The following is a 56,698-nucleotide window of genomic DNA, read 5'->3' on the forward strand; positions in this document are numbered from 1 at the left end:
AATCAACGAAGAGCAGCGTTTAGTTATCGGGGCTACTTGCGCGTGGAGCCCACTGCTCAGAAACACTGCCGCCAGCATGCCTCACGCCGAAAAGTCAGGTCTTGAACTCGTCACCGTTCTCATCAATAAGGCCATTGTCGTATTTCTTGCGCAATTCTGGATCGGACAAAATCCTGAACGCATTTGAAATCACTTTGAAACGTTCAGTCGCCTCAGCCTCGTTACCGACGTTCTTATCAGGATGATTCTTCAGCGAGGCCTTCTTGTAAGCCTTTTTGACTGCGGAGAGGTCCGCCGTCATGTCCGAGAGGCCCAAGTGCTCGTACAACGGCTTGACGGGTGGCTTGGCGGGGGCGGAATCGTCCACCTTCGCGGACGCGCCAGCAGCGGGTGTGTTGTGGGGCCGCTCTGTTGACGGCCGCTGAGCGCCTGAATTGGGCTGGGCTTTCGGCGGTGGTGGCGGCGCGCTGTTGGCCTGAGGGCGAGCGCTTGGAGGCGTTTGCGGGCGCGCTTGCTGTTGAGTGCTTTCAGGTCTCCAGGAGGGTCCCGGTGTGGGTCGTCGCACGCGATCGGTGTTCTGCTGACGAATCTCGTTGATCACCTGGTCAGCGATGTCGTTCATCAGTTTGTTCAGCTTCAAGTTGCTGGAGAAGAATGCGTAGTTCGCCTCACTGCTGTGCTTGCCATGCTCAGATTCGGGCCTGGCCATCGCGTCGGCCAGCGTCTTGCCCAGAGAGAACAACATCTTGCCCTGGCTGTCGCTGACGCCCAAAAAGCTCATCACGTTGCGCATCGACTTATCGCGCTCCCAGACAACGCTGGCCACGTCGAAGGCAGCTCGCGCCAGATTGAATCGGCCTCCCCCTTCGTGCGTTTCGACATGGGTCACCGGTTCCTTGCCGAGCAATGCGTCCAGAATCACCTCGAGGCCTTTCTGCTGGCGCTCGTTGAGCCGGCCTTTCTGCTCCAGCAATGAACTGTTGACCTGCAACGCCACTTTGCCAGCGATATGGCTGACGACGTTCATCGCGCGGTCTATCGTTGGCTTTGTCGAATCGCTGAGCGCCACTCGCGCCAACGAAGATGCAAGGTTAGTGAGGTTGATCATCTGCTTCTCCGGAAACTCATACCGCCTTGGTGGCAAGCAACGAGATCCGGTTCCACGGGATATGCAACTCTGCACAGGTGCAAAGCGCTGACGCGAGCATCAGTCAGGTGTGTGCATTACGGTCAGCCCGCCTTGGCCGCCATCGCCGTCACTTCCACCCGCATCCCCTCAACCGCCAACGCCGCCACGCCCACCGCTGCGCGCACGGGCCATGGTTTTTTGAAGAAGCGTTTGTACACTTCGTTGAAGGCAGCGCGATCGGCCATGTCGGTCAGGTAGATGGTCAGGTGCATGACCCGGTCCATCGAGCTGCCGGCGCGTTCGAGGGCGTCTTTCAGGGCTCGCAGGGTGCATTCACTCTGCTCGGTGATGCCGCCCAGTTCCAGGCTGCCGTCGGGATGGGTGGGGATTTGGGTGCTGACCAGCACGCCGTTGAAGTCGGCGACGTCAGAGGAGATGGACTCCGGGTCTGGATCGGGGGTGAAGGTGATGTCTGCGTTTGCCATGGGATCTCTGCTTTGCAAAGGATGGAAAACGCCAAGCCTACGCGAGCGACAGGTGGGGGTCGAGCCGTGGTCTTTGTCGCGGAAAGTTGAAATGCGCCGCGTTGCTCTACAGAATCGCGCCCGGACCCGGCCACGCTGTCGGGCGTTTGGGGTGAAAGGGGTTGCCGTTGAACGAACAGAGATTGTCCATGCGCCTTGAGCGTGTGGCGACGCACGTACCTGCCGGTGCACGGCTGGCTGATATTGGCTCGGATCACGGCTATCTGCCGGTGGCGCTGCTGAACCGGGGTGTCATCGCGGCAGCGGTGGCTGGCGAGGTGGCGTTGACGCCGTTCTGCGCAGCCGAGCGTACCGTGCGCGAGAACGATCTGGAGGATCAGGTCAGCGTGCGCCTGGCCGATGGTCTGGCGGCGATCGAAGCGGAAGACGCGATCACCGCGATCAGCCTCTGCGGCATGGGCGGCGAGACGATTCGCGACATCCTTGAAGCGGGCCAGGCGCGCCTGAGCGGTCAGGAGCGCTTGATCCTGCAACCCAACGGCGGCGAGCAACCATTGCGCGTCTGGCTGATGAAGCATGACTACCGCATCGTCAGCGAAGAGGTGCTGCGGGAAAACCGTTTCGACTATGAAATCATCGTCGCCGAGCGCACAGGCCCCGTTAATTATACGGCTGAGGAGTTGTATTTCGGCCCGCTGCAGATGCAGGCGCGCAGCCCGGCGTTTCTGCTCAAGTGGCAGCGTCTGCTGGGCAAGAAGCACAAGACGCTGCACAACTTCGAACGCGCGCAACAAGCCGTGAACGAAGAGAAGCGGCAGGACGTTGCGCGGCAGATCGGCTGGATTACCGCGTTGCTGGCCTGAAAATCGAACTCATGCCCGAATCGGCTCTCAAACCCGCATGATCCGCAGGTCAGGCTGTAATGCTGCCTGCATCTGGTACAGCCTGAATCAGGCGTCAACGCTGCAATGTGTGACGCGGAGCGTCACGAACTGCATTCCCACGCGGAGCGTGAGGAACGAGAGGTGTCCGGGAGATACTTTTCGTGGCGCGCGGCGCAGCGTAAATCAGCCCGGCGCGCCTTGTTTATCGTGCCAGTGCTCTGCGTGAGGAGCGAGAGGTGTCCGGGAGATACTTTTCGTGCCTATGCCCGGCGCGCCTTCTGTACAACCATCGACGGGAGTAAAACGACCATGCATTCAGACGCACTTTCCTGGGGCCACGGGCCTCGTCTGTTCGAAGTCTTCCTTGAGCCGACCTGCCCCTTTTCGGTGAAGGCTTTCTTCAAGCTCGATGAGCTGCTGGCTCAGGCCGGAGAAGACAGGGTCACGGTCAAAATCCGCCTGCAATCGCAGCCCTGGCACATGTTTTCGGGTGTCATCGTGCGCTGCATTCTGGCGGCTGCGACCCTTGAAGGCGGCAAGCAAAGCGCCAAGGCGGTCATGACGGCAGTTGCGTCGCACCGTGAGGAATTCGAGTTCGAACACCACGCCACCGGCCCGAACATGGACGCGACGCCCAACGACATCATCGCGCGCATCGAGCGTTACAGCGGCCTGGCGCTGGCGGAGGCTTTCGCCAATCCCGAGCTTGAGCAGGCCGTGAAATGGCATGCCAAATACGCTCGCCAGAACGGCATACACGTCTCGCCGACCTTCATGATCGACGGCCTTGTGCAGTCAGGCTTGAGCAGTGGCGACCCGGTATCGAAGTGGGTCGCGGAAATAGGTTGAGCGGTGAGCTCAACCCAGCGCATCGATCCGCTCATTGATCCACTCCCGGCTGCGCGCCAGCGCCTTGCGCGCCAACGTGGTCGGGAAGTGGATGAAGCCGTGCGGCGACTCGGGCATGAGGTGCATTTCGACCTCTGCCGAGTTGGCCCAGCGCTCGGCCATTTGCAGTGTGTCATCCAGCAACGGGTCGATCTCTCCGACGAACATCAGTGCGGGCGGAAGGCCGGTCAGATCGCCATACAGCGGTGACAGTGGCGGCTCGCGGCGTTTATCGTCGCTTCGGTCGGGGGTAAGCGCGCGCATGGCACCGACCATGCCCGGACCGTCCAGCACCAGCGTCTCAGGCCCTGCGGTGCGCACGCTCTTGGTCCCCGTCAGGTCGTAGACGCCGTAGTACAAGACCGTACCCACTATGCGCTCGAGCAGATCAGGTCGGCTTTTCAATTTCAGAAGCGTGGCTGCGGCAAGATGCCCGCCAGCGGATTCGCCGACCACGATAACCGGCAGGCCGGCAAACTCCTCGCAGTCTTTGCCCAGCAGCCAGCAGGCGGCGGAAAAACAATCCTCCATCAGGCCCTCGATGGGGGTTGTCACAGCAAGTCGATAATCAACCGAAACAATGGCCACGTCGCAGGCGTTAACCATGCCGACGTTGAGATCATCGTTCATCTGGGCGTTGCCGATTACCCACCCGCCGCCGTGGATATCGAACACCACGCCCCGGGGTTTGCCTTTGGGGCGGATGATGCGCACGGGCACAGGTACGTTATCCGAGCTGACCGTTCTTTTCTCGATGCGCAGGTCATGGCCTCCCGGTTTCAGGGCACTGCCGATCTGCGCTGCACGCAACAGCGCCTGAATCAGCCGGGGCGTGACGCGATTGCGAATCTGGAAACGCGGCATCCGCGCGAGGGTTTTATTAAACCGTCGTACTTCTACCAACTCTTGCTCACTGGAAGGCCAAGGCTGTTTTGTGTCCAATTTCTGCTCTCTTGTCAGGCTGACGTATGCAGGGGCGCGCAACGCGGTTTACCCCCACCTGTACCTGAGAGGCTCTCAGTCGTAGAACGGTTCAACGGATGCCCGACTGCCCACGAAAAAACTGTCCGCGACCAGCCGCAACGGTTGCAGGTCCAGGTCACTGGCTGTATCGCCGATCAACTGCTGGAAGTGGCGATACACCGCGGCGTACTCGCCCTCCTCCGAAACAGCCTGACGCACGCCATCGATACTCAACACTGCACCGCCGTTGTCCAGGCGCAACGTGCCTTCGGCGCAGCGAATCTCGATGCTCCAGAGCTCGTCGTGACCATGATCGAAATCGAACTCGGCGCGGATATCGAGATGGCGCGTGTCGGACATTTTGATGGACGCAGCGATAGGCGACTGGCAATTGCTCGGCACGCGCAGTTCGGCAGACTCGACGAACAATGGCAGTGGCAGCAGGTGCGTCACGATCGACAGGGCATTGATGCCCGGATCGAACACGCCCAGGCCACCGGGCTGCCAGATCCACGCCTGACCGGGGTGCCATTTGCGCACGTCTTCTTTCCAGTCGATCTGCACGCTCTGCAGGGTGCGGGTGGACAACCACTCACGCGCCGCTTCGATACCCTGCGCGTAACGCGAATGCCAGGCGAGCAGACCGCTGACGCCCTGCTCTTGCACCTGGGTCACCAACGCCATCGCCTCACCCAGGGTCGCGCACGGCGGCTTCTCGACCAGCACGTGTTTGCCGGCCGCCAACGCCTCTTGCACCAGGGCAAAGCGACCTTGCGGGGGCGTACAGAACGCAATGGCGTCAACCTGCGGCGCGCTCGCAAGCAGTTCACCCAGGGACCTGAAATTCTCTACCCCGGCGCACGGCTGGCCTTGCGTAGCCACGGCCACCAGCTCAAACGCGGGGTTGGCGTGGATCGCAGGGACGTGTTGATCCTGCGCAATCTTGCCGTAGCCCACCAGACCGAGACGAATCGGTTGCATACATGACTCCTGAGTTTTTGTAATTATCGTGCGGCACAGTAAACCAGATGTTAATCGTGGTCGGTAAGGGGCATCGGCGCGGGAGCTGTTTTCGTCCAGTGGCCAGCCGATCTCACATTCGATAATCTTCAGCGCCCGCTCAGGGCCCTGCGATTCTGCAGTTCAGAATGCTCCGCATCCCATTTGGTTTAACTTCACGAGCGCAGAACCACGCCATCACTCAATAGTCCTAGCCTTGCAGTCATTGCCTTGTATAGTTGCCCTCTTCATCTCAGGAGCTTTCCATGCGCATTCCTTCTCGCTTGATCGGTGGCGTTCTGGTCGCCACGTTGCTGACTCAGATTTCCGCCTGCGGCAGCATTTTCTATCCTGATCGTCGTGGTCAGATCGATGGCAAAGTTGACCCGGCCATTGCGGCGCTGGATGCTTTCGCGCTGCTGTTCTATATCGTCCCGGGCGTGATCGCGTTTGCAGTGGACTTCGCCACTGGTGCGATCTATTACGGACCCGGCGAGCATGCGCAGATCGATCCGCAAAAGCTGCAAAAAGCACTCAAGGCTGACGGCAGTGTCGACAACACCAAGCTGCAGGCCATCATTGAAACCGAGCTGGGCCGTTCTCTGCCGTTGAACGATCCACGCCTGATCCAGCACAAAGGCAGTGTGGAACAACTGGCAGCGCTGGGCCTGGTCCCGGCCGCCTGATATCGATCCCGTTCAAGGAAGCGTCATGAGCACCACTGCCGAACATTCCCGACTGCTGCGGCTCGCGACGCGGGCCTCGCTGGCGGTTGCCACGACGCTGATCCTGGCCAAGGGCGTTGCCTGGTGGCTGAGCGGTTCGGTGAGCCTGCTGGCCGGTCTCACCGACTCGCTGCTGGATGGCGCCGCTTCGTTCCTCAACCTGCTGGCGGTGCATTACGCATTGCGCCCTGCCGATGACGATCATCGCTATGGCCACGGCAAGGCGGAAGCGCTGTCGGGCATGGCGCAGGCGTTGTTCATCACCGTCAGTGGTGTGCTGATTGCCGTTCAGGCCGTCGAGCGCATCCAGAACCCGGAACCGCTGGGCGCGCCGCTGCTGGGCATGGTGGTGATGGTGGTTTCCATCGCACTGACGATCGCACTGCTCACTCTGCAATACCGGGTGATCAAGGCGACCGGCTCGGCAGCGATCCGCGCTGATTCGCTGCACTACCGCTCAGACCTGCTGCTTAACGGCAGTATTCTGGTGGCGCTGACGCTGGCGTATTTCGGCTGGCAGCAGTTGGATGCGTATTTTGGTCTGGGCATCGCGGTGTATATCTTGTGGAGCGCCTTTCAAATCGCCCGCGAAACGATATCGGTGCTGATGGACGCGGAATTGCCCGCCGATGTCAGTACTCAAATGCTGGCACTGGCGTGCGAAGTACCGGGCGTGCTCGGGGCGCATGATCTGCGTACACGAATCTCCGGCAATCACTGGTTTGTGCAGTTGCACCTGGAGCTACCGGGCAGCCTGACGCTGTCGGTCGCCCACGCCATTTGTGATCAGGTGGCTGACGCCATTCACAAGCAATTCCCGAAGGCCGAAGTGCTGGTGCACGCCGACCCTCAGGAAGTCGTCAAGCAGGCCAGTGCCTGACCGCAATCAGTTGACGCTGTAACCTCGCCCCGCCAGGCACGCGCCCATCGAGCGACGATACAGATCGACCATGTCAGGCGATGGCTGACCGGTGACATTGGCCGGGTCGAAACCGCTTTGCTCCGCAGCCCAGCGGTAGCACTGGTATTTATCCAGCTCGACCTGCTGCGGGCTCTGCCCGTTGGCAGGGTAGGCCACCGGATCATAGCCATTGCCCTGTTGTTCGGCCGGCGGAGCCTGATACACGGCTTCGTTCTGCGGCGGATTGACCACCACATAGTCCTGACTGTCCGGCTGGTAGGCGTAATAGGTCCCGGCAGCCAGAAACAGCAGGCTGCTGCCGATCCATACTTCCTGAGAGTAAGACGGTAGTCTGCTGACACGCAGGCCGTAGGGCGGTGTCACCACGACATAACGCGGGCCTTGCGGGCGATACCAGTAGCCACCCGAGTAGTAATAGTCCTGACCACGATAGGGAATACGCGAGTAGCCACCCGGTACGCGATCTATCGCATGGCCAGGCCGATATTGCGGACCTGGCCCCCAGCCATTGCCGTGCCCGTCGGGACGCCCTTCCCAACGGTCATTGGGGCGACCGTTGCCGGCCTGCCAGTTGCGGTTGTTGCCGCGTGGAATGTCCTGGTAATAGCCCTGACGCGGCGGCTGGGTTTGCCACGCCTCTTTCGGGCCGCTCTGGATCGGCAGGTTGTCCTGGGCTTGGCGCAACTGCTGACGCTGCTGGTTTTGCTGCTGCTGAATCTGGCGCTGCTGATCACGCTGCTGCTGCTCGATCTGCTGTTGCTGCTGGCGCTCGACGTTGCGCTGCTGAAGCTGCTGTTGCTGGATCTGCTGCTGTTGCTGACGTTCGACCTGACGCTGCTGATTCTGCTGCTCCTGAATCTGGCGTTGCTGATTGGTCTGCTGCTGGTTGATCTGCTGTTGCTGCTGACGCTCGACCTGGCGCTGCTGGTTTTGCTGTTGTTGGATCTGCCGCTGCTGATTGTTCTGCTCTTGAGCACGCTGCTGTTGCTGCTGACGCTGCTGCGCGTTTTCACCGGGGCTGCCGTAAAGCGGATTGCGCGGCGGTTCATCACGTTCGTCGGCCAGCGCCTGAGCACCGATGCTCAGACACAACAGACTTACACCCGCAAACTGCCAGATGCCAGATTTCATGCTTTCCTCACTAGAGCGCGGGTTGACGTCATTAAGACTGTTTAAGCGTAGCGCCGTTCTGCGCACTTTATCAGCAGACAAAGAAAAGGGGACCAAATGGCCCCCTTGAGATACTTCGTCCTGGCGCAGCGCTTTTGACGCTGGCTCACCTCATGCCGTCTTCTGGACAGTATGTAGCCCGGGGGCCTGGCCCACCCTGTCGGGTGGGAGGCCGCGACTGGCCTGATTCGGCGGGTCGCGCTGGACGCTGTGTCCGGGCAGTGATTCTGTTTAAAAGAATAGGCCTGAGGCTAAGGCAGAAGATTGCTAATATTGCGGATTAAAACATTACTTGCGCAATTTTTGACTTCAGATGAATAATCCAGCGCAATTGAATTGATAATGGGGTGCATCGTGAGCAAGCTCGACAGATACGACCTGAGCATTTTGGCTGAATTGCAACGGGACGCGCGGATATCCAACCAGGAATTGGCCGAACGCATTGGTCTGTCACCGTCGCCCTGCTCGCGCCGGGTCAAGCAACTGGAAGACGACGGCTATATCGTGCGCCAGGTTGCCTTGCTGGACCGCAAGAAACTGGGTTTGAACCTGACCGCCTACGTGCTGATCGGTATGGACCGGCACACCCCCGAGCGCTTCGAGAACTTCGAGCAGCAGATCCGCAACCTGCCTCAGGTACTGGAATGCAGCCTGGTGACCGGCATGGACGCGGACTATCAACTGAAAGTGGTGGTGCCGGACATGGATCACTATCAGAAACTGCTGCTGGGCCATCTGACCCGCATCGAAGGCGTGACCAGCGTCAAATCGAGCTTTGTGCTCAATCAAGTGCTGGCCAGCACCGAAATGCCGCTGACTCACCTGCGTAACTGAGCGGGCACCTGCGTCACAGTTTTGCGGCGACTTCCCTGTACTGGCCCTGATCAAGGCCCTCAAGCGTCCAGTCGCCAATCCTGACCCGCACCAGGCGCAGGGTCGGCAAGCCGACTGCAGCAGTCATGCGCCGCACTTGCCGATTGCGTCCTTCCTTGATCACCAGCTCCAGCCAGCTTGTCGGCACGCTCTTGCGAAAGCGCACGGGCGGGTTACGCGGCCAGAGTTGCGGTTCCTCGAGCTGCCGCGCTTCGGCGGGCAAGGTCGGCCCGTCGTTGAGCTGGACACCGTCGCGCAACTGCTGCAACTGCTCATCGCTCGGCTCGCCTTCGACCTGTACCCAGTAGGTCTTGGCCAGCTTGTGCTTCGGATCGGCAATGCGCGCCTGCAACTGGCCGTCGTTGGTCAATAGCAGCAAACCTTCGCTGTCGCGATCCAGGCGCCCGGCCGGATAGATGCCGGGGATCTTGATGAAGTCCTTGAGCGTGACTCGTCCTTCTTCATCGCTGAACTGGGTCAGTACGTCGAAAGGCTTGTTGAACAGGATCAGCTTCGGCTCGGCCGGTGGCGCTTTGGCGACACGCCGGGCAGCACCTGCCGGTTTGGAGGCAGGACGGCGGGAATCGGGGCGTTGGGTGCGGGACATGAGAATTCGGCAATCGGAAAACAGAAAGGGCCACTTTAGTGGCCCTTGGTGCAAATACCAATCTATTAACGGCAAGCCATCAACGGAATGGCGGCTCGTCGAAGCTGCGCAGTTTGCGTGAGTGCAGAGAGTTCAGCTCGGTGCGCAGCAGGTCCAGCGCAGCGATACCGATCTTCAAGTGCTGGCTCACTGCACGCTCATAGAACGCATTCGCCGAACCCGGCAGCTTGATTTCGCTGTGCAACGGCTTGTCGGATACGCACAGCAAGGTGCCGTAAGGCACACGCAGGCGATAACCCTGAGCCGCGATGGTGCCACTTTCCATGTCGACCGCCACTGCGCGCGACAGGTTGATCAGCGGACGTTCCTGAGCCCAGCGCAGTTCCCAGTTACGGTCGTCATAGGTCAACACCGTGCCGGTGCGCAGGCGCTTCTTGAGCTCTTCACCGCGCTCGCCGGTAATCTGCGCTGCCGACTCCTGCAGGGCCAGTTGCACTTCGGCCAGAGCCGGAATCGGAATATGTGGCGGCAGTACACGGTCGAGAATCCCGTCGCGACGCATGTAGGCGTGAGCCAACACGTAATCGCCGATGGTCTGCGACTGACGCAGGCCGCCGCAGTGACCGATCATCAGCCAGCAATGCGGACGCAGCACCGCGAGGTGATCGGTGATGTTCTTGGCGTTGGACGGGCCGACGCCGATGTTGACCAGCGTCACGCCGTGACCGTCTTCGGCGATCAGGTGGTAGGCCGGCATCTGATAGCGGTGCCAGACCACGCTGGCGACGATGGCCTGCGCTTCGTCCTGGCCCATGCTCTTGTCGACTACCACGTTACCCGGCAGGACCATGCGCACGAAACGCGGGTCTTCGCGGAGCTTTTCCAGGCCGTGCAGAATGAACTGATCGACATAGCGATGGTAGTTGGTCAGCAGAATCCACGGCTGCACATGGCGCCAGTCACTGCCGGTGTAATGCACCAGACGGCGCAGCGAGAAATCCACCCGCGCAGCGTCGAACAGCGCCAGTGGCAGCGGGTCGACGTTGGCCCAGTCGTAAAGGCCATCGGCAATGCCATCGGTGGCAGCCGACAGGTCGGTGCTCGGGAACACCCGTGCCAGCGCCGCAGCGGTGACGCCGGTGCCGGCGAGCTCATCGCCCTGCTCAACCACGTAAGGATAAGGAATGCTCTGCTCGCTCATGCCGACTTCGACCGTTACGGTGAAATCGTTCATCAGCGGGACAAGTTGTTCGAGCAGGTACTTTTTGAAAGCCTTGGGCTGCGTGACGGTGACGCTGTAAGTACCCGGCAATTGCACCTTGGCATAGGCGCGCGTGGTCACCGGCACTTCGCCCTGGCATTTGTAGACCAGGCGCAGTTCCGGGTAGCTGAATTGCGCGCGCTCTTCGGCGGTGGGTTCGACGCGGTCTTTCAGGTAGCGCTTGAGCGCCTGACTCAGCGCACTGGTGGCGCGTTCATGCAGCTCGGCGAGCCGTTCTACAGCCTGCTCGGCGGTGTCGACAACAACAAAGGCTTGGGTCACGATTCATGTCCTGTCTGATCTTGCAGACGTGCATCGTAACGGGTTCGCGTGCTCATGCCACCTATGGCGAGGACCTTTGCAGCAATGTTTCTACGTCGACGCCCTTTGGTAGTGCGCCATACACTCGCCCGCTGGACACCAGTCGACCGGCAATGAAGCCGTCACTGACCGCCGCGTTACCCGCTTCCAGCAGCAACTTGCCCTGCAAGGCGATGGCGATGTCTTCGGTCAATTGGCGGGCGCGGTACTGAATATCGCCGGTGTCCTGAAACGCAGCCTTGAGCGTGCCGATGTGCGCCGCCAGATGCCGGTCACCATGCCCGTCGCCCAGTTCGTCGAACAGCGCGTCGAGTGCGCCGGGCTCTTTGGACAGGGTTCGCAGCACATCCAGGCATTGCACGTTGCCGGAGCCTTCCCATGTCGAGTTGACCGGCGCTTCGCGGTACAAGCGGGGCAGAATGCTGTCCTCGACATAACCGGCGGCGCCCAGGCACTCGGCGGCTTCGTTGATCATGGCCGGGGCGCGCTTGCAGATCCAGTATTTGCCCACTGCCGTGACCAGGCGCACGAAACGCTTTTCGTGGTCATCATTCTGGTGGTCAAGCGCGCGCCCCATACGCAGGGTCAGGGCCAGCGCGGCCTCGCTTTCAAGGGCCAGGTCAGCCAGCACGTTCTGCATCAACGGCTGCTCGGCGAGCAACCGACCACTGACCGCACGGTGCGCACAATGATGCGTTGCCTGGGTCAGCGCCTGACGCATCAGGGCGCTGGAGCCGATCATGCAGTCGAAACGGGTCATGGCGACCATTTCGATGATGGTCGGCACGCCGCGCCCTTCCTCACCGATCATCCACGCCAGCGCGCCGCGAAATTCGACTTCGCTGGAGGCGTTGGACCAGTTGCCGAGCTTGTTTTTCAGGCGCTGAATGTAGAACTCGTTACGCGTGTCGTCCGGCCGGTGGCGCGGCAGCAGAAAACAGCTGAGGCCCTTGTCGGTCTGCGCCAGGGTCAGGAAGGCATCGCACATGGGCGCCGAGCAGAACCATTTGTGCCCGACCAGTTCGTAGGCCTGGCCGGGACCGCCTGACCCCACCGGGAACGCACGCGTGGTATTGGCCCGCACGTCGGTGCCGCCCTGCTTCTCGGTCATGGCCATGCCAATGGTCGCGCCGTTCTTGTGCGCGATGCCCACGTTGCGTGGATCGTACTCAGTCGACAACACCTTGGGCAGCCAGATTTCAGCCAGGTCCGGTTGCAGCCTGAGCGCAGGCACGCTGGCGAAGGTCATGGTCAGCGGACAGCCGCTGCCGGGGTCTGCCTGGGTATGCAGATAACTCATGGCCGCACGCGCCACGTGAGCGCCGGGATGCGGATCGGTCCATGGCAACGACGGGATGCCATGCTCGATGGCCGTACTCATCAACTGGTGATACGCCGGGTGGAATTCGACCAGGTCAATGCGGTGCCCGTAGCGGTCATGGCTGACAAACTCGGGCTTGTGCTGATTGGCCAAAAAGCCCGCCGCCATCAGCGGGCCACCCGCCAGTGCACCGTAGGCATCGATACGCGGCTGCGCCCAGCCCGCCCCGAATCGGCTGCTCCATTCCTGAAGCGGCACGTCGATACGGTAAAGGTTTGCCCCGTCGAGCGGCGGCGGTTGATTGGTGACTTCGTGGGTTTCGGCGAATTGATTCAGGTTCATGAGTCATCTCCTGCCTGCGTACACGCAACATGCACTCAGTGAACCACGCGCTCGGCCCTCGCAAAAGTGCCGTAGCCGCCTAACCCTCGGCGCTTTCAGCTGATGACGCTATAAGGCCGCTTATATCCCCCATTGAGCCTTGAGTTCAGGCGCCCTGCGCACTGCGCCCGGCACGACCATCAGCATCGGGACGCTCAGCGTGAAACAGCTGCCCTTGCCGGGCTCGGAACGATGACTCAATTCGCCGCCCTGCAGCTCGACCAGTTTCCGGCAGATCGCCAGGCCGATGCCCAGCCCGCCGTACTCACGGGTCATGGAGCCGTCGACCTGAAAGAAATGCTGATACAGCCGGGCTTCGTCCAGGCGGCTGAAGCCGATACCGCTGTCCATCACTTCGACCCGCAGGTACAGACGCTCCAGGTCCTGCGGATGACCACTGAAACGCACCTGCACTGCGCCCTTTCGGGTGAACTTGATGGCGTTGTCCACCAGACACTCGATGCACTGGTAGAGCTTGCTCGCGTCGCCGCGAAGGCTCGGCGGCAGTTTATCGTCCAGATCGAGCGTCAATATCAGGCCCTTGGCATGAGCCGCGCCGCTGAAGCGCTCCTCCAGCCTGTCGGCCAGATCCTTGGGCGCAAACGACTCGCAGTCAGCGAACAGCACACCGGCCTGCAACTCGGTGAGGGTCAGGATGCCGTTGATCATGCTCATCATGTCGCGCGCCGAACTGGCGGCGGTTTGCTGATACATCTCGACTTCGTCGTCCATGTCCAGCGTCTGCATGACCTCCAGCGACCCGATCACCCCGTTCATCGGCGTGCGCAGTTCATGGGTGAGCGTGGCCAGGAACTCGTCCTTCAGCCGGTTGCTGTTGGCCAGTTGCTGGTTGAGACGTTCAAGGTCCTGACCGGCAGCCAGCAAGGTTTGCGCCTGTTGCCGGCGGGCGTGGTTTATACGGTCGGCCAGCGCCATCGACAGGAAGGCCATCTCCAGCACCGTGCCGATGTGCGAGGCGTACATGGTCAGGAAGGTATTGGGCAGATAGCCGAGCAGCATCAAGCCGAAGATCAGTCCGCTGACCATGAACACCGACCAGGCGAGCACAAAATAGCGCCCGACCCTTTCGCCTTTGACAACCGCAACGATACCCGCCAGGTAGATCGTCACGGCGCCTGCCATGACCAGTTGAGCCGCGCCGCGCAGGGCCGGTCCGTAGCTGAGGAACAAGGCCATGCCCATGACCAGTACGGCAGCGCCGATGACCGCCAGCAGCAGCCGGTCAAGCCAGCGGCTCAATTGTGCCGTGCCCAGAAAGCTGCGCGAAAACTGGCAGGCGAATAACGTCGCCAGCGATATCAGGAAGGGGGTCGACGCATTCGCCCACCAAGGGCTGTCAGGCCACAGGTATTCGATGGCAACGCCATTGATCGACATCTGGTAAAGCCCGAACGAGGCGACGTACAGCAGGTAATACAGGTAATCCACCTCACGAACGCTGAGGTAGATGAACAGGTTGTAGACCAGCATGCCCAGCAGCACGCCGTAGATCAGACCGAAGACGTAAACCTTGGAGGGCTGCGCATCCAGATAGGCGTGGGTGGACCAAAGGTAGAGCGGAGCCTGAACAGCGCCTTCGCTGCGAATACGCATGTACAGGGTTCGCGTCTGGCCCGGCGGCAGGTCCAGCTGGAAGAGGTAGTTGTTCTGGGCGAACTGACGGCTGGAGAACGGCAGCATATCGCCGGTATGCCAGGCGCGAGTCGGCTGCCCGTCGGCATCCGGGCCGTAGAAGTCAATGTGGTCCATTGGCGGATAGGCCAGTTCCAGCAGCCAGTCGTTATGAATGCTGGCATCTGTGGGGCGATAGGTGAGCTCGACTTTCAGCCAGAAGGCGGAACGCGAATACCCGGCGTTGAAGGTTCCGGCAGGCACGGGCTGAAAGGCACCGGCGTGAGAGGCGGCGCTGACGCTTTCGATGGTCGCCTCGCCGGTCGGGTCCTCGAATACCTGAATGGCACGACCCAACGGCAGAAAACGAGTGTTTTCATCAAACTCGACTGCATGACTCTGCAACGGCAGCCAAAGAGCCAGAATGATCAACAGATAGCGCATTGAAGCCCCAAGGTAGGTCGTCGCGTTCAATCCATCCATTGATTACGACGTCCCGCAAATTTCTATCCTTGAAACAGGCTAATGATTCAAACACACCATTGAACGTGCACATGTACCGGCAGACATCAGTAAGCACCCGAACCGTCACTCGTCAGCCTTGCCACTCAAGCATAGCCGCTAATAGCTGAAAGACAGTATCGCGATCAAAATCAAGGCAATAGCTCTATATCGGTGACTGCAGAGCAAACATGAGTACTTTTTAAGGTTTTGTCGAGCCCGCCGTCGTCGCCGATTGACCTCGATCCGCAAGAAAAAACCGGCACCCCGAGCGGCCCGCGAAAGGTTTAGTGATAAGCTCGCGCACCATGAATATCTATAGCTCCCGCCCCGTAGTCCTTTGCCTGTCCGGCCACGACCCTAGTGGCGGTGCCGGTATGCAGGCCGATATAGAAGCCCTGCTCGCCCAAGGCTGCCATGCCGCTCCGGTGATTACCGCGCTCACCGTGCAAGACACGGTGAACGTCAGTGATTTCCGCGTGCTGGATCGCGACTGGGTGATGGCGCAAGCCAATGCAGTCCTCAATGATTCGAGCGTAGCAGCCGTCAAGCTGGGCATGCTGGGCTCACTGGAAATGGTCGATACGGTAGTCGATCTGCTTCTGGCTCACCCGCACTTGCCCATGGTCTGTGATCCGGTGTTACGAGCTGGCGGCGGCGGCAGACTGGGCAAGGACGAGGTCGGCTACGCCATGCGCGAGCGCCTGTTGCCGCTATCGACCATCGCCACCCCGAACCTTCCGGAAGCCCGCATTCTTGCCGAGCTGCCCGAAGGCACTGCGGATGAATGCGCTGACAAACTACTGCCGTTTTGTGAATATCTGTTGATCACTGGCGGTCATGGTGATGAACAGCAAATCCATAACCGCCTGTACCTGCGCGGTGGCCAGACCCACACCTTCGTCTGCGAACGTCTTCCCGGCGGTTACCACGGCTCTGGCTGTACCCTGGCCAGCGCACTGGCCGGGCGCATCGCTCAGGGGCAGGAACTGGTCAGCGCGGTGAAGTCGGCACTCGACTACACCTGGCGGACCCTGAGGGATGCCGAACAGTTGGGCCGGGGGCAATTCGTGCCACGTCGGCTGCCGCTGGATTTTTGCTCGTAACACATCGCCATGAGGGTCGATTCATGAAACTGCGTGGCCTGTATGCCATTACCGACAGCCAGTTGCTGTCCGGAAAATTCCTGTCGTACGTCGAAGCTGCGCTGGACGGCGGCGTGACGCTGCTGCAATACCGCGACAAGAACAGTGACGAGTCCCGCCGTCTGCGCGAAGCGACCGAACTGCTCAAGCTCTGCGAACGCTACAAGACCCGGCTGATCATCAACGATGACGCTGAGCTGGCTGCGCGGCTGGGGGTGGGCGTGCACTTGGGGCAGTCCGACGGCTCGCTGCCCGATGCCCGCGCCCTGCTGGGGCACAAGGCGATTGTCGGGGCTACTTGTCATGGCCGCGTGGAATTGGCAGAGCAAGCCAAGGCTGACGGCGCGACGTACGTGGCATTTGGCAGGTTCTTCAATTCCCAGACCAAGCCCGGTGCCCCCGCCGTGCCGCTGGACCTGATCGCTCAGGTGCGTGCCCGGGTCCATCTGCCGATCGCGGTGATTGGCGGCATTACCCTGGAGAACGCGCCGCAACTGGTCGAGCACGGCGCCGACCTGCTCGCCGTGGTGCACGGTTTGTTCGGCGCTGAAAATACTCAGGAAGTGACCCGCCGGGCACGTGCATTCACGGCGCTGCTGTAGAGCGCAATCACTGTGGGCGCGAGCCGGGCGACGCTTCGCTTGCTCGCGAAGGCGATGGTTTAGACCCGCTATTTTCGGGGCCTGCATCGCCCCCTTCGCGAGCAAGCTCGCTCCCACAAGTACGTGGATCCTCATTCGCAGCCGCGCTTCATTTGATATAGTGCGCGTTCCTGCGCCTTCTCTGGCTCATGCCACCCAATAAAGCAGCCCACCCTGAAGCTGCCCGCCTCGGCTGACCCCAGCGTAGACACGAATTCCCCGTTTCAAAGCAGAGACCCGATCATGTCCCGTTCCGAAACACTGTTCGCCAACGCCCAAAAACACATCCCCGGTGGCGTCAATTCGCCGGTTCGCGCCTTCAAGAGCGTCGGTGGCACGCCGCTGTTCTTCAAGCACGCTGCGGGCGCCTACGTGACTGACGAAGACGACAAGCGTTATGTGGATTACGTCGGCTCCTGGGGCCCGATGATTCTTGGCCATAGCCACCCCGACGTGCTCGACGCCGTGCGCAGCCAGCTGGAACACGGCCTGTCCTACGGCGCACCGACGGCCATGGAAACCGAAATGGCCGACCTGGTCTGCGAACTGGTGCCGTCCATGGAAATGGTCCGCATGGTCAGCTCGGGCACTGAAGCGACCATGAGTGCGATCCGTCTGGCCCGTGGTTTCACCGGCCGCGACAGCATCCTCAAGTTCGAAGGCTGCTACCACGGTCACTCCGACAGCCTGCTGGTCAAGGCCGGCTCCGGCGCTCTGACCCTGGGCGTGCCCAGCTCGCCCGGCGTACCTGCTGCTTTCGCCAAACACACCCTGACCGTGCCGTTCAACAACCTCGACGCCGTGCGTGACCTGCTGGCCGAAGTGGGTCAGGAAGTGGCGTGCATCATCGTTGAACCCGTGGCCGGCAACATGAACTGTGTGCCGCCTGCGCCTGGCTACCTGCAAGGCCTACGCGACCTGTGCGACGAGCACGGCGTGGTGCTGATTTTCGATGAAGTGATGACCGGTTTTCGCGTAGCCCTCGGCGGCGCACAGGCTTATTACGGCGTGACGCCCGACCTGAGCACCTTCGGCAAGATCATCGGTGGCGGTATGCCGGTCGGCTGCTTTGGCGGCAAACGCGAAATCATGTCGCACATCGCACCGCTCGGCCCGGTCTATCAGGCCGGCACCCTGTCGGGCAACCCGCTGGCGATGGCGGCCGGCCTGACCACCCTGCGCCTGATCAGCCGTCCTGGCTTTCACGACGAACTGAGCGACTACACCCGTCGCCTGCTCGAAGGTCTGCAACAGCGCGCCGATGCAGCCGGTATCCCGTTCGTGACGACTCAGGCCGGCGGCATGTTCGGCCTGTACTTCAGCGAAGCCGAAGAAATCGTCACCTTCGAAGACGTGATGACCAGTGACTCCGAGCGCTTCAAGCGTTTCTTCCACCTGATGCTGGACGGCGGTGTGTACCTGGCGCCTAGCGCCTTCGAAGCAGGCTTCACTTCTATCGCCCATGGCGATGCCGAGCTGAAACTGACCCTGGATGCCGCAGAAAAGGCATTCGCTGCGTTGAAATAAGCTCGTCAGGCATCACTCGCGCAGGGTGTCAGTGAACCGACGCGAGTGATGACTGCGAATGAAACTGAACGTTAAGTATGCATTTTGCTTCTACAATGCAATGCGAACGCTGCACAGACACGCTGACGACCATCCTCTTTCAGGTAATCCGCCCGTAAAAAAGGCTGTTTTCAGGCCGTGTAGCAGAAAATCCGTAAAGACTTTGTAAGGTTGGCTCTGCTTATTTCATAATGCGCAGCCAGCACGTTTAGCTGGTCGGGCATGCCCGCACCTTTTTCAGAGGTAAGTCGACTCCCATGAACCGCACCGGCCGCACCCTTGTATTGGGCTGCCTGTTGCTTGTCTATCCCCTGCTGGCAAGTGCCGGCGGCAACTCGTTGTTAGTACCGGCGATGGGTCGTTGCACCCTCAATACCCAGCCAGAGAACCTGCCTGCAGCGCTTGAAGCCTGCCAGCAGGCCGCCAAGGGTGGGGACGCGCAGGCACAGTACGAGTTGGGTGAGTTCTATTACGAGGGCAAAAATGCACCTCGCGATTTGCCGCAGGCGCTGAATTATTTCGAGCAGGCTTCACTGCAGGGCCATGCCCAGGCGCAGTATCAACTGGGCTTGATGTTCAGCCGTGGCGAAGGTGTGCAGGCCAATAACATTCAGGCGTACATCGTGCTGAAGATGGCCGCGGTCAACGGCTCGGAAGAGGCGCTGGACGCTGCCGACGAAGTGTCGGCGAAGATGCCGCGTGACGAACTCGAAGTGGCGACTCAGGTACTCGGGCAGATTTTCCGCAAATACCTGCTTGAACTGCAGACCGCCGAAGGGCGCAGTCCCTTCTCTCCGTTGCCCTGATCAGGAATCTTTCAGGGCAATCGCGATTCACACCTGCAACGCTTACTTTTCCGGCATCGGCATGGGGAACGGCATCACATTGCTGGTGCCGCGCGCTTCGCTGATTTTCGGTGTGCCCATGCGCTCGACTTCATCGATGCGCACAATCGAATGCATCGGCACGAAACTGCGCACCACGCCTTCGAACTGGGCCTTGAGCTTCTCTTCGCTGGGGTCCACCACAACGGTCGTGCGCTCGCCGAAGACGAATTCTTCAACTTCCAGAAAGCCCCACAGATCACTTTGGTAGATCTGCTTGGCGTACATCTCGAACACCTGTCCCTGGTTGAGAAAAATCACCTTGTAGATTGGAGCTTCGCGTTTGGTCATAACGGGCGGGTAACGATCAGAGATGAAAAAGGGGCACGGACTATAGCATGTCCGTCCGCCTCGTCGGACAGCCGACGCTAGGAACCCGAGCCCTTCATCCTTATAATGCGCGGTTCACTGACACGGTTGATCATCACGCATGGCCAAAAAGCTTTATATCGAAACCCACGGTTGCCAGATGAACGAGTACGACAGCTCGCGCATGGTCGACCTGCTGGGCGAACATCAGGCCCTGGAAGTCACCGCTCGCGCGGAAGACGCCGACGTGATCCTGCTCAATACCTGCTCGATTCGTGAGCGCGCCCAGGACCGGGTGTACTCCCAGTTGGGCCGCTGGCGTGAGCTGAAGCTGGCCAATCCGGAAATGGTCATCGCTGTCGGTGGCTGCGTGGCCAGCCAGGAAGGCGCAGCCATTCGTGATCGCGCGCCCTACGTGGACGTGGTGTTCGGCCCGCAGACCCTGCACCGCCTGCCGGAAATGATCGACGCCGCACGCGTGACCCGCTTGCCGCAGGTCGATGTCTCGTTCCCGGAAATCGAAAAATTCGACCACTTGCCCGAGCCGCGCGTCGATGGCCCGAGCGCTTATGTGTCGGTGATGGAAGGCTGCAGCAAATACTGCACGTTCTGCGTGGTGCCCTACACCCGTGGCGAAGAAGTCAGTCGTCCGTTCGACGACGTGCTGAGCGAAGTGATCCACCTGGCCGAAAACGGCGTGCGTGAAGTCACCCTGCTGGGGCAGAACGTCAACGGTTATCGCGGCACCACCCACGACGGCCGCGTTGCAGACCTGGCGGACCTGATCCGCGTAGTCGCCGCCGTCGATGGCATCGATCGCATTCGCTATACCACCTCGCACCCGCTGGAGTTTTCCGACAGCCTGATCCAGGCCCACGCGGAAGTCCCGGAACTGGTCAAACACCTGCATTTGCCTGTGCAGTCGGGTTCCGACCGCATTCTGGCGGCCATGAAGCGCAACCACACCACGCTGGAATACAAGTCCCGCTTGCGCAAGCTCAGGGCAGCGGTGCCAGGCATCAGTATCAGTTCCGACTTCATCGTCGGCTTCCCCGGCGAAACCGAAAAGGATTTCGATAACACCATGAAGCTGATCGAGGACGTGGGTTTCGACTTCTCGTTCTCGTTCGTATACAGCCCGCGTCCGGGCACGCCCGCTGCGGACCTCAAGGACGATACGCCGGAAGCCCTGAAGAAAGAGCGACTGGCCGCGCTGCAACATCGCCTGAACCAGCAGGGTTTCGAGATCAGCCGGCAGATGGTGGGCAGCACCCAGCGCATTCTGGTGACCGACTACTCGAAGAAAGACCCAGGCGAACTGCAGGGGCGCACCGAGAATAACCGGATCGTCAATTTTCGCTGCGACAACCCCAAATTGATCGGGCAGTTTGCCGATGTACACATCGATGATGCGCAGCCTCACTCGTTGCGCGGCTCGCTGCTACAGTAAAGCTTGAGTGTCGCCGCAGAAACGAATCGCCGAATGAATTCGTTTCTGCGCGGTCCCTACCATTGAGCACGGTGAATCCCTGGCGCAGCCTTTAACAAGGCAAAGCTTTCGCACAACCAGCGCTAGGGGTATTCTTCAATACATCTCAATTGCCGCCGGACGGCCATTAAACGACCTTGAACGCACCCATAGAACCTCATCGTTTCACCCTCGAGCCTTTCGAGGCCCATCGTTTCGCCAACTTGTGCGGGCAACTCGACGAGCACTTGCGCCTGATCGAGCAACGCCTGGACATCGAGATCCGCAATCGCGGCAATCAATTCGAGCTCATTGGCGACCCCAAACAAAATCATTCCGCCGAGAACCTGCTGCGCCGTCTGTACCGGGAAACCAAAGGTACCGAACTGACGCCGGACATGGTCCACCTGTTCCTCCAGGAATCGGGTGTGGACGGCCTCGACAATCACCCTGCTGCCGAAGTCGGCGTCTCGCTGCGCACCAAAAAGGGCATGATTCGCCCGCGCGGCCTGAACCAGCAGCGTTACGTCAAGGAAGTCCTCAGCAACGACATCAACTTCGGCATCGGCCCTGCGGGTACCGGCAAGACCTACCTGGCGGTGGCCTGCGCGGTGGATGCACTGGAGCGCGAGCAGATCCGCCGCATCCTGCTGGTGCGCCCGGCGGTCGAGGCTGGCGAGAAGCTGGGCTTCCTGCCCGGCGATCTGGCGCAGAAGATCGACCCGTACCTGCGCCCGCTGTATGACGCGCTGTACGAGATGCTCGGTTTCGAATACGTCGCCAAGCTGATCGAGAAGCAGGTCATTGAAGTGGCACCGCTGGCTTACATGCGCGGACGCACCCTTAATAACAGCTTCATCATTCTCGACGAAAGTCAGAACACCACCGTCGAGCAGATGAAGATGTTCCTGACCCGTATCGGCTTCGGCTCCACGGCCGTGATCACCGGCGATATCACCCAGGTCGACCTGCCCAAGGGCACTCGCTCCGGGCTGACGCACGTCATCGATGTGCTCAAGGACGTGCCGGGCATCAGCTTCACGCATTTCAAACCCAAGGATGTGGTTCGCCACCCACTGGTGCAGCGCATCGTCGAAGCCTACGAGCGTTTCGACGACCGCCTCAGCGATGGTCCGTCGGGCAACAACAGTTACCCACGGGACAAACACCGCGATGCTTGAGCTGGACCTGCAGATTGCAAGCGAGACAAGCGCCCCTGACGAAGCCCGATTCCGCCTCTGGTGTGAAATGGGCTTGCGTCAGCGCAGTGCCGACTCCGAGCTGACCATCCGCCTGGTTGACGAAACCGAAGGCCGTGAGCTCAATAACACCTGGCGACACAAAAATTACGCAACAAACGTGCTTTCATTCCCGGCGGACGTTCCAGACGACATGCTGGACATCCCGTTGCTGGGCGATCTGGTCATCTGTGTTCCGGTTGTCAACCGTGAAGCCGTTGAACAGGGCAAGTCCGTCGACGCGCACTGGGCGCACATGGTCATTCATGGCTGCCTTCATCTGTTGGGTTACGACCACATCGACGATGAAGAAGCCGAAGAAATGGAAGCACTGGAACGAACGTTGCTTAAGGAGCTGGGCTATCCCGATCCTTACGCCGACGACGAAAGTGCCGACCTCCCCCATTCAGACACACCAAGCAAGGACCACGAGTAAGGGCTATGAGCGAAGACCGATCGAGCAACGGGCAAAAGTCATGGTTGGGTAAACTGACCCAGGCCTTTGTCCATGAGCCGAAAAACCGCCAGGAGCTGCTTGAGCTGCTGCGCGAAGCCCACCAGAACAAACTGCTGGACAGCGAAGCGCTGGCCATCGTCGAGGGCGCCATCCAAGTGGCTGACCTGCAAGTGCGCGACATCATGGTGCCGCGCTCGCAGATGATCAGCATCAAGGCGACCCAGACACCCCGTGAATTTCTGCCGGCGGTCATCGATGCTGCGCATTCGCGCTATCCGGTGATCGGCGAGAGCCACGATGACGTGCTCGGTGTGCTGCTGGCCAAGGATCTGCTGCCGCTGATCCTCAAGGCCGACGGCGACAGCGATGACGTCAAGAAGCTGCTGCGTCCGGCCACCTTCGTGCCCGAGTCCAAGCGTCTCAACGTGCTGCTGCGCGAATTTCGCGCCAACCACAACCACATGGCCATCGTCATTGACGAATACGGCGGCGTGGCAGGTCTGGTAACCATCGAAGACGTGCTGGAACAGATCGTCGGCGACATCGAAGACGAACACGACGTCGAGGAAGACAGCTACATCAAACCGCTGCCCAGCGGCGACTTCCTGGTCAAGGCCCTTACCCCGGTCGAGAATTTCAACGAGTTCTTCGACAGCACGTTCTCGGACGACGAGTTCGACACCGTGGGCGGTCTGGTGATGAATGCCTTCGGCCATCTGCCCAAGCGCAACGAAATCACTGAAATCGGTGCTTATCGTTTCCGCATCCTGAGCGCTGACAGCCGTCGCATTCATTTGCTGCGCGTGACGCCCATTTCACGTCCGTAAACACCTGATGCTGCTTTAAGGAATCTACATGCGCTGGATAACCCGCCCCGGCTGGCCCGGTAACCTGCTGGCCCTGGCGGCTGGCGGGCTCACGACCCTGGCCCTGGCGCCTTTTGACCTCTGGCCTCTGGTGCTGGTGGCAGTGGCGATGTTCTATCTGGGCTTGCGCGACCTGAACCCGCGCCAGGCACTGGCCCGTGGCTGGTGCTATGGCTTCGGTCTGTACGGCGCCGGCACCAGCTGGATCTACGTCAGCATCCACACCTACGGCGGCGCTTCCGTACTACTGGCCGGGCTGTTGATGCTGTTGTTCATCGCCGCCATTGCCCTGTTCTTCGCCCTGCCCGCCTGGGTCTGGGCGCGCTGGCTGCGTCGCAATGAGGCACCGCTGGCCGATGCGCTGGCCTTCGCAGCACTGTGGCTGTGGCAGGAAGCGTTTCGCGGCTGGTTTCTCACCGGCTTCCCGTGGCTCTATTCCGGCTACAGTCAGCTCGACGGCCCACTGGCCGGGCTCGCCCCCGTCGGCGGCGTATGGCTGATTTCGTTCTCGCTGGCGCTGACTGCTGCACTGTTGTGCAACCTGCACCGCCTGCGTGCACGCAAATCGTTTCTGGCCATGGGCGTGGTGCTGTTGCTGGCCCCGTGGGTCATCGGCCTGGCCCTCAAGGGGCACGCCTGGACATCGCCGTCCGGTGCGCCACTGAAAGTTGCGGCGATGCAGGGCAACGTCGAACAAAGCATGAAGTGGGACCCGCAAAAGCTCAACGATCAGCTGGCGTTGTACCGCGACATGACCTTCCGCTCGCAGCAGGCAGACCTGATCGTCTGGCCGGAAACCGCCGTGCCGGTGCTCAAGGAAAGCGCAGAAGGCTATCTGTCGATGATGGGCAAGTTCGCTTCGGACCGCGGCGCGGCGCTGATCACCGGCGTACCGGTGCGTGAACCGACCGGGCGCGGTGAGTATCGTTATTACAACGGCATCACGGTCACGGGTCAGGGTGACGGCACCTACTACAAGCAGAAGCTGGTGCCGTTCGGTGAGTACGTGCCGCTGCAGGACCTGCTGCGCGGGCTGATTTCCTTCTTCGACCTGCCGATGTCGGACTTCGCGCGCGGGCCGAACGATCAGGCGTTATTGCAGGCCAAGGGTTATCACATCGCGCCGTTCATCTGCTACGAAGTGGTCTATCCGGAGTTCGCCGCGGGCCTGTCGGCGCAAAGCGACCTGCTGCTGACGGTCAGCAACGACACCTGGTTCGGCACCTCGATCGGCCCTCTGCAACACTTGCAGATGGCCCAGATGCGCGCGCTTGAAGCGGGCCGCTGGATGATCCGGGCAACCAACAACGGCGTGACCGCGCTGATCGACCCGTTCGGCAAAATCACCGAGCAGATTCCGCAGTTCGAACGCGGCGTGCTGTACGGCGAAGTGGTGCCCATGCATGAACTCACGCCGTATCTGCACTGGCGCTCGTGGCCGCTGGCGATTGTCTGCCTGCTGCTGTTTGGCTGGGCGTTGATGGCGGCACGGATTTCAAAGACCGTGTGACTGCACGAAGCCGGTTTCATCTGCCTGCAGGTGAAATCGGCTTCAGATGATCATTGCCCCTTCCGATAGATCCACGGATAAACCAGCAAGCCTGCGGCTTCATTGAGCAGCACCCCGCTCTGCGTGAACACGCGACTTTCAGGCAGCCAGCCACCAAAAGGCCTGGCGTTGTCGACCCCCATAAAGCCGACCGGCGCCCCCACCACCGTGAAACCTGCCTGCTCGAAACTCCAGCGTGCCCGCGGCATATGCCAGGCCTGAGTCACCAACACCACGCGCTTGATGCCTTGCGGCTGCAGAATCGCGGCGCTCATGGTCGCGTTTTCCCACGTGGTGCGGCTCAACCCCTCCTGCCAGCGCACCGCCACAGCAAAATCATCCTGCAGCGACTGCGCCATGATCGCCGCCTCGCTGGGCGGCTGGTCAAAATGCAGGCCGCCAGAGGTCAGTATTGGCAGCCCGGACTCTTTCGCCAATCGAGCCGCCAAACGCAAGCGCTCGAGTCCAAGACCGGTGGGCGTGTCTGTGCCCCAGGTCGGCGAGTTGCGCTCGCGCCCGTTACCCAGCACCACAATGGCATCCGCCTGCTGCGCCAGCGTCGCCCACTGCTGTTGCGGCAAGGGAGGGACCTGCTCCAGCTCACGAGCGGCAAACTCTACGGCGACCGGCAGGCTCATCAGCCACAATCCGCCGAGGCCGACCGCGAAAAAAGTCGCAGCCAGACGCGGCCGCGTGCGACGCAACCACCGGCCAAGGATCAGCAGGACAAACAGAATGCCGGGCGGCAAAAGAAGGGCTTTGAGCAGGTAGCGCAGCGGCATCGGGACATCTCCATGAGTGCCCGCAGCCTAGAATGTTTGCAGACACGCGACAATGTCTGAAGCAGGAAGCCCGAGGTAGCCAGCCACTTTGCCAGCGATGCCTAGGCTCTGTACGAAAAGTCGGCGAGCGAAGGTCAGGCAAGGCAAAAACAGGCGAGGAAGCGGAGTCTACGTGTTGTAAATGAGCATTCCGAGCCTGTTTTTAACGAAGCATCATCGAGCGCAGCCACTTTTCGTACAGAGCCTAAGAGTTACGGCCCAGCCGCACTGACGCCTTGGCTCGTCGCCGGTCCTTCAGCCAGACGATGGTGGCTGACGCACGCGGCGCCCTGCCATGCTCCGCAGCCACCAGAGCGCTGCCCGAGGACATGTCCACGACAGCTGCGCCTGCGTCCCCGGAACCTTTTTCGAGATAGGCTTCAATCAACTGGAACTCGGCACGACTCAGCCCCTTGAGCTCAAGCTCGGCAGGCGACTCGTTCCGGAGCCGGACCGAGGTACTCGCCGTCTCGAGTGCAAGACCGAGACGGTCGATCAGACGCTCATACAGCCGGGTCAGGCTTACAACATGCTGCAACTCTGTCATCCGCTCACCTCATCGAAGATAATCATCACCCTCGCGTTTGAGCTTAGCGCTGCTGCAAGAACCGGTAGGGAACAACGACCAACGGCCAGATGAGGTTGTCAGCCGGGCGTTGAGCCCACAAGTGGAGCAATCAGGGTTTCCCTCGATAGACGGCCCTCATGTATGCTACTGCGCTTCCTGTAATTCCACTTCCGCGCTCTTGAGCCCGAACGCACCGCACAGACAGTTGCAATTGTCCGCCACGCGGTGCCGACCTGACTCGGCGAAGCAATGAAGAGGTCAAGGGTCACTAATCCTTAGTAAAAAGTAGCCATGCACGAACTCTATCAGCCCCGTGAAATCGAAGCCGCCGCCCAAACGTTCTGGGATGAGCAAAAGTCTTTTGAAGTCAGTGAACAGCCAGGCAAGGACACTTTCTATTGCCTGTCGATGTTTCCTTACCCGAGCGGCAAGCTGCACATGGGTCATGTGCGCAACTACACCATTGGTGACGTGATCTCCCGTTACCAGCGCATGCTGGGCAAGAATGTTCTGCAGCCACTGGGCTGGGACGCTTTCGGCATGCCGGCTGAAAACGCCGCCATCGACAACAACGTCGCACCGGCCAAGTGGACCTACGAAAACATCGACTACATGAGGACCCAGCTCAAAAGCCTGGGTCTGGCGGTTGACTGGTCGCGCGAAGTCACCACCTGCAAGCCTGATTACTACCGCTGGGAACAATGGCTGTTCACTCGCCTGTTCGAAAAGGGTGTGATCTACCGCAAGAACGGCACCGTGAACTGGGACCCGATCGACCAGACCGTATTGGCCAACGAGCAGGTCATCGACGGCCGCGGCTGGCGTTCCGGCGCGCTGATCGAAAAGCGCGAAATCCCGATGTACTACTTCAAGATCACCGCGTACGCCGATGAGCTGCTGGAAAGCCTCGACGAACTGCCGGGCTGGCCTGAACAGGTCAAGACCATGCAGCGCAACTGGATCGGCCGTTCGCGCGGCATGGAAGTGCAGTTTCCGTACGACCAGGCCTCGATCGGCGAAGCCGGTGCCCTGAAAGTCTTCACCACCCGCCCTGACACCCTGATGGGTGCGACCTACGTCGCGGTAGCGGCTGAACACCCGCTGGCAACCCTGGCCGCGCAAGGCAACCCCGCCCTGCAGGCGTTCATCGATGAATGCAAGGGCGGCAGCGTTGCCGAAGCCGACGTTGCCACACAGGAAAAGAAAGGCCGGGCGACCTCGTTGTTCGTCGAGCATCCACTGACTGGCGAGAAACTGCCGGTGTGGGTCGCCAACTACGTGCTGATGCACTACGGCGATGGCGCGGTCATGGCCGTACCGGCTCACGATGAACGTGATTTCGAGTTCGCTACCCAGTACGGTCTGCCGATCAAGCCCGTGGTCCGCACCAGCGCCGGCGACGAAACGCCTGCCCCATGGCAACCGGCCTACGGCGAGCATGGCGAGCTGATCAATTCCGGAGAATTCACCGGCCTGAGCTTCCAGGAAGCGTTCGACGCCATTGAAGCCGCGCTGGTCAAGAAATCCCTCGGCCAGTCCCGCACCCAGTTCCGCCTGCGCGACTGGGGCATCAGCCGCCAGCGCTATTGGGGCTGCCCGATCCCTATCGTGCATTGCGACACCTGCGGCGACGTGCCGGTCCCGGAAGACCAGTTGCCGGTTGTCCTGCCGGAAGACGTCGTGCCCGACGGCGCTGGCTCGCCACTGGCACGCATGCCCGAGTTCTACGAGTGCAGCTGCCCGAAATGCGGCGCACCGGCCAAGCGTGAAACCGACACCATGGACACCTTCGTCGAGTCCTCGTGGTACTACGCGCGCTATGCGTCGCCGCATTACGAGGGTGGTCTGGTCGAGCCGAACGCTGCCAACCACTGGCTGCCGGTGGATCAGTACATCGGCGGTATCGAACACGCGATCCTGCACCTGCTCTACGCCCGCTTCTTCCACAAGCTGATGCGCGACGAAGGCCTGGTGACTTCGAACGAACCGTTCAAGAACCTGCTCACCCAGGGCATGGTCAACGCCGAAACCTATTTCCGCATGGAAACCAGCGGCAAGAAGACCTGGATCAACCCGGCCGACGTAACCCTCGAAAGAGACGCCAAGGCCAAGGTGATCAGCGCCACACTGACCAGCGACGGCCTGCCGGTGGAAATCGGCGGCACTGAAAAAATGTCGAAGTCGAAGAAAAACGGCATCGACCCGCAGACCATGATCGACCAGTACGGTGCCGATACCTGCCGTCTGTTCATGATGTTCGCCTCTCCACCGGACATGAGCCTGGAATGGTCCGACTCGGGCGTCGAAGGTTCGCATCGTTTCCTGCGCCGCGTATGGCGTCTGGCTCAGGCGCATGTGGCTCAAGGCCCGTCGACCGGCCTGGACGTTGCGGCATTGTCCGACGAGCAGAAAGCCATCCGCCGCGCGATTCATCAGGCGATCAAACAGGCGAGCCAGGATATTGGCCAGAACCAGAAATTCAACACCGCTGTCGCGCAAGTGATGACGCTGATGAACGTGCTGGAAAAGGCCCCGCAGAACACACCGCAGGATCGCGCGCTGATGCAGGAAGGCGTGGAAACCGTCACCCTGCTGCTGGCACCGATCACGCCGCACATCAGTCACGAACTGTGGACGCAACTGGGCCACAATGAGCCGGTCATCGACGCGGGCTGGCCTGCATTCGACGCACATGCGCTGGTGCAGGACAGTCTGCAACTGGTGATTCAGGTCAACGGCAAGCTGCGCGGCCACATCGAGATGCCTGCCAGTGCCAGCCGCGAAGAAGTCGAAGCGGCTGCACGCGTCAACGAGAACGTATTGCGCTTCACTGATGGCCTGACCATTCGCAAGGTGATCGTCGTGCCTGGCAAGCTGGTCAACATCGTCGCAAGCTGATTGGATCGGGCGCCCGGCAAACGCAGGGCGCCGAACATATTTCCAGGGCACGCACTGGCGGCCCAAACGGATTCAAGGGGAGCATCAAGATGATCAAACGCAATTTGCTGGTGATGGGCCTGGCTGTTCTGTTGAGTGCCTGTGGCTTCCAGCTGCGTGGCACCGGTACCACCGAGCTGGCGATCAAGGAGCTGGATGTCAGCGCCCGCAACGCCTATGGCGAAACCGTGACTCAGCTCACTCGCCTGCTGACCAGCTCTGGCGTCAAGGTCTACACCGGCGCGCCTTACAAGCTGATGCTGACCAACGAAGCCGAGACTCAGCGCGCCATCAGCTACTCGGGCTCGGGTCGCTCGGCTGAATACCAGCTGACCACCACCCTGACCTATGAAGTGCATGGCGACAGGGACCGCATGCTGCTTGGCGATAAAGTCACCGCAGACCGTTCCTACGTACACGACGGCAACAACCTGACCGGTTCCGACCAGGAAGCCTCCCAGGTTCGTCAGGAAATGCGCAACGACCTGATCCAGAAACTGATGGCTCGCTTGCAGCAGCTGACCCCTTCGCGTCTGGACGAGCTGCAGGCCAAGGCCGATGCAGTTGCCAAGGCCGAAGCCGACGCACTCGAGGCTGCTCAGCGAATCCGCGACGAGACGCCTCAGCAGTCGCCTGTCGAAGTTCCAGCCAGATAAGTGTTCGGGGCCGGTTTTCCGGCCCCGACATCCTCTGAATCATGAAACTCGCCCCCGCCCAACTCGGCAAGCACTTGCAAGGCATACTTGCGCCCGTCTATGTGATCAGCGGTGATGACCCGCTGCTCTGCCAGGAAGCAGCTGACGCCATTCGCGCGGCCGCACGCCAGCAAGGCTTCGATGAGCGGCAGGTATTCAGCGCCGACGCCAGCTTCGACTGGGGCACATTGCTCCAGGCGGGTGCCAGCATGTCGCTGTTTGCCGAACGCCGCCTTCTTGAGTTGCGTCTGCCCTCCGGCAAGCCCGGCGATAAGGGTGCTGCGGCGCTCATGGAATATTGCGCCAGACCTGCCGAAGACACCCTGCTGCTGATCAGCCTGCCCAAGCTCGATGGCAGTGCGCAGAAAACCAAATGGGGCAAGGCCCTGGTCGAGGGTGCGCAAACCCAGTTCGTGCAAATCTGGCCGGTGGACGTCGGCCAGCTGCCGCAATGGATTCGCCAGCGCCTGTCGCAGGCGGGTCTGGCGGCGACTCAGGACGCCGTCGAACTGATCGCGGCCAGGGTCGAAGGCAACTTGCTGGCCGCCGCGCAGGAAATCGAAAAGCTCAAGCTGATGGCCGAAGAAGGCCAGATCACCGTCGAGACCGTGCAGGCTGCGGTGGCCGACAGTGCACGCTTCGATGTGTTTGGCCTGACCGATGCAGTGCTCAATGGCGAGGCCGCCCATGCGTTGCGCATGCTCGAAGGGCTGCGTGGCGAAGGGGTCGAAACGCCGGTGATTCTCTGGGCACTGACCCGCGAACTGCGCGCTCTGGCCAACATGTCACAACAGTTCAGCCAGGGCGTGCCGCTGGACAAGGTGTTCAGCTCGGCACGTCCGCCGATCTGGGACAAGCGCAAGCCACTGATGAGCAAGGCCCTGCAACGCCACTCGGCAAAACGCTGGAGCCAGTTGCTCATGGATGCGCAACGCATCGATGCGCAGATCAAAGGCCAGGCCGCAGGCTCGCCATGGAGCAGCCTGAGCCGACTGGCGCTGCTGATGGCAGGGCAACGATTGGCGCTGCCTGCGGAGTAGGCAGGTGTTGTCGACTCTCGTTCCCACGCTCTGCGTGGTAATGCCCTTCAGGACGCTCTGCGTCCTCTTGTGACGCGGAGCGTCACGAACTGCATGCCGACGCAGAGCATCGGCACGATAATTAAAGCGAGGTGTCTGTTCCGGCCCCTTCGCGAGCAAGCTCGCTCCCACAGGTCTTCGATCACTCGGCCAATTGCGCGCTCAGCGCCATAGCACACGACTATTAGACACACGCGCCGTTCTGCCCGATGATTCGCAGCGTTTTACAACACCCATCAGGAGCACCCGCCATGAGCAAGCCAAAGCGGCCGAACAAGGCCAAATCCATCATCGCCCAGCCTTTGTTCCGCAGTCGTCAGGAACAACCCGCCAAGGGCAAAGGCAGCTACCGCCGCGAAGCCTTCCAGTCTAAAAGCTGGGAGGCTTCCTGCTTTATGGCAGCCTGATATCGAGCAACATTTCCGGGGCGCTTTCAACCGCTTAGCCGTGTTATGGTCTGCACCTAACGGTAATACCCTTGGACTCAAGCATGCCTTCTCGTTTTACCCATCGCCCGCAGCTGCGCCAACTCATCGCTGCCTCCAGTCTTGTTGCCCTGGTAGCCTGCGCAGAAAAACCCACTGCAGCCGATGCCACGCCTCTTCAATCCAGCAAAGTGCAGACAAACGCTCCTGCCGTAGCGCCTACGCCAGCGCTGGTCGTTGATGACAACCTCACGATTCAGCCCGCCGTCAGCTTCAGCGAATGGCAGGCCGGCTTTCGTGCCCAGGCGTTGAAGGCAGGTATCCGCGCGGACGTATTCGATCTGGCATTTGCCGGCGTCACCCCCGACATGAGCGTGGTCAAGGCCGACCGCAGTCAGCCTGAATTCAGCCGCCCGGTCTGGGAATACCTCGACGGTGCCATCTCTGCCGCACGCGTACGCAAGGGTCAGGCGCTGCTTTCGCAGTATGCCGACGACCTGCAGAAGATCGAGCAGCAGTACGGCGTGGATCGTCAGGCGCTGGTCGCGGTATGGGGCATGGAAAGTAACTTCGGGTCGTTCCAGGGTACGCAATCCGTCATTCGCTCACTGGCAACGCTGGCCTACGAAGGTCGCCGTCCCGGCTTTGCACAGAGCCAGTTGCTGGCCGCACTGGAAATCATCCAGCATGGCGACATCACCCCGGACAAAATGCTCGGTTCGTGGGCCGGTGCGATGGGCCAGACGCAGTTCATCCCGACTACCTACAACACCCATGCCGTGGATTTTGACGGCGATGGCCGACGTGACATCTGGAACACTCCTGCCGATGCCCTGGCCTCCACTGCGCACTACCTGCAAAGCTCAGGCTGGCAGCGTGGCCAGCCTTGGGGCTTTGAAGTGGTGCTCGGCTCGGGATTCGATTACTCGCTGGCCGACTCGACGACCCGCAAGAGTCTCGCAGAATGGCAGCAACTGGGCCTGAAACAGCCGGACGGCTCCGCCATTCCGGTCGCTGCCAGCCAGCAACAAGCCGCCTTGCTGTTGCCGGCCGGTTATCGCGGGCCAGCCTTTCTGGTGCTGGACAACTTCCGCGCGATTTTGAAATACAACAACTCGACTTCCTACGCGTTGGCGATCAGCCTGCTTTCCGATCGCTTCAAGGGCGCGGGCTATGTCGTGGGCAGCTGGCCGCGCGGAGACCTGCCGCTGAGCCGCTCAGAGCGCATTGAGCTGCAAACCCTGCTCTCGGCACGCCAGTATGACGCAGGCGCGCCAGACGGCATTATCGGCGCCAATACACGCAAGGCTATCCGCAGTGCGCAGCAGTCGTTCGGCTGGCCAGCCGACGGTTACCCTACGCATGAATTGCTGGAAAACCTGCGCAAGCCTGCCGGGCAGTAATCGGGAGGACGCAGAGCGTCCAGAACGGCATGCCAAGGCGGAGCGTTGGCACGATAGTCCGCAGAGAATCGGCACGATAATCAACCGCAAAAAAGAAGGGCCAGGTATCACTACCTGGCCCTTTTTGTTTTTGCGGCGTGTTGTCAGAGCATCGCTTTGGCGATCTTGGCCTGCTCGTCGGCGTGGTACGAAGAGCGCACCAGCGGCCCGGAGGCGACGTTCTTGAAGCCCATCTTGTAGCCTTCTTCGGCGAACCAGGCAAAGGTGTCCGGGTGGACAAAGCGCTGCACGGGCAAGTGGTTGCGCGAAGGCTGCAGGTATTGACCCAGGGTCAGCATGTCGATGTCGTGCTCACGCATGCGCTGCATGACTTCGATGACTTCTTCGTCGGTCTCGCCCAGCCCCAGCATCAAACCGGATTTGGTCGGTACATGCGGGACCATCTGCTTGAAGCGCTGCAGCAGGGTCAGCGACCACTGATAGTCCGAACCCGGACGCGCAGCCTTGTACAGACGCGGTACGGTTTCCAGGTTGTGGTTGAACACATCCGGCGGCTCGGCGGCGGTGATTTCCAGCGCAACGTCCATCCGGCCACGGTAATCCGGTACCAGCGTTTCGAGCTGTACGCCCGGCGACAGCAGGCGGATTTCGCGGATGCAGTCGGCGAAGTGCTGAGCACCGCCGTCACGCAGGTCGTCACGGTCCACCGAGGTGATAACCACGTACTTCAGGCGCAGGTCGGCAATCGCGATGGCGAGGCTTTTCGGTTCGTTGACGTCGAGCGGCTTCGGACGGCCGTGGCCCACGTCACAGAACGGGCAACGACGGGTGCAGATGTCGCCCATGATCATGAACGTTGCAGTGCCACCGGAGAAGCACTCGCCCAGGTTGGGGCAGGATGCTTCTTCACAGACGCTGTGCAGCTTGTGCTTGCGCAGCAATTGCTTGATACGGTCGACTTCCGGAGAAACCGGGATACGTACGCGAATCCAGTCAGGCTTCTTCGGCAGGTCTACCGTCGGGATGATCTTGACCGGGATGCGCGCAACCTTTTCCGCTCCGCGAAGCTTGACGCCCGCTTCGACTTTCGGACGGGCCACTCGCTCGGAAACATCCAGCGTCGGGATCAGGGTTTGCACGGTGTCAGTCATAATGGTTTATTCCGCCCGTAAGGGTCGCCTGCTCAGCGTAGTCGAGGTGTTTGACGAGCTGCGCACGCAGTCGGGCACTTACCTCGGAAAATTCTATCTGCCCTGCCTGATCGCTCAGTTGGGTCATGGCCAGTCCGGCGTATCCGCAAGGGTTGATGCGGCGGAACGGCTCAAGGTCCATGTCGACGTTCAACGCCAGACCATGAAACGAACAGCCGTTGCGAATGCGCAGACCGAGCGACGCTATTTTCGCGCCGTCAACGTATACGCCAGGGGCATCAGCCTTGGCTGCTGCCTTGACGCCGTAGTCGGCGAGCAAGGCGATGAGGGTGTTCTCGATCCGGGTGACCAGATCGCGAACGCCGAAACCAAGGCGCCTGACGTCCAGCATCAGGTAAGCCACCAGTTGGCCCGGGCCATGATAAGTCACTTGGCCGCCACGATCGACCTGTACGACAGGAATATTACCCGGCAGCAGCAAATGCTCGGCCTTGCCGGACTGTCCCTGGGTAAAAACCGGCGGATGCTGGACCAGCCAGACTTCATCGGCAGCCTCGCGGCCACGCTCGTCGGTAAAGCGCTTCATGGCGTGCCAGGCGGTTTCGTAATCGATCAGGCCCAGATCACGAAAACCCAGCGTAGCCGCCATCAGAGCACCATGTGCACGAAACCCGTAGCGCGCAAGGCACTATTGATATCGCGCAACTGGTCTTCGCCGGTAGCGACAATGTGCAATTGCACAGTGGTGTATTTGCCGTTGCTGCTCTGACGCTCGGCGAGTGTCTTGAGGTCGACCGCGGCGTACTTTTTAAGCACTTCCATCACGATGTCTTTGAAGCCCACACTGGTGTCGCCGATAATCTTGATCGGATAGTCATTGCAGGGAAATTCGATTTTGTGCGACTTGATGTCGGTATCAGTCATGGCAGTAAAGGTCTCACAAGCCGTGACGACGGACACGCGGCCCGCTCAGATCATGAGCAGGCCGCGAGAAGGTCGGCATTGGTTACTGGATCAGTTGAACAAGCCGTAGAAGAACAGACGGATGCTATCCCACACGCGACGGAAAATACCACCTTCCTCAACCCCATCAAGAGCGATCAGGTTGGCGGTGTGGATCACCTGATCGTCTTTCTTGACCTCGACCTTGCCGATCACGTCGCCCTTGGCGATTGGCGCAACCAGTTGCGGGTTCATGGTCATGCTGGCAGACAGCTTCTTCATGTCACCTTTTGGCATGGTCATGCTCAGATCTTCAGCCAGACCGGCCTTGACCTGACGCTCGGTGCCTTTCCAGACCGTGGCCTGGGCCAGCTCGGTGCCCTTCTGATAGAAGTTCTGGGTTTCGAAGAAACGGAAGCCATAGGTCAGCAGCTTCTGGGTTTCAGCTGCACGGGCCTGTTCACTGTTGGTGCCGAACACCACGGCGATCAGGCGCATGCCGTCACGTACAGCCGACGACACCATGCAATAGCCGGCTTCATCGGTGTGACCGGTTTTCAGACCGTCAACGGTCTTGTCGCGCCACAGCAGCAGGTTGCGGTTAGGCTGCTTGATGCCGTTCCAAAAGAACTCTTTCTGCGAGTAGATCGCATAGTGAGCCGGGTCTTCGTGAATGATCGCGCGTGCCAGGATCGCCATGTCGTGAGCCGACGAGTAGTGCTCAGGGTTCGGCAGACCGGTCGGGTTCATGAAGTGACTGTTGGTCATGCCCAGATCGGCAGCAGTCTTGTTCATCATGTCGGCGAAGGCATCTTCGCTGCCGGCAATGTGCTCGGAGATCGCGACGCTGGCGTCGTTGCCCGACTGAATGATGATGCCGTGCAGCAGATCGCTGACCGTCACCTGGCTGCCGACCTTGATGAACATCCGCGAACCGCCCGTGCGCCAGGCGTTTTCACTGATCGTCACCGGATCGTTTTCGCCGATCTGACCGCGACGGATTTCCAGGGTCGCGATGTACGCAGTCATCAACTTGGTCAGGCTGGCAGGTGCCAGACGCTGATCACCGTTGTTCTCGACCAGGACGTTGCCGCTGGTGGCATCCATCAGCACGTAGGCCTTGGCCGCCAGTTGTGGTGCAGCAGGCGTCATCTGCTCTGCCGCCCACACAGTCGGGGTGATGATCAGTGGAACAAGCAGGCACAAACGTTTTGCAAAGGTGGTGATGTTCATCCGTCTCTCGAGAATCCTAATGGGCAAACATGCCCTTGCGGGCAAAACTGAACAGACCGGCGAAGCGAAACGCCTCGGTACGGCTCGTGGCGCCAGGCTGTAACCCTGGCTGACAAAGTCGCCTGTTCGACACACGACCTTGTGGGCAGTTACCTGCAACGCTTGCCCTGAAAGCAAATCTGCGCCGCCTGCGACTGCATACCGTCCCCCATTATTGCCGGAGAACGGTTGTCGAAAAAACTTACTGATCCGATGTCACTACGCTCGGCTGGCCCAGATTGGCCGACCTGACGCTGTTTTGCAGCTGCTGGGCTTCACCCTGCGTGTCGATCGGTCCCATCCGCACTCGATAGAGCGTTTGCTGATTGCGCGCTATCGAGCTGACGAACACCGGCGCTCGAACCATCCCGCTCAATTTCGACCTCAGGAGTTCCGCAGCGTCCGGGTTGGCGAAGGCTCCCACCTGGAGAAACAGCCCAGCGGCTTGTCCTGAAGCGTTTTTTTTTGCGTCAACCTGCATCGGCACGACAGGTGCAGCGTGCTGCTGAGGCGGCGGTGTGTACTGCTCGACGGTGCCGGTCGAGGTGGACAGCGCAGGCGGCGTCGCCTGGGCAACGACCTGCGGCTGATTGAGCAACAGCGGCGCCGGACGCCCGCGTTGCGCCCACCATTCCTGCGGATCGATACCCTCGACCTTGACCCGTGCCGTGCCGCTTTCGGCATAGCCGAGCTTTTTGGCGGCCGCGTAGGACAGGTCGATGATGCGGTCGGAATAGAACGGCCCGCGATCGTTGACGCGCAGGATCACCGTGCGATTGTTGTCCAGGTTGGTCACTTTGACGTAACTGGGCAGCGGCAGGGTCTTGTGCGCGGCACTCATGCCGTACAGGTCATACACCTCGCCATTGGCGGTGTTCTGACCATGAAACTTGGTGCCATACCAGGAGGCAGTACCCGAAGCGACGTAACGCTTGGCATCGCTCATCGGAAAGTAGGTCTTGCCCAGCACCGTGTACGGGTTGGCCTTGTAGGCGCCGGTGTGCAGGGTTGGCGTTGCATCAGGGATACGCGAGACATCCACATCCCACCACGGCGCGCCGTCCTTGTGGGCACGGTTGATGTCCAGTCCCGGCATCGAGCGCACGACGGCGCCGCCTTTTGGCGACTGCGACGACGTTGTGCGTGACGGCGACGAGCAACTGGCAACCAGCACTGCCAGGCCGGTCAGCGCCAGAAGCTTGAATGATTGAAGAATCGGCGATGCCCGCATTACTTGACGCCTCGAGCTTGAACCAACGATTCAGACAGCTGATATACGGCCATGGCGTACATCACACTGCGGTTATAACGAGTGATTGCATAAAAATTGTTCAAACCCAGCCAGTATTCAGGACCATTGTCGCCTTCCAGACGAAACGCCGTCACCGGCATATCGTCGCGCAGCGCATCATGACTCGCCCAGCCCAGCTGTCGCAACTCCCCGACCGACATTACCGGATCAAGCGCAGGGCTCAACCCCTCGTCAACCCGGTCGCCACGCGCCGTGGCACGACTGACCACCGGCTGACCGGCCACCCAGCCATGACGCTTGAAATAGCTGGCGACACTGCCGATGGCATCGTCCGGGTCGGTCCAGATGTTGATATGACCGTCACCGTCGAAATCCACCGCGTAGGCGCGGAAGCTGCTCGGCATGAACTGCGGCAGCCCCATCGCCCCGGCGTACGAACCCTTGAGGGTCAGGGGGTCGACCTGTTGCTCGCGAGCCAGCAGCAGAAACTCGCGCAATTCCTTGCGGAAGAACTGGGCGCGTGGCGGGTAATCAAAGCCAAGCGTCGACAAGGCGTCGATCACCCGGTAATTACCGGTATTGCGGCCGAAGAAGGTTTCTACACCAATGATCGACACGATGATCTGCGCCGGCACGCCGTATTCCTGCTCGGCACGTGCCAAGGCGGCCTCATGCTGACGCCAGAAGTCGACACCGCGAGCGATGCGCGTATCGGTGATGAACATCGGCCGATACTCTTTCCACTGCTTGACCCGTTCGGCCGGGCGGGAAATCGCATCGAGGATGGCCTGCTTGCGCTCGACCTCCCGGAACAGGCTCATCAACTGCTCACCGGCAAAGCCATGATCGCGGGTCAGCTCACCGACGAATTCCGCCACCTGGGGCGACCCTTCATAATCGCCAGCCAATGCCTCTTGCACCGAGCCAAGGATGCCCACCAGACCGACCACCGGAGCATATCGAGCCCAGTTACGCACTGCTTGCATTGAATAATTCACCTTAATCAAACTTGAGCGATCCATTTACGATGTGTATGGATCGACATCAAAACCCCAAACGCTGACAGTAGGGTCACGAGCGAAGTTCCGCCGTAGCTAATGAAGGGCAACGGCACCCCCACCACTGGCAGCAGGCCACTGACCATACCGATGTTGACGAAAACGTAAACAAAAAACGTCATGGTCAACGCGCCGGCCAGCAGTTTGCCGAATAATGTCTGCGCCTGTGCAGTGATCACAAGCCCGCGGCCGATCAGCAGCATATAGATGATCAGCAGCGCACAGATGCCTACCAGGCCGAATTCTTCACCCAATACTGCGATGATGAAGTCGGTATGGCTTTCCGGCAGAAAGTCGAGGTGCGACTGGGTGCCGAGCAACCAGCCTTTGCCGAACACGCCGCCCGAACCGATGGCAGCCTTTGACTGAATGATGTTCCAGCCGGTCCCCAGCGGATCGCTTTCAGGGTCCAGAAACGTCAGTACGCGCTGCTTCTGGTAGTCGTGCATGAAGAAGAACCACATGGCCACCGCTGCCGGTACGGCCGCCGCCAGTACGCTGATGATCCAGCGCCAGCGCAAACCGGCCATGAACAGCACGAAGGCACCCGACGCCAGAATCAGCAGCGACGTCCCCAGGTCGGGCTGGCGCACGATCAGGATGAACGGCACACCGACCAGGGCGAGACTGACCGCCACATGCTTCAAATGCGGGGGCAGCGTGCGCTTGGACAGGTACCAGGCGATAGTCGCCGGCATGATGATCTTGAGAAACTCCGAAGGCTGGAAGCGGATCACCCCGGGAATGTTGATCCAGCGCGTCGCGCCCATGGCGTTGTGGCCCATGACATCCACCACCACCAGCAGCAGGACGCCGATGACATACAGCACCGGCACCCAGCGCGCCATGAAGCGCGGCTCCAGCTGGGCGATCACCACCATCGCCACCAGACCGATGCCGAACGAACTGGCCTGTTTGATCAGCAGATCCCAGTTCTTGCCGCTGGCCGAATACAGCACGAACAGGCTGCCCGCCGCCAGCGTCAGCAGCAGGATCAGCAGTGGGCCGTCGATATGAATGCGCTGCAGAAACGTGGCGCGACGACGCATCACGTCTTCACTGGACAGGATGCGGTCGAAATTACTCTTCACGGGCCGCAGCCTCCAGATTCAGGGAACCGGCGTACTCGGGTTTGAGATGGCCGTTTTCGTCGAGCAGCCAGGCGTCCAGGACCTGACGCACGACAGGGGCAGCAACGCCGGAACCGGACTCGCCGTTCTCGACCATCACTGCAACAACGATTTTCGGGTTGTCGGCCGGGGCGAAGCCGACGAACAAGGCGTGGTCGCGGTGACGTTCCTGCACCTTGGTGCGGTCGTATTTCTCACCCTGCTTGATGGCCACCACCTGGGCCGTACCACTCTTGCCGGCAATCCGGTACTGCGCGCCAATAGCGGCCTTGCGCGCCGTGCCGCGCGCGCCGTGCATCACTTCCTGCATGCCGTGGTTGACGCGTCCCCAGTTGGCCGGATCGCGCAGCACGATGTCCGGCATCGGGTTTTCATCCACTGGCGCCTTGCCTTCGATGGTTCTGGCCAGGTGCGGACGGTTCCACACCCCCTTGTTGGCCACCAGCGCGGTCGCCTGGGCCAGTTGCAACGGCGTTGCCTGCATGTAGCCCTGACCGATGCCGAGGATCAGCGTCTCGCCGGGGAACCAGGCCTGCCGGCGCGTGGCGCGCTTCCACTCGCGGGAAGGCATCAGGCCGGGAGATTCTTCGAACATGTCCAGCGAGACTTTCTGCCCGATACCAAACTTGTTCATATAGGTAGCCAGTCGATCAATGCCCACCTTGTGCGCCAGATCGTAGAAGTACGTGTCATTTGAACGCATGATCGCCGTATCCAGATCGACCCAGCCATCGCCGGTGCGGTTCCAGTTGCGGTACTTGTGATCGTAGTTGGGCAGTTGGTAATAGCCCGGATCGAATACCCGCGAGCCAGGCGTCACTGCACCTGTATCCAGCCCGGCAATCGCCACCGCAGGCTTGATGGTCGAGCCCGGCGGGTACAACCCTCGCAGGATGCGGTTGAACAGCGGCCGATCGATGGAATCGCGCAGCTCGGCATAGGCCTTGAAGCTGATGCCAGTGACAAACAGGTTCGGATCGAAGCTCGGCGCACTGACCATCGCCAGCACTTCACCGGTGGCCGGGTCCAGCGCGACAACCGCACCACGACGCCCGCCCAGTGCGGCTTCGGCGGCTTCCTGAAGTTTGATGTCCAGGCTCAGGACGATGTCCTTGCCCGGGATCGGGTCGGTGCGCTTGAGCACACGCAATACGCGACCACGGGCGTTGGTCTCGACCTCTTCGTAGCCAACCTGACCATGCAGTTCGGGCTCGTAAAAGCGCTCGATACCGGTCTTGCCGATATGGTGCGTGCCGCTGTAATTGATCGGGTCGAGGCTCCTGAGCTCTTTTTCGTTGATGCGCCCCATGTAGCCGACCGAGTGGGCAAAGTGCGGCCCTTGCGGGTAGTGCCTGACCAGTTGCGCAACCACTTCGACGCCCGGCAGGCGGAACTGGTTGACGGCGATCAGGGCGATCTGTTCTTCGCTCAGCTCGAACAGGATGGGCACCGGCTCGAATGGCCGACGCCCCTGTTTCATGCGCTTTTCGAAGATGATGCGGTCGTCAGGGGTGAGCTGCAGGATCTCGACAATGGTGTCGAGCACGCTGGACCACTCGCCTGCACGTTCACGGGTCATGCTGAGACTGAAACTGGGCCGGTTATCGGCGACCACAACGCCATTGCGGTCGTAGATCAGCCCACGGCTGGGCGGAATCGGCTGAACGTGAACGCGGTTGTTTTCCGAAAGCGTGGAGTGATAGTCGTACTGGATGACCTGCAGGTAATACAACCGGGCAATCAGCACGCACACCAGCAACACCACCGCCACTGCACCGAACACGACCCTGCCGCGCACCAGGCGTGCGTCCTTTTCGTGGTCTTTGAGGCGGATCGGTTGAGACATTTAGGCCGTATTCACAGTAAAGACGATGCTACTTGTGATAAGGGTGCCCGGACAGGACCGTCCAGGCGCGATACATCTGCTCGCCGATCAGAATGCGCACCAACGGATGCGGCAGGGTCAGCGGCGACAGAGACCAGCGTTGTTCACTGCGGGCACAGACTTCAGGCGCCAGCCCCTCGGGGCCGCCGACCATCAGGTTGACCGTACGCGCATCGAGACGCCAGCGATCGAGTTCGACCGCCAACTGCTCGGTGCTCCACGGTTTGCCCTGCACTTCCAGGGTGACAATCCGCTCGCCCGGCTGCACTTTCGCCAGCATCGCCTCGCCTTCCTGACGGATAAAGCGCGCGACGTCGGCGTTTTTGCCTCGGGTATTGAGCGGGATTTCCACCAGTTCAAGCGCAAGCTCGGAGGGCATCCGCTTGGCGTATTCGTGCCAACCTTCTTCCACCCACTTGGGCATGCGCGAACCCACAGCGATCAGACGCAGACGCACATCAAAGCCTTATTCGTTGCCCGGTGTGTGGTGCGCAGCGCTGGCAGCACGGCTTTGTTCTGCACCCTGCCACAAGCGCTCGAGGTCATAGAACTGGCGTGCAGCAGCGGTCATCACATGGACAATCACATCACCCAGGTCCAGCAGGACCCAGTCGCTGTCGCCCTTGCCTTCTTCGCTCAGGGACTTCAGGCCGGCAGCCTTGACCTTGTCACGAACGCTGTCCACCAGTGCGTTCAACTGACGGTTGGAGCTACCGGTACAGATCAGCATGTAGTCAGCGATACTGGTCTTGTCGCGCACGTCGATGGCCAGGATGTCGGCACCCTTGATCTCTTCGAGGGCTGCGATCGCAACCTTGACGACTTCTTCACTGCTCATTTTTTGCTTTGTCATATAAAACTCATTCAGCTCGTATGTGTGGGACCGTCCAGACGCTTGTCGATCAAAGCAGTTTCAGGACGACCCATCAGTGTTCGGCGCGCGGTAAAGTCCGCGTGCATCGATATAGGCCAGTACCGCGTCTGGCACCAGAAAACGTACCGACTTACCGCTGGCCAGCAGTTGACGGATCTGGGTGGCAGACACCGATAAAGGCGTCTGCCAGACGAATGTAATCTGTCCACCCGGCCCTTTCAGGGCCTTGGGATCGCTGACTGCGCGGGCCGCCAGCAGATTGCGCATGGCATCCGGCGACTCGCTGTCCGCGTCCGGGCGTTGCAGCACCACGATATGGCAGTGCTCCAGCAGTTCTTCCCATCTGTGCCAGGTCGGCAGCCCGCAAAAGGCATCCCAACCCAGCAACAGGAACAACTGGTCGCGAGGCGCCAGTTCGGCGCGCATCGATTCCAGTGTGTCGAGGGTGTACGACGGTTTGTCACGTTTCAGTTCACGGTCATCCACCGTCAAGGGCGACACACCCGCAACGGCACTCTGAACCATCGCCAGACGATCCTCGGCGGTGACGCTCGGCATGTCACGATGCGGAGGCCTGGCGCTGGGCGTCAGGCGCAACTCATCGAGTTCCAGCAGTTCGGCCACTTCGAGCGCACCGCGCAAATGACCGATATGAACCGGGTCGAACGTGCCCCCAAGCATGCCGATACGTCTGGGCAGCGCGGTCATGGGGCTATTCAAGTCAGGCTTGTCCGCGCAATTGGCCGTCACCGATCACGATGTACTTCTCGCAGGTCAGCCCTTCAAGACCGACCGGACCGCGGGCGTGCAGCTTATCAGTAGAAATGCCGATCTCGGCACCCAGGCCGTATTCGAACCCGTCAGCGAAGCACGTCGGCGCGTTGACCATGACCGAACTGGAATCGACCTCGGCCATGAACCGGCGCACCTGACTCTGGTGGTCCGACACGATGGCATCGCTGTGATGCGAGCCGTAATGGTTGATGTGCTCGATGGCTTCATCCAGACCGGACACGACGCGAATAGACAGAATCGCGTCCAGGTACTCGGTGTGCCAGTCGTCCTCGGTGGCCGGGATCACGTCGATCAAGTCACGGGTACGCTCGCAACCGCGCAACTCGACGCCCTTCTCGCGAAACTGCGCGGCCATCGACGGCAAAAAGTCGGCTGCAATGGTCTGATCGACCAGCAGGGTTTCCATCGCGCCACAGATCCCATAACGGTAGGTCTTGGCGTTGAAGGCGATCTTCTGCGCCTTGGCCAGATCGGCGTGGGCACTGACGTACACATGGCAGATGCCGTCCAGATGCTTGATGACCGGCACCCGCGCGTCGCGACTGACGCGTTCGATCAAACCCTTGCCGCCACGCGGAACGATGACGTCCACGTACTCGGGCATGGTGATCAGCGCGCCCACGGCTGCACGGTCGGTGGTTTCAACCACCTGCACGACCGCAGCGGGCAGCCCGGCCTCGGCCAGGCCGCGCTCGATGCAGGCCGCGATGGCGCGATTGGAATGAATGGCTTCGGAACCACCGCGCAGGATGGTTGCGTTTCCGGACTTCAGGCACAGACTTGCCGCATCGATGGTCACGTTCGGACGCGACTCGTAGATGATTCCGACAACACCCAGCGGCACACGCATCTTGCCGACCTGAATACCTGACGGCCGATAGCTCATGTCGCGGATCGCACCGACCGGGTCTGCCAGCGCTGCAACCTGACGCAACCCGACGATCATGCTGTCGATACGTGCGGGGGTCAGGGCCAGACGCTCGAGCATGGCCGGTTCAAGGCCGTTTGCCTGACCATTGGCCAGGTCCAGCGCATTGGCGGCAGACAGCTCGGCGCGAGCTTCGTCCAGAGCGGCGGCAGTGGCCTGCAGGGCGCGGTTCTTCTGCGCAGTGCTGGCACGACCGATCACTCGCGAAGCTTCGCGGGCGGCGCGACCCAGGCGGGTCATGTAGTCAAGAACGGACTCAGTCATTGGTCTCAGAGGTCTTGGCAAAGAGGAAAGCGGCTGATTATAGCTGTCGTGCCGCCCGAACGACAGCGCAGACAGGCGGATGGTCGATATCAGTGCGCAGTTTTTTCGTCACCGTGGCAGGCGTTGCCGGCGGCCATGCGCAGGCTGGCACCCTGCATGGGCATAACGGCTTGTCATGATTCGGTCACGTTCAGAAACAACAAAGCGCCTAATCCAGACACATTCAGCTGCAATTAAAGTTGCGCTTGTTATTATCGGGCTCTTTCTCAATGTACCCGTCCGATTATGCCCACAGCCCTCCCCGACCACTTCTTTCATCGCGATGCCCAGGTGCTGGCGCGCGATCTGCTGGGCAAGGTCATCCGCCACAAGGTTGGCGACCTGTGGCTGGCCGCGCGGATCATCGAAACCGAAGCGTACTACTGCGCCGAAAAGGGCAGCCATGCCTCGCTGGGCTACACCGAGAAACGCAAGGCGCTGTTTTTCGACGGAGGCCACATCTATATGTACTACGCGCGCGGCGGCGATTCTTTGAATTTCAGCGCCGAGGGGCCGGGCAATGCCGTGCTGATCAAATCGGCGTTTCCCTGGACCGACGCAACCAGCGACGAAAACGCGCTGGCGCAGATGCAACTGAACAACCCCGACGCCAGCGGCGCGATGCGCCCGGCGCAACGGCTTTGTGCTGGCCAGACGCTGCTGTGCAAGGCGCTCGGCCTGAAAGTCCCGGTGTGGGACGCCAAGCGCTTCGACCCTGAACAATTGCTGGTCGAGGACATCAGTCAGACACCCGAACGCATTATCCAGACCACCCGACTGGGCATTCCCGCCGGGCGCGATGAGCACTTGATGTATCGCTTCGTGGATGCCGGTTACGCCCGTTTCTGCACACGGAACCCTCTCAGACGCGGTCAGGTCGAAGGCCGCGACTACTTATTTCTCGATCAAGGAAACTGACCGATGGGCGATCTGCTCAATGGAATGACTGGCTGGCTGACCGCAAACCCTTCCTGGGTGGCTGTCGCGATCTTTTTGGTGGCCTTCATTGAATGCGTCGCGATCGTCGGGATCGTCGTGCCGGGCACGGTCATCATGTTTGCCATCGCCGCCCTGGCGGGCAGCGGCATACTGCCGTTGAGCGAAGTGCTGTTGCTGGGTTTTCTCGGCGGGCTGCTGGGTGACGCGGTGTCGTACTTCGTAGGCCGGCGCTTTCATCAGAATATCCGTCAATTGCCCGGCTTGCGCACGCACCCGGAGTGGATGGAAGGTGCGGAAAAATACTTCCACCGTTACGGCATTGCCAGTTTGCTGGTAGGACGCTTCATCGGTCCGTTGCGCCCGATGCTGCCGATGATCGCCGGTATGTGCGACATGCCGCTGCCGCGCTTCGTGGCGGTCAGCGTGCTGGCGGCGGCAGGCTGGTCGATTGCCTACCTGATGCCGGGCTGGGCGGCAGGCGCAGCGATTCGCCTGCCACTGCCGGAAGGCTTCTGGCCCGAGGCGGCCGTGGTCGGCGGTGGGCTGGCTGTCCTGTTCGGGCTGAGCATCCAGAGCAGTATTCGCCAGAAACGCTACGCAACCCGACTGATTTCCGCGCTCAGCCTGATGCTGGTCGCGGCGCTGTTCTTCGGCTTCCCGTTGCTGGCCGATTTCGACAACGGCCTGATGACGCTCATCCAGGAACACCGCAGCGAAGCCACGCAGCACATTGTGGTCTTCGTCACCAGCATCGGCGATTTCAGGGCGCAGTTGCTGGCTGCCAGCCTGCTGATCATCGTACTGGCGGTTGCCAGGCAATGGCGCCACGCAGCCTTTGCCCTGATCGCCACACTGGGCACCGCGATCGCCAACGGCATCCTGAAAACGTTTTTCGCCCGCGCTCGCCCGGAGGTGCTGTTAGAGCCGCTGACCACGTACAGCATGCCCAGCGGTCATAGCTCGGCAGCCTTTGCGCTGTTCATGACCCTGGCAGTGCTGGCCGGACGCGGCCAACCCGTGCGGCTGCGCCTGACCTGGATGCTGGTCGCCGGTATTCCGGCTTTGGCAATCGCGCTGTCGAGGGTTTACCTGGGCGTTCACTGGCCTACCGACATTCTCGCCGGCATGCTTCTGGCGTTCTGCGTCTGCGCAGCCAGCCTGGCGTTCATTCAACGCAAGGACCCCTTGCCGGCCATGTCGGTGCGCGTCTGGTGGCTCGTCGTGCCCGCCATGACCGCCTTGCTGGGCATCTTCGCCGTTCGGGCCCTGTCGCATGGCGTGCTGCGTTACCAGTATTGATCGACAGACCTGATCGCGCCCGCACATGACGGGTGCGACACTGCTCAAATCTGGCACCTTGCCAGCGCTCTTTCGAGGCGTTGACTACACTCTTCAGGGACAAATGAGTGTGCGATGGCGTGATCGAAGGAGTGTTGATGTCTCCACTGGATGGTTATACGGCGATGCCCTCCCGGCAGCGCGGCGCGATCGGCCTGATGGCGGCGCTGACCATGGGCCTGGCATTGCTGTGCACGCTGACCGTTATCGACAGCGGCAGGCTGTATCTGGAAAAGCGCTCGTTGCAGCGGGTTGCGGACATTGCCGCACTGGAAGCGGCGGGCCGTAGAGGAACGTGCAGCGGCACGGCAGCCACTGCGCCCGATTTCGCCAATCAGAGCGCCACGCGCAACGGTTTCACCCCGAATACCGATGGCCGCACCCTGGTGACCCGCTGCGGAACACTCACCGTGGACGTCGCGGGGCCTCGCGTATTTGTCGCCGATTCGACGCAGGCGCTGGCTATCCAGGTGGTTGCGGCTCATCCGGTGCCACGCAGCATTGCAGCCGGCATTGGCGCCCTGTTCGAAAAAACGCCCTCCCCACCCAATGTGACGATCAGCGCCACTGCCGTGGCCGCCAGTGCCGCGCCGCTGGCGGCGCTGACCATCCGCAGTGCGGGAGTCACTGTGGACAGCACCGGTGCCGCGCTCCTCAACCCGGTGGTCGGCAGCCTGCTGGGCGGCACGCTGAACCTGAGTGTTGCCAACTGGCAAGGCATTGCAGACACCAACCTGAGTCTGCTGAGCTACCTGAACAGGCTGAAAACCGACCTCAGCCTCACGGCGGTTGGTTACAACGATGTACTCAACACCTCGGTTTCGGTCAGTCAGTTGCTGCAGAGCGCGATCAATGTCATCAGCCCCAACGCAACACTGGGCGGTGCCGCCGCCATTCAGGGCCTGCAAGCCTTGAAGCTGGCTTCCGGAGCAACCACCGTGCTGCTGGGTGATCTGCTGTCCGTGCAGAGCGGCGCGGACCTCGCCGCGCTGAATACCAATCTGCGCCTGATGGATCTGGTCCAGGGCCTCGCGCAACTGGCCAATGAAAAGACCGGCGTTCTGACCGCGACCCAGATCAATGTCGCCGGGCTGGCGCAGGTCACCACACGCATTCAGGTGATCGAGCCGCCTCAGCTGTCGGCGATCGGCGACCCGAGCAAGATCGACCCGCTCGACCCGCGAAACGGTGCCAACCGGATTTACGTGCGCACGGCACAAATGCGCGCGCTGGTGTCGATCAACCTGCCGGTGCTCGGCACGATAACCTCGCTGGCCAATACCGCAGGATCAGTGATAGGCAGCCTCACGCCGATTCTCAACAGCGCATTGAGCCTGAACATTGCCGGGCTGGGGACCTCGGCCACCTGCGCGCTGGGACTCACCAGTTGCATGGTGACCGACTTCAAATTTCTGACCTCCGAAGGCTCGTCAAACGCAGGTCCGAGGATCGACATGAGCCTGGCAATGGCCAGCGCCGACAGCTACGTTACCGGATTTACCTGCACCAGCAACGCCAGCAAAACCCTCAGCGTCAAGACCGACGCAGCGCTGCTCAGCGCCAAGATCGGCTGGATCGACAGTTCGTCGGCCTTCCCCGCCAGCACTGATCCCGCGGCAGTCACCGCCCTGCCGCTACCGGTCATCGATATCGGCACCATGACCTGTCAGAAAATCGCCGGGCTGCTGGGTAACTGCACCGCGCGCAAACCTTTTGGAGGTGGCGGTATCGGCCTTACCTTCGACAACGTCAGCCAGTCGGCACTGGGCAGCTCGACGGTTACCAGCACGACGTTCAGCTCGCCCAACCTGCCGGAGATCAGCAGCGCCCCGTTTTACCTGACACGCGTTGCGCACACCAAACCGAGTACCTTGCTCAACGGCACGGCTTCAAGCGTCAAAGTGAATGTGTATAAACCGGCGACCAGCAATGTGCTGGGCAACGTCATCACCGGTGCGGCCGGCACCCTGAGCAGCCTGACCCTGGCGCTGGATGCGATTGTCGACGACACCCTGACACGCTTGCTCACGTCGGTCGTCGACCCGTTGTTCGAATCACTGGGTGTGAGCATGGGGGCCACCGACGTCGGCTCCAATCTGAGCTGCAACCTGGGTCAGGCGACCCTGGTGATCTAGCTGCCGGTCTGATCGGCGTTGAAGATCGGCAGCTCGATCTGGAATCGAGCGCCCTCACCGACGTTGGCGACGCTGAGCTGGCCGCCCATCTGGTCGACAATGCCGTAACTGACGGACAAGCCCAGCCCGGTGCCGACACCGATCGGTTTAGTGGTGAAAAACGGCTCGAAAATACGCTCCAGCAACCGCGGATCAATGCCCCCGCCGTTGTCCTGGACCGCCAGGCGGATGATATTTTCATCGCGCTCGGCCTCGACACTGATCCACGGCTCGAAATCCCGGTCCTTTTCCCGGCGCGACAACAAGGCATCACGGGCGTTGACCATCAGGTTGATCAGCACCTGCTCAAGCTGATCGACATGGCCGCGAACCCGCACCGCGTCGATCATCGCGCCGACCCGCAGCTGCACGCCCTTGCCTTTCATGCCTTCAGCCAGCATCGAGATCGTGCCTTCGACTGCCTGGGCCGGATCGAACAGCTGCTCCTCTACCTCAGAGCGGCGACCGAATACCCGCATGTGATCGACTACCCGGGCAGCGCGCTGCACCTGAGTGTCGATGCGATTGAGTTTTTCAGTGAGGTATTCGATGTCCACATCACCCCGGCCCAGACGCTTGAGAACGTTGACCACGGCCATGCGCATGACGTTGAGCGGCTGGTTGATCTCATGGGCCAGACCGGTGGACATCTCGCCAAGCGTTGCCATCTTCGCGCTCTGATTCAACTGCATGCGCGAGCGGCGCACATCGGTGTTGTCACGCCCCACCGCCTGCACTTCGACCAGTTTGCCGTGCTCATCGAACACCCCTCGGTCGGCCCATATCCACCAGGCGTACTCACGGCCCGGCAGCTCGATACAGATTTCTTCGGTACTTACCGGCGCTTCCGGAGTCAGCTGGCCGATACGCTTGATGAACGCCTCGCGCTGCTCGTTCGACAGCCAGTCTCCCAGGTTGATCCCGGTCAGTTGCTCGGGTGTGCACTCCATATAGTTGGCCAGCGGCCGGTTGCCGAAACTCAACACCAGGTCCGGCGTGTAGCGGCAGATCATCGCCGGCGAATCCTCGACCAGAATGCGGTAACGCTCCTCGCTGCGCCGTATATGCTCGGCGGCCAGGGTGGCCTCGGTCACGTCGAGCCACAGGCCCACCGCCTCCACCGGCATGCCAAGGTCGTCACGCAGCAGTCGCGCCTCGTCCAGCAGCCAGTGGTACTGGCCGTTCCTGTTGCGCAACCTGAAACGGCGGCTGACGAATCCTTCGCGCAGCAGTTGGCGGTTACGCTCGAACCAGATGTCGTGGTCGTCGGGATGGATGTATCCCGCCAGCTGCCCATCGACGCAATCGGCCAGCGTCCAGCCCAGCAGAGGCGTGAGGCTGTCACTGAAAAAGGTGGGCTCCAGGTTGCCGTGATCATAACGCTGCACGTAAATCACGGCGGGCGAGCTGGCAATCAGGTTATCCAGCCGGGCGTGCGCGGCGGCGGCCTCGGTTTCCTGATTCTTGATATCGCTGACGTCCAGCATGAACCCCAGCACTCGCTGAACCTGGCCCCTGATCAACGCCTGCCCCTGGATACGAAACCAGAGGGTTTCCTGAGCGGGGTCGTTTTGTGCCAGACGCACACAGAGCAACAGCGGTGTGCCTTTGTCGCGCAACTGCGCGAGACGACTGGACAGCTCCTGTCGATCGGCGGGATGAATCAGTGCCAGCCAGTCCTGACGCGACAGGCTCTCGACCCGGTCGCCCAGACGCAGACTGCGAGCCAGCTGCGGTGCCAGCAGAACCTCGTCACGATCCGGCAGCAATTCCCACCATCCGGTGCCCAGCAGGTCCTGAAGCACCGCCAGGCGTTCGACATGATGACGGTTGTGTTGCTCGGACAGGCGAAAAAGTACCGGCCCAGCCAAGGCCGAGCACAGGTTGAGCCACTCGCGCTCGCCAAGGTCCGGAGCCTGCTGCTGCGCGTTATAAAATCCGAACATCAGCCAGGCTTTGGCAACGTTATCGCGGCTGTGGGGGATCAGAAAACCCTCAGCGTTGCCAAAAACACTTTGCAGCGCGCCCTCATCGACACCGCCGCCAAACCTCAGCTGCTGCGTGGCGTCGACGTTGAATCGATCCAGCGCGGTGCCCAGCCGCTGCCCGACCTGCCACAACTCGGGCGCCGTATGCGCGCTGTGCTGACAATAAACACGCCAGCCAACACCGCCGGCCTCCGGCAACACCAGCGCCACACAGGGAATGCGCCACAGCTGCGCGAGCTCCTCCAGTTGCTCGCTCACCACCGCAGTCAAGCGGTCGACGTTGCACCCTCGCACACGCTCGGCCATCTGTCCGGCAAACCGCAGGCACTGCTGGCGGCTGCGCGCGGCACTGGCCTCCTCCATCAGGTCGCTGATATCCAGCAATTGCAAGAGCCAGCCCTTGCCATGCGCCTGCACCCAGCCTCGGGCGTGCAAGGTATGCGCATCATCCCCCTTGAAGTCCAGGTCGAGCATGTGCCCCAACCAGTCACGCGGCACCCCTTCGATGACCAGCGCACTGTTGGGCAGCAGCAGACTCATCAAACGCTGAGCCGCCGGCAGTGGCGCAGCGACGTCCAGCCGGGCGAGCAAATGCGGGCTGATGCTTTGTATACGGCCTTCGTCATCCAGCAGCAGATAGAGGTCTGCACCGATCGGACCGGGCTCGCTCGATACGGGCAACGGCTGCGGCACCTGCGTTGCTTCACCACGGCCCAGCCAACGGCTCAAACGATTCTTTTCAAGGGACAAGTTGCAGACTCGCTTGTGCAGTCAGGTTGCTCGGCAAGCGCGGAACCTCGCCAATGCCAGGGAGGGTCAACAAGGGCAGTACCTGAGCCAGTCGGGTCTTGGGATACTGGATGGTCACGGTCAGAATGCCTGCGCTATAAGTGACGCTGGTATGGTTGACATTGAATCCCAGCGCAGGGGGTATCCACGACAACTGGTTCATGACCACACTCTGAGCCTGACTCTTCAACAGATCGTTATAGCCAGTAACTGTCGGACTGAGGGCCACACTTCTGCGCACCGCTTCACTGGCAGCGGCATTGAATGACTGGACCATGAGCAACGGCAGGCTATAACTCACCATGCCGTAGAACACCGCAAAGAAAATAACGAACACCGCAGAGAATTCAATAGCGGCGGCCCCCTGTTGACGACGGGGCAAGGTATGTTGCAGAACAGTTTTCATATCGACGTCTACCCTGACATGTAGTGCATCAACACAGCATAGATTCTTTCCCGATAACAGGATGTCTTCGGCGTGATGAAATTATTTTTCCTATTGATATGGTTTGCAATTTGCGCCGAACAGGATGCGCGTTGCAAGCAGATTTCCAACGGGCTGACACTCGGCGCAGCAGCGCTGGCTATTATCTACCTGGCATTGACCGGTATGACCTGGCTCGGCTCGCCTGCGCTGGAGGCCTTGTTGGCCGTGACCCTGGCATTGGCGCTGACATTGCCAGGTTATGCACTCGGCAAGTTGGGCGCCGCAGACGTCAAACTGATGACGGCGTTGGCGCTGGCCTCGAACAGTGCCTATCTGCTGTGTACATTTATTGGCGCGGGCGCTGCCATGGCGACCTGGCTTATCGTCGGAAAGAGTGCCTGGCCCCATGCGCAGCAATGGCTTGCACAACGCTATCGGTATATGAACCCCGCAGCGCCAGATAAACATCCTTTTTCACCTTTTTTGTTCGCAGGCTTACTCCTGAGCACAGCACTGCTCCATTAGTCGAAGAACGATGGGGAAAACTTTAATGCTATGTACATAGTCAGAAAGTACGACTACGGTTAAGTCATGGCGATGGCGTACTGTCACCAACATCCCCACTGATCGAATAACGCCGAGTCATGTTTGCTGAATGGATCGGGGCGCCGTCGACGGCCCCCTAACAGCATGGAGTTGCCTGTGGATAACTACCCGCTCACGAAAGTTCTGGTGGTCGATGACCAGCCCCTTATCGTTGAAGAACTCTGCGAGTTTCTGGAAAGCAGCGGCTATGAGTGTGTGCGTTGCTATTCAAGCCTCGAAGCCATCGAGCGTTTCAGCGCCGACAGCACGATCGGCATCGTACTCTGCGATCTGGAAATGCCTGGCATGAACGGCATCGAGATGGTCGAAGCGATGAAGATGACTGGCGGCAAGACGCACCTGTTCGAGGCGATCATGCTGACCGGCCAGGCCGAGAAAAAAGACGTCATCAAGGCGCTTAGGGCAGGCATCGCCGATTACTACCAGAAGCCGGTCGATCTGGAAGAATTGCTCGAAGGCGTGCAGTTGCAAGTCCAGGCGCTGAACGAGCGGCAGAAGAACCGTCAGCAATTGGGCCTGCTCAACGAAAAACTCCAGTTTCTGGCCGCCTCCATCGACGACCTTTATCAGAACCTGGATAGCGTTCAGAACAAGCCTCATCCCGAGCGAAAAACGCGTGACCGCGCGGAGCGCGAAGTGCAGATGCCGGTGGCACTGGCCAAGTTGTCACCTCGCCAACTGGACGTGGCACGCCTGGTCAGTACCGGGCTGACCAATTACCAGATCGCCTGCGAACTGGGCATCACTGAAAACACTGTAAAACTCTATGTGTCGCAGGTGCTGCGCCTGACGCACATGCATAACCGCACCCAACTGGCGCTGGCATTTTCACCGGGCAAATCGGCGGAGCGGCAAAGGCTGATCGAAAGCCAGGGCTGAGCAGGAATCAGGCTTCGATTTCGTTCCGCACGACGTGATAAGGCACGTCGAGCAGCACCGAATGCACTCGATTGCGGCCCGCGTGCTTGGCGCAATACAACGCCGTATCCGCCTGAGAGGCAAGGCTCAGGCTGTCGTCATCGGCACCGAGAGCAACCACGCCGGCGCTGAAGGTGCAGAACAGATCGGCGGGCTGCGCCGGGTAATGGATCTCTGCAAAACGATGGCGAATGTCATCCAGCACCCTGTGGGCACTCTGGATGTCGGTGTCCGGCATGACAATGGCAAATTCTTCACCGCCGTAACGACCGATGAAGTCGGTTTTGCGCAGGCGCTGCTTGAGAAACAGCGCAAGGCTCTTGATGACACGGTCCCCCATCGGGTGCCCGTGGCTGTCGTTGACCCTCTTGAAGTGGTCAATATCGAGCATGGCAAAGCACAGCGGCTTGCCTTCTCGTCGCGAACGAAAGCTGCAATCTTCCAGCAGTTGCAAAATATGCGTGTGATTGTAGAGCCCGGTCAGGCTGTCGCGGACCATGCGCGCCTTGAGGTTTCGCGCCCTGGCAGCACGGTTGCGCACGGTGGTGATCAGGTGACGGGGTTTGATCGGCTTGGTCAGGAAGTCGTCGCCGCCTTCGCTCATGGCATCGAGCTGCTTGTCCTGATCGTCTTCGGCCGACAGATAAATGATCGGCACGCTGACGTAACGGTCGTTATGGCGGATGACCTTGGCCAGCTCCGTGCCGGTACAGCCCGGCATGTACATGTCGAGAATGATCAGGTCAGGCTGAAACTCGGCCAGTTCAGACATCGCCTGAATCGGATCGAGCAGCACCCGCGTCACGATTCCGGCAGCGTTCAGGACACGCTCGGTGTGCAACGCCTGCGCGCGGGAGTCGTCGATGATCAGCACTTTATAGGGCTCGTATTGAGCCACGCAGGTCAGGACTTCAATTTTTTCCAGCAGACTCGACGCTTCCAGCGCGCCGGTCAGAAACTCTTCGCCACCGGCCCTGACCGCGGCCAGACGGGTGGGCGTATCGGTTTCATTGAGGCTGAAAAACAACAACGGAAGCTTCTGCTCCAGCCCTTCCTGAGCCTGGGAGGCCAGTTCAAGCCCCTTGCCGGGCCCGCTGAAATCGACATCCATGACAATCGCTGCCGGATGCCGCTGAGCCATCGCCCGCTGAAACTCGGCGACATTGTGCAGCGACAGCGCCGCCAGACCGAAGAACTCCAGTTGCTTGGCCAGGCGCTCGGCCCGCTCGTGATCCTGAAGCACGATATAGACGGGCTTGCGCAACGGTGGCAGCGAAGTCTGCTCGAAACGATCGCCATGCCGCAGCCCGGTTCGGGAAAGGCGCTGCATCAGACGATTGAGATCGGTGATGACACGGCTGTTGAGACGACCGCGATTGGCTTCCACCGCATCGAGGGCCTGGCTGATCTCCTGCGCCAGAGCGCTGTGTTCAACCTGTTCGAAGCGCTCGGCAAAGCGCGAAAGACGCTGCGTGGACTCCTTGAGCTCGGCCATGTCGCCGACCGACCATTCGGCCTTCTGCAGACGTTGCCACGTCTCCAGAATCTGGCGCGCCTGGTGAATGACCCGTTGGGCAAAGTGATGCTTCAGGCGATCTCGGCTAGGGTCTTCGGGCTCGGTCATATTCAGACTACTGTGGTTTTGCTGAGCGATACGGCTGATGGCGCTATGCTAGCACCTCCGTTACAACAGAACAGTGTCGTAAGTCACTTATTTGACAACATTTTGATGGCGCATAGCCAGTATGCAAAATCAATCGATGCATAGACTGCGCCTATGATCGTTACAGTTCAAATCTCAAGATAATGTCTGTCAGCCGCACCTTGAGGTAAGGTTGCGGTCGAACGCCTCGTGAAGCATTCAACTCAAGATCGAAAGGACCCTACCATGCTGGATTGGAAGAACCGCGCAGGCAGCGCGGGTGCGCGCACCGCTGACACTTCATCGACCAAACGCCGCGGTTACCTGGGTAACCTGTTCTACAGTCGCGCGCTGGGCGCCCTGATCTTGATCTACCTGCTGGTCGCACTGGCAGTCGGCTGGTACTGGAGCAAGGAACCTGCGCTGTTCCCGGTACAGCAAAACGCCCAGGCCGCTGCCGAGCGCGAAGGCAAACAGATGGTCATTGGCTACACGACGGTTGAAACGCTCAAGACCGTCGCGGGCACATTGCTTAACAAGCCAGGTGGCTACCTGTCCAACGACCGCATGCCACCGGGCCTGTGGCTGGACAACATCCCCAGCTGGGAATACGGCGTGCTGGTTCAGGTGCGTGACCTGAGTCGTGCGCTGCGCAAGGATTTCGCCCGCTCCCAGTCGCAATCGGCTGAAGATGGCGATCTGGCCCGCGCCGAGCCGTTGTTCAACTTCAACAATCGCAGCTGGTTGCTGCCTTCCAGCGAGTCGCAGTACGCCGAGGGGATCAACTCCCTGAGCCGCTACCAGGCACGCCTGTCCGACCCCAACCAGAAAGGCGCGCTGTTCTATGCCCGCGCCGACAACCTGAACAACTGGCTGGGCGATGTCGGCACCCGTCTGGGTTCGCTGTCGCAACGCCTGTCGGCCAGCGTTGGCCGGGTCAAACTCAACAGCACGCTTAAAACCGAAGCCGCTGTGTCGGTCAAGCCCGGTGAGGTGCCGCAGGTCGATGAGGAAATCGTCGAAACGCCATGGCTGGAAATCGACAACGTGTTCTACGAAGCACGTGGGCAGGCCTGGGCGCTGTCGCACCTGCTGCGTGCCATCGAGGTTGATTTTGCCGATGTACTGGCGAAGAAGAACGCGACGGTCAGCGTGCGCCAGATCATTCGTGAGC

Annotated in this window: 54 protein-coding genes (2 of these 54 only partly in view); 27 read left to right on the plus strand and 27 right to left on the minus strand. The window is 60.7% G+C overall.

Annotated features, from left to right (window positions below; translation table 11 throughout):
* Positions 1-2, plus strand: a 2-nt sliver of a protein-coding gene (locus tag GE543_RS14180) for a PLP-dependent aminotransferase family protein (RefSeq protein WP_153221695.1). It extends 1,339 nt beyond the left edge of the window; only 2 of the gene's 1,341 nt are visible here; the start codon falls outside the window, past its left edge; its stop codon straddles the left edge of the window (only 2 of its three bases are visible, at positions 1-2).
* 92 nt (positions 3-94) lie between these two features.
* Here the strand turns inward: GE543_RS14180 and GE543_RS14185 are convergent, their stop codons facing one another.
* Together GE543_RS14185 and GE543_RS14190 are read right to left on the minus strand one after the other, a co-directional pair.
* On the minus strand, positions 95-1,108 hold the full coding sequence (locus tag GE543_RS14185; protein ID WP_153221696.1) for a J domain-containing protein: 1,014 nt from the start codon (positions 1,106-1,108) through the stop codon (positions 95-97).
* Between the two features lie 122 nt (positions 1,109-1,230).
* On the minus strand, positions 1,231-1,614 hold the full coding sequence (locus tag GE543_RS14190; protein WP_003340858.1) for a RidA family protein: 384 nt from the start codon (positions 1,612-1,614) through the stop codon (positions 1,231-1,233).
* 167 nt (positions 1,615-1,781) lie between these two features.
* Here GE543_RS14190 and GE543_RS14195 point away from each other — a divergent pair, with 167 nt between their 5' ends.
* Complete coding sequence (locus GE543_RS14195) at positions 1,782-2,477, plus strand: tRNA (adenine(22)-N(1))-methyltransferase TrmK (protein ID WP_306092875.1); 696 nt, start codon at positions 1,782-1,784, stop codon at positions 2,475-2,477.
* Positions 2,478-2,807: 330 nt separating this feature from the next.
* Positions 2,808-3,347, plus strand: coding sequence for a thioredoxin domain-containing protein (locus tag GE543_RS14200; protein ID WP_153221698.1), 540 nt, complete (start codon positions 2,808-2,810; stop codon positions 3,345-3,347).
* A gap of 9 nt (positions 3,348-3,356) precedes the next feature.
* On the opposite strand, the gene GE543_RS14205 is transcribed toward GE543_RS14200, so the two are convergent.
* Positions 3,357-4,328 carry an alpha/beta hydrolase gene (locus tag GE543_RS14205; RefSeq protein ID WP_046271032.1) on the minus strand — a complete coding sequence of 324 codons (972 nt, stop codon included), beginning with the start codon at positions 4,326-4,328 and terminating at the stop codon, positions 3,357-3,359.
* Positions 4,329-4,403: 75 nt separating this feature from the next.
* Positions 4,404-5,330 (minus strand): Gfo/Idh/MocA family protein, encoded by a 927-nt coding sequence (locus GE543_RS14210; protein WP_153221699.1) that lies wholly within the window; start codon positions 5,328-5,330, stop codon positions 4,404-4,406.
* Positions 5,331-5,614: 284 nt separating this feature from the next.
* Between GE543_RS14210 and GE543_RS14215 the strand changes: the two genes are divergently transcribed.
* Both GE543_RS14215 and GE543_RS14220 read left to right on the plus strand, forming a co-directional pair.
* Entirely contained in the window at positions 5,615-6,034 is a 420-nt protein-coding gene (locus tag GE543_RS14215) for a hypothetical protein (protein ID WP_003340868.1), read from the plus strand.
* Positions 6,035-6,059: 25 nt separating this feature from the next.
* On the plus strand, positions 6,060-6,953 hold the full coding sequence (locus tag GE543_RS14220) for a cation diffusion facilitator family transporter (protein ID WP_004411915.1): 894 nt from the start codon (positions 6,060-6,062) through the stop codon (positions 6,951-6,953).
* 6 nt (positions 6,954-6,959) lie between these two features.
* Here GE543_RS14220 and GE543_RS27645 read toward each other — a convergent pair whose 3' ends face one another.
* The gene (locus GE543_RS27645) at positions 6,960-7,679 is read right to left on the minus strand and encodes a DUF6515 family protein (RefSeq protein WP_178118613.1); all 720 of its coding nucleotides are present in this window, start codon (positions 7,677-7,679) and stop codon (positions 6,960-6,962) included.
* On the opposite strand from GE543_RS27645, the gene GE543_RS27650 reads away from it, so the two are divergent.
* Both GE543_RS27650 and GE543_RS14230 read left to right on the plus strand, forming a co-directional pair.
* Positions 7,623-8,171 carry a hypothetical protein gene (locus tag GE543_RS27650; RefSeq protein WP_306092876.1) on the plus strand — a complete coding sequence of 183 codons (549 nt, stop codon included), beginning with the start codon at positions 7,623-7,625 and terminating at the stop codon, positions 8,169-8,171. The two genes, GE543_RS27645 and GE543_RS27650, sit on opposite strands and share 57 nt — an antisense overlap.
* A gap of 336 nt (positions 8,172-8,507) precedes the next feature.
* A complete protein-coding gene (locus tag GE543_RS14230; protein WP_003419292.1) occupies positions 8,508-8,999 on the plus strand; it encodes an Lrp/AsnC family transcriptional regulator in 492 nt (163 codons plus the stop codon).
* 13 nt (positions 9,000-9,012) lie between these two features.
* Here the strand turns inward: GE543_RS14230 and GE543_RS14235 are convergent, their stop codons facing one another.
* The 4 genes from GE543_RS14235 to GE543_RS14250 form a co-directional block, all read right to left on the minus strand.
* Complete coding sequence (locus GE543_RS14235) at positions 9,013-9,645, minus strand: pseudouridine synthase (protein ID WP_153221701.1); 633 nt, start codon at positions 9,643-9,645, stop codon at positions 9,013-9,015.
* Between the two features lie 79 nt (positions 9,646-9,724).
* Positions 9,725-11,188 (minus strand): AMP nucleosidase, encoded by a 1,464-nt coding sequence (gene amn, locus GE543_RS14240; protein ID WP_003392026.1) that lies wholly within the window; start codon positions 11,186-11,188, stop codon positions 9,725-9,727.
* A 61-nt stretch (positions 11,189-11,249) separates the two neighbouring features.
* Positions 11,250-12,890 (minus strand): acyl-CoA dehydrogenase family protein, encoded by a 1,641-nt coding sequence (locus GE543_RS14245; RefSeq protein ID WP_153221702.1) that lies wholly within the window; start codon positions 12,888-12,890, stop codon positions 11,250-11,252.
* Positions 12,891-13,010: 120 nt separating this feature from the next.
* Entirely contained in the window at positions 13,011-15,005 is a 1,995-nt protein-coding gene (locus GE543_RS14250; RefSeq protein WP_178118615.1) for a sensor histidine kinase, read from the minus strand.
* Positions 15,006-15,370: 365 nt separating this feature from the next.
* Between GE543_RS14250 and GE543_RS14255 the strand changes: the two genes are divergently transcribed.
* The 4 genes from GE543_RS14255 (at position 15,371) to GE543_RS14270 (ending at position 19,220) form a co-directional block, all read left to right on the plus strand.
* Positions 15,371-16,168 carry a hydroxymethylpyrimidine/phosphomethylpyrimidine kinase gene (locus tag GE543_RS14255; protein WP_153221704.1) on the plus strand — a complete coding sequence of 266 codons (798 nt, stop codon included), beginning with the start codon at positions 15,371-15,373 and terminating at the stop codon, positions 16,166-16,168.
* A 23-nt stretch (positions 16,169-16,191) separates the two neighbouring features.
* Positions 16,192-16,809 (plus strand): thiamine phosphate synthase, encoded by a 618-nt coding sequence (gene thiE / locus GE543_RS14260; RefSeq protein ID WP_003419303.1) that lies wholly within the window; start codon positions 16,192-16,194, stop codon positions 16,807-16,809.
* A 282-nt stretch (positions 16,810-17,091) separates the two neighbouring features.
* The gene (gene hemL / locus GE543_RS14265) at positions 17,092-18,375 is read left to right on the plus strand and encodes a glutamate-1-semialdehyde 2,1-aminomutase (protein ID WP_003392017.1); all 1,284 of its coding nucleotides are present in this window, start codon (positions 17,092-17,094) and stop codon (positions 18,373-18,375) included.
* A gap of 296 nt (positions 18,376-18,671) precedes the next feature.
* Positions 18,672-19,220 carry a tetratricopeptide repeat protein gene (locus tag GE543_RS14270; protein ID WP_004411930.1) on the plus strand — a complete coding sequence of 183 codons (549 nt, stop codon included), beginning with the start codon at positions 18,672-18,674 and terminating at the stop codon, positions 19,218-19,220.
* A 42-nt stretch (positions 19,221-19,262) separates the two neighbouring features.
* Here the strand turns inward: GE543_RS14270 and GE543_RS14275 are convergent, their stop codons facing one another.
* Positions 19,263-19,589, minus strand: coding sequence for a DUF1820 family protein (locus GE543_RS14275; RefSeq protein ID WP_003313868.1), 327 nt, complete (start codon positions 19,587-19,589; stop codon positions 19,263-19,265).
* Between the two features lie 139 nt (positions 19,590-19,728).
* Here GE543_RS14275 and miaB point away from each other — a divergent pair, with 139 nt between their 5' ends.
* From miaB to lnt, 5 genes are all read left to right on the plus strand, one after another.
* Entirely contained in the window at positions 19,729-21,057 is a 1,329-nt protein-coding gene (miaB, locus tag GE543_RS14280; protein WP_046236167.1) for a tRNA (N6-isopentenyl adenosine(37)-C2)-methylthiotransferase MiaB, read from the plus strand.
* Between the two features lie 176 nt (positions 21,058-21,233).
* On the plus strand, positions 21,234-22,256 hold the full coding sequence (locus tag GE543_RS14285) for a PhoH family protein (RefSeq protein ID WP_003313870.1): 1,023 nt from the start codon (positions 21,234-21,236) through the stop codon (positions 22,254-22,256).
* Positions 22,249-22,749, plus strand: coding sequence for an rRNA maturation RNase YbeY (gene ybeY, locus GE543_RS14290; RefSeq protein ID WP_046236168.1), 501 nt, complete (start codon positions 22,249-22,251; stop codon positions 22,747-22,749). Before GE543_RS14285 ends, ybeY begins: the two co-directional genes overlap by 8 nt.
* Positions 22,750-22,754: 5 nt before the next feature.
* Positions 22,755-23,597, plus strand: a complete 843-nt coding sequence (locus tag GE543_RS14295; RefSeq protein ID WP_003368790.1) for an HlyC/CorC family transporter — start codon at positions 22,755-22,757, stop codon at positions 23,595-23,597.
* Between the two features lie 28 nt (positions 23,598-23,625).
* Positions 23,626-25,146, plus strand: a complete 1,521-nt coding sequence (lnt, locus tag GE543_RS14300; RefSeq protein ID WP_003419312.1) for an apolipoprotein N-acyltransferase — start codon at positions 23,626-23,628, stop codon at positions 25,144-25,146.
* Between the two features lie 50 nt (positions 25,147-25,196).
* On the opposite strand, the gene GE543_RS14305 is transcribed toward lnt, so the two are convergent.
* Entirely contained in the window at positions 25,197-25,967 is a 771-nt protein-coding gene (locus GE543_RS14305; protein ID WP_153221705.1) for a YdcF family protein, read from the minus strand.
* 244 nt (positions 25,968-26,211) lie between these two features.
* On the minus strand, positions 26,212-26,553 hold the full coding sequence (locus GE543_RS14310) for a hypothetical protein (protein WP_003419319.1): 342 nt from the start codon (positions 26,551-26,553) through the stop codon (positions 26,212-26,214).
* 312 nt (positions 26,554-26,865) lie between these two features.
* Here GE543_RS14310 and leuS point away from each other — a divergent pair, with 312 nt between their 5' ends.
* The 5 genes from leuS (at position 26,866) to GE543_RS14335 (ending at position 33,113) form a co-directional block, all read left to right on the plus strand.
* Positions 26,866-29,472, plus strand: a complete 2,607-nt coding sequence (gene leuS / locus GE543_RS14315; protein ID WP_153221706.1) for a leucine--tRNA ligase — start codon at positions 26,866-26,868, stop codon at positions 29,470-29,472.
* Positions 29,473-29,561: 89 nt separating this feature from the next.
* On the plus strand, positions 29,562-30,167 hold the full coding sequence (gene lptE / locus GE543_RS14320; RefSeq protein WP_153221707.1) for an LPS assembly lipoprotein LptE: 606 nt from the start codon (positions 29,562-29,564) through the stop codon (positions 30,165-30,167).
* A 41-nt stretch (positions 30,168-30,208) separates the two neighbouring features.
* Positions 30,209-31,246 carry a DNA polymerase III subunit delta gene (gene holA, locus GE543_RS14325; RefSeq protein ID WP_153221708.1) on the plus strand — a complete coding sequence of 346 codons (1,038 nt, stop codon included), beginning with the start codon at positions 30,209-30,211 and terminating at the stop codon, positions 31,244-31,246.
* Positions 31,247-31,536: 290 nt separating this feature from the next.
* Positions 31,537-31,692, plus strand: coding sequence for an alternative ribosome rescue factor ArfA (arfA, locus tag GE543_RS14330; RefSeq protein WP_002555325.1), 156 nt, complete (start codon positions 31,537-31,539; stop codon positions 31,690-31,692).
* Between the two features lie 83 nt (positions 31,693-31,775).
* Positions 31,776-33,113 carry a lytic murein transglycosylase gene (locus GE543_RS14335; protein WP_003419332.1) on the plus strand — a complete coding sequence of 446 codons (1,338 nt, stop codon included), beginning with the start codon at positions 31,776-31,778 and terminating at the stop codon, positions 33,111-33,113.
* A 143-nt stretch (positions 33,114-33,256) separates the two neighbouring features.
* Here GE543_RS14335 and lipA read toward each other — a convergent pair whose 3' ends face one another.
* From lipA to GE543_RS14395, 12 genes are all read right to left on the minus strand, one after another.
* On the minus strand, positions 33,257-34,264 hold the full coding sequence (lipA, locus tag GE543_RS14340; protein WP_002555327.1) for a lipoyl synthase: 1,008 nt from the start codon (positions 34,262-34,264) through the stop codon (positions 33,257-33,259).
* Positions 34,257-34,913 (minus strand): lipoyl(octanoyl) transferase LipB, encoded by a 657-nt coding sequence (lipB, locus tag GE543_RS14345; protein WP_003313884.1) that lies wholly within the window; start codon positions 34,911-34,913, stop codon positions 34,257-34,259. The genes lipA and lipB overlap by 8 nt, the downstream gene beginning before the upstream one ends.
* Positions 34,913-35,188 (minus strand): DUF493 domain-containing protein, encoded by a 276-nt coding sequence (locus GE543_RS14350; RefSeq protein ID WP_046236173.1) that lies wholly within the window; start codon positions 35,186-35,188, stop codon positions 34,913-34,915. Before GE543_RS14350 ends, lipB begins: the two co-directional genes overlap by 1 nt.
* Before the next feature lie 90 nt (positions 35,189-35,278).
* Positions 35,279-36,439: a D-alanyl-D-alanine carboxypeptidase family protein gene (locus GE543_RS14355; protein WP_003340909.1), complete on the minus strand. Its 1,161-nt coding sequence runs from the start codon at positions 36,437-36,439 to the stop codon at positions 35,279-35,281.
* 241 nt (positions 36,440-36,680) lie between these two features.
* Entirely contained in the window at positions 36,681-37,709 is a 1,029-nt protein-coding gene (locus GE543_RS14360; protein ID WP_004411946.1) for a septal ring lytic transglycosylase RlpA family protein, read from the minus strand.
* Complete coding sequence (gene mltB, locus GE543_RS14365; RefSeq protein ID WP_004411948.1) at positions 37,709-38,716, minus strand: lytic murein transglycosylase B; 1,008 nt, start codon at positions 38,714-38,716, stop codon at positions 37,709-37,711. The genes GE543_RS14360 and mltB overlap by 1 nt, the downstream gene beginning before the upstream one ends.
* A 17-nt stretch (positions 38,717-38,733) precedes the next feature.
* Positions 38,734-39,837 carry a rod shape-determining protein RodA gene (gene rodA / locus GE543_RS14370; RefSeq protein WP_003368803.1) on the minus strand — a complete coding sequence of 368 codons (1,104 nt, stop codon included), beginning with the start codon at positions 39,835-39,837 and terminating at the stop codon, positions 38,734-38,736.
* Positions 39,838-39,868: 31 nt separating this feature from the next.
* Entirely contained in the window at positions 39,869-41,764 is a 1,896-nt protein-coding gene (gene mrdA, locus GE543_RS14375) for a penicillin-binding protein 2 (protein WP_003419344.1), read from the minus strand.
* A 28-nt stretch (positions 41,765-41,792) separates the two neighbouring features.
* Positions 41,793-42,260, minus strand: a complete 468-nt coding sequence (gene rlmH / locus GE543_RS14380; protein WP_003313894.1) for a 23S rRNA (pseudouridine(1915)-N(3))-methyltransferase RlmH — start codon at positions 42,258-42,260, stop codon at positions 41,793-41,795.
* 9 nt (positions 42,261-42,269) lie between these two features.
* The gene (gene rsfS / locus GE543_RS14385) at positions 42,270-42,656 is read right to left on the minus strand and encodes a ribosome silencing factor (RefSeq protein ID WP_046236175.1); all 387 of its coding nucleotides are present in this window, start codon (positions 42,654-42,656) and stop codon (positions 42,270-42,272) included.
* A 60-nt stretch (positions 42,657-42,716) separates the two neighbouring features.
* The gene (gene nadD / locus GE543_RS14390) at positions 42,717-43,376 is read right to left on the minus strand and encodes a nicotinate-nucleotide adenylyltransferase (protein ID WP_161420682.1); all 660 of its coding nucleotides are present in this window, start codon (positions 43,374-43,376) and stop codon (positions 42,717-42,719) included.
* A 22-nt stretch (positions 43,377-43,398) separates the two neighbouring features.
* Entirely contained in the window at positions 43,399-44,664 is a 1,266-nt protein-coding gene (locus tag GE543_RS14395; RefSeq protein ID WP_153221709.1) for a glutamate-5-semialdehyde dehydrogenase, read from the minus strand.
* 285 nt (positions 44,665-44,949) lie between these two features.
* On the opposite strand from GE543_RS14395, the gene GE543_RS14400 reads away from it, so the two are divergent.
* From GE543_RS14400 to GE543_RS14410, 3 genes are all read left to right on the plus strand, one after another.
* Positions 44,950-45,621 (plus strand): DNA-3-methyladenine glycosylase, encoded by a 672-nt coding sequence (locus GE543_RS14400; protein WP_153221711.1) that lies wholly within the window; start codon positions 44,950-44,952, stop codon positions 45,619-45,621.
* A 3-nt stretch (positions 45,622-45,624) separates the two neighbouring features.
* A complete protein-coding gene (locus GE543_RS14405; RefSeq protein ID WP_046271287.1) occupies positions 45,625-46,941 on the plus strand; it encodes a bifunctional DedA family/phosphatase PAP2 family protein in 1,317 nt (438 codons plus the stop codon).
* Positions 46,942-47,078: 137 nt separating this feature from the next.
* Positions 47,079-49,115, plus strand: a complete 2,037-nt coding sequence (locus GE543_RS14410; protein ID WP_153221712.1) for a TadG family pilus assembly protein — start codon at positions 47,079-47,081, stop codon at positions 49,113-49,115.
* Here the strand turns inward: GE543_RS14410 and GE543_RS14415 are convergent.
* On the minus strand, positions 49,112-51,892 hold the full coding sequence (locus GE543_RS14415) for a PAS domain-containing sensor histidine kinase (protein WP_178118611.1): 2,781 nt from the start codon (positions 51,890-51,892) through the stop codon (positions 49,112-49,114). The two genes, GE543_RS14410 and GE543_RS14415, sit on opposite strands and share 4 nt — an antisense overlap.
* Positions 51,882-52,337, minus strand: a complete 456-nt coding sequence (locus GE543_RS14420; protein WP_003419362.1) for a TadE/TadG family type IV pilus assembly protein — start codon at positions 52,335-52,337, stop codon at positions 51,882-51,884. The genes GE543_RS14415 and GE543_RS14420 overlap by 11 nt, the downstream gene beginning before the upstream one ends.
* Before the next feature lie 75 nt (positions 52,338-52,412).
* Here GE543_RS14420 and GE543_RS14425 point away from each other — a divergent pair, with 75 nt between their 5' ends.
* Together GE543_RS14425 and GE543_RS14430 are read left to right on the plus strand one after the other, a co-directional pair.
* Positions 52,413-52,883 carry an A24 family peptidase gene (locus GE543_RS14425; RefSeq protein ID WP_153221725.1) on the plus strand — a complete coding sequence of 157 codons (471 nt, stop codon included), beginning with the start codon at positions 52,413-52,415 and terminating at the stop codon, positions 52,881-52,883.
* A 165-nt stretch (positions 52,884-53,048) separates the two neighbouring features.
* On the plus strand, positions 53,049-53,843 hold the full coding sequence (locus tag GE543_RS14430; protein WP_004411971.1) for a response regulator transcription factor: 795 nt from the start codon (positions 53,049-53,051) through the stop codon (positions 53,841-53,843).
* 7 nt (positions 53,844-53,850) lie between these two features.
* On the opposite strand, the gene GE543_RS14435 is transcribed toward GE543_RS14430, so the two are convergent.
* Positions 53,851-55,506 (minus strand): PleD family two-component system response regulator, encoded by a 1,656-nt coding sequence (locus GE543_RS14435; protein ID WP_003419371.1) that lies wholly within the window; start codon positions 55,504-55,506, stop codon positions 53,851-53,853.
* Between the two features lie 264 nt (positions 55,507-55,770).
* On the opposite strand from GE543_RS14435, the gene GE543_RS14440 reads away from it, so the two are divergent.
* Positions 55,771-56,698, plus strand: partial view of a DUF2333 family protein gene (locus GE543_RS14440; RefSeq protein ID WP_003419373.1) — the 5' portion only. The gene runs 152 nt beyond the window's last position; the window shows 928 of its 1,080 coding nt (coding positions 1-928); its start codon is at positions 55,771-55,773; its stop codon lies off the right edge, out of view.

It is taken from the genome of Pseudomonas sp. SZ57 (assembly GCF_009495975.1).
GTDB lineage: Bacteria > Pseudomonadota > Gammaproteobacteria > Pseudomonadales > Pseudomonadaceae > Aquipseudomonas > Aquipseudomonas syringae.

Excerpts from the sequence above, each read along its gene's own strand:
- GE543_RS14185 (WP_153221696.1), bottom strand. The coding sequence starts at position 1,108 with ATGATCAACCTCACTAACCTTGCATCTTCGTTGGCGCGAGTGGCGCTC.
- GE543_RS14190 (WP_003340858.1), bottom strand. The coding sequence starts at position 1,614 with ATGGCAAACGCAGACATCACCTTCACCCCCGATCCAGACCCGGAGTCC.
- GE543_RS14200 (WP_153221698.1), top strand. The coding sequence starts at position 2,808 with ATGCATTCAGACGCACTTTCCTGGGGCCACGGGCCTCGTCTGTTCGAA.
- GE543_RS14210 (WP_153221699.1), bottom strand. The coding sequence starts at position 5,330 with ATGCAACCGATTCGTCTCGGTCTGGTGGGCTACGGCAAGATTGCGCAG.
- GE543_RS14215 (WP_003340868.1), top strand. The coding sequence starts at position 5,615 with ATGCGCATTCCTTCTCGCTTGATCGGTGGCGTTCTGGTCGCCACGTTG.
- GE543_RS14220 (WP_004411915.1), top strand. The coding sequence starts at position 6,060 with ATGAGCACCACTGCCGAACATTCCCGACTGCTGCGGCTCGCGACGCGG.
- GE543_RS14230 (WP_003419292.1), top strand. The coding sequence starts at position 8,508 with ATGGGGTGCATCGTGAGCAAGCTCGACAGATACGACCTGAGCATTTTG.
- GE543_RS14235 (WP_153221701.1), bottom strand. The coding sequence starts at position 9,645 with ATGTCCCGCACCCAACGCCCCGATTCCCGCCGTCCTGCCTCCAAACCG.
- GE543_RS14245 (WP_153221702.1), bottom strand. The coding sequence starts at position 12,890 with ATGAACCTGAATCAATTCGCCGAAACCCACGAAGTCACCAATCAACCG.
- GE543_RS14250 (WP_178118615.1), bottom strand. The coding sequence starts at position 15,005 with ATGCGCTATCTGTTGATCATTCTGGCTCTTTGGCTGCCGTTGCAGAGT.
- GE543_RS14255 (WP_153221704.1), top strand. The coding sequence starts at position 15,371 with ATGAATATCTATAGCTCCCGCCCCGTAGTCCTTTGCCTGTCCGGCCAC.
- thiE (WP_003419303.1), top strand. The coding sequence starts at position 16,192 with ATGAAACTGCGTGGCCTGTATGCCATTACCGACAGCCAGTTGCTGTCC.
- hemL (WP_003392017.1), top strand. The coding sequence starts at position 17,092 with ATGTCCCGTTCCGAAACACTGTTCGCCAACGCCCAAAAACACATCCCC.
- GE543_RS14270 (WP_004411930.1), top strand. The coding sequence starts at position 18,672 with ATGAACCGCACCGGCCGCACCCTTGTATTGGGCTGCCTGTTGCTTGTC.
- GE543_RS14275 (WP_003313868.1), bottom strand. The coding sequence starts at position 19,589 with ATGACCAAACGCGAAGCTCCAATCTACAAGGTGATTTTTCTCAACCAG.
- miaB (WP_046236167.1), top strand. The coding sequence starts at position 19,729 with ATGGCCAAAAAGCTTTATATCGAAACCCACGGTTGCCAGATGAACGAG.
- ybeY (WP_046236168.1), top strand. The coding sequence starts at position 22,249 with ATGCTTGAGCTGGACCTGCAGATTGCAAGCGAGACAAGCGCCCCTGAC.
- GE543_RS14295 (WP_003368790.1), top strand. The coding sequence starts at position 22,755 with ATGAGCGAAGACCGATCGAGCAACGGGCAAAAGTCATGGTTGGGTAAA.
- lnt (WP_003419312.1), top strand. The coding sequence starts at position 23,626 with ATGCGCTGGATAACCCGCCCCGGCTGGCCCGGTAACCTGCTGGCCCTG.
- GE543_RS14305 (WP_153221705.1), bottom strand. The coding sequence starts at position 25,967 with ATGCCGCTGCGCTACCTGCTCAAAGCCCTTCTTTTGCCGCCCGGCATT.
- GE543_RS14310 (WP_003419319.1), bottom strand. The coding sequence starts at position 26,553 with ATGACAGAGTTGCAGCATGTTGTAAGCCTGACCCGGCTGTATGAGCGT.
- leuS (WP_153221706.1), top strand. The coding sequence starts at position 26,866 with ATGCACGAACTCTATCAGCCCCGTGAAATCGAAGCCGCCGCCCAAACG.
- lptE (WP_153221707.1), top strand. The coding sequence starts at position 29,562 with ATGATCAAACGCAATTTGCTGGTGATGGGCCTGGCTGTTCTGTTGAGT.
- holA (WP_153221708.1), top strand. The coding sequence starts at position 30,209 with ATGAAACTCGCCCCCGCCCAACTCGGCAAGCACTTGCAAGGCATACTT.
- arfA (WP_002555325.1), top strand. The coding sequence starts at position 31,537 with ATGAGCAAGCCAAAGCGGCCGAACAAGGCCAAATCCATCATCGCCCAG.
- GE543_RS14335 (WP_003419332.1), top strand. The coding sequence starts at position 31,776 with ATGCCTTCTCGTTTTACCCATCGCCCGCAGCTGCGCCAACTCATCGCT.
- lipA (WP_002555327.1), bottom strand. The coding sequence starts at position 34,264 with ATGACTGACACCGTGCAAACCCTGATCCCGACGCTGGATGTTTCCGAG.
- lipB (WP_003313884.1), bottom strand. The coding sequence starts at position 34,913 with ATGGCGGCTACGCTGGGTTTTCGTGATCTGGGCCTGATCGATTACGAA.
- GE543_RS14350 (WP_046236173.1), bottom strand. The coding sequence starts at position 35,188 with ATGACTGATACCGACATCAAGTCGCACAAAATCGAATTTCCCTGCAAT.
- GE543_RS14355 (WP_003340909.1), bottom strand. The coding sequence starts at position 36,439 with ATGAACATCACCACCTTTGCAAAACGTTTGTGCCTGCTTGTTCCACTG.
- GE543_RS14360 (WP_004411946.1), bottom strand. The coding sequence starts at position 37,709 with ATGCGGGCATCGCCGATTCTTCAATCATTCAAGCTTCTGGCGCTGACC.
- mltB (WP_004411948.1), bottom strand. The coding sequence starts at position 38,716 with ATGCAAGCAGTGCGTAACTGGGCTCGATATGCTCCGGTGGTCGGTCTG.
- rodA (WP_003368803.1), bottom strand. The coding sequence starts at position 39,837 with ATGCGTCGTCGCGCCACGTTTCTGCAGCGCATTCATATCGACGGCCCA.
- mrdA (WP_003419344.1), bottom strand. The coding sequence starts at position 41,764 with ATGTCTCAACCGATCCGCCTCAAAGACCACGAAAAGGACGCACGCCTG.
- rsfS (WP_046236175.1), bottom strand. The coding sequence starts at position 42,656 with ATGACAAAGCAAAAAATGAGCAGTGAAGAAGTCGTCAAGGTTGCGATC.
- GE543_RS14395 (WP_153221709.1), bottom strand. The coding sequence starts at position 44,664 with ATGACTGAGTCCGTTCTTGACTACATGACCCGCCTGGGTCGCGCCGCC.
- GE543_RS14400 (WP_153221711.1), top strand. The coding sequence starts at position 44,950 with ATGCCCACAGCCCTCCCCGACCACTTCTTTCATCGCGATGCCCAGGTG.
- GE543_RS14405 (WP_046271287.1), top strand. The coding sequence starts at position 45,625 with ATGGGCGATCTGCTCAATGGAATGACTGGCTGGCTGACCGCAAACCCT.
- GE543_RS14410 (WP_153221712.1), top strand. The coding sequence starts at position 47,079 with ATGTCTCCACTGGATGGTTATACGGCGATGCCCTCCCGGCAGCGCGGC.
- GE543_RS14420 (WP_003419362.1), bottom strand. The coding sequence starts at position 52,337 with ATGAAAACTGTTCTGCAACATACCTTGCCCCGTCGTCAACAGGGGGCC.
- GE543_RS14425 (WP_153221725.1), top strand. The coding sequence starts at position 52,413 with ATGAAATTATTTTTCCTATTGATATGGTTTGCAATTTGCGCCGAACAG.
- GE543_RS14430 (WP_004411971.1), top strand. The coding sequence starts at position 53,049 with ATGGAGTTGCCTGTGGATAACTACCCGCTCACGAAAGTTCTGGTGGTC.
- GE543_RS14435 (WP_003419371.1), bottom strand. The coding sequence starts at position 55,506 with ATGACCGAGCCCGAAGACCCTAGCCGAGATCGCCTGAAGCATCACTTT.